The sequence below is a fragment of the Gracilibacillus timonensis genome (genome assembly GCF_900086715.1).
Lineage (GTDB): Bacteria > Bacillota > Bacilli > Bacillales > Amphibacillaceae > Gracilibacillus > Gracilibacillus timonensis.
Genome location: NZ_FLKH01000012.1, coordinates 1903159 through 1960829 on the forward strand (window position 1 = coordinate 1903159; position 57671 = coordinate 1960829).

Consider the following 57671-nt stretch of genomic DNA (forward strand, 5'->3'; position numbering starts at 1 on the left):
TTGAAGGTTGAAAAAATGACATGGAATGTAGCATTAAGAAAAGTAAAGATTCATTTAATGAGTGAGAAGGACCAAGAATTTAAATTCTATCTACCTTTGTACCCTGAAGCAGATCAAAATCAACGAACGATTTTTCTTGCAAAAGGTCACATGAAATCAGTAGAAATAAACTTGTAACAAGGTTTGCTATATATTGAATGAAAGGCGGTTGGAATACCGATAGAAAAAATTCTTCCATTTGGAATGAGATTACAATATTTCATGTGAAACATTAAAGTGACAAATGGTGCTCCACTTTATCATACTAAGGTAAGATTCCTTCGTTAAAATAGGAATAATGAATACTAGCTGTGACAGGAGGCGAGAAAGTGTTCTTTAAGAGAAAAATAGTTCATTTCATGGAACATTTAAAAGTGAAGCATAAATTACTAGGTATTTATCTCCTTGTCACAGCTATTCCGATTATTCTAGTAGGGCTATATTTAAATTATGGAACAAGGGATATTGTGTTAAATAATTCATTAAATGAAGCAGAAGCGAATGTTGACAAGATAGAATTACGTTTGGAAACGATTTTTAATCGTGTGATAAGTATTGCGGACATGGTTTATCTTAATCAAAATTTGCGAACGCTGCTCTATAATGAGTACGAAACACCTTTAGACACCTATAATGCCTATAATCAATATCCGGTATTTGATGATTTTTTAAAGTATTATGATGAAATCGAAAATATTCATTTTTTTATGAAAAAAGAGATGATTACGGATTCTCATTTTATTCATGCAGATGCATGGATACGGGGAAGTGAATGGTATCAAGAAGCCCTTTCGAAAAGCGGCCAGCTATCCTGGGTATATAAAGAAGATTATTGGACGAAAGAGGAATTATTAACGTTAACAAGAGCTGTATATGGTAATAACCATGAGTTTTTAGGGGTCTTAGCCATCTCGGTCTCACCAGATATGCTGAAATCTGTATTTGAAGGAGAACCTTATCAAGCGATTATTTCATTAGATGAAGAGACGATTGTCTATAATACCAGCGGAAATAATATTGGGGAACATCCTATTTTCTTAATGGGTGAGCTGGAAGGCGTTGAGAACAAGGTGATTGATACAGAGTTTAGAGAGGAACAAGTGAAAATTAATGTGCACCAATTCCGACCAAACAAATCCATAAACAATACATTTGAAATCTCTTCCATTATTCCCGTTGAAGAAATAATGGAAGAGCCGAATCGAATATTTGCCCAAAGCTTTCTTGTCATTATCAGTGTTTTATCGGTATCACTTATATTAATAGGTATATTCATCCGTAGTTTTCATAATCGAATCGAAAAATTAAGAGAAACCATGTATCAAGTGGCCAAGGGTAATTTCCAAGTGAACCAGAGCATAAAAGGTCATGATGAAATAAGTGAAGTATATCAAGATTTAGCAACTACTTCAAAGAGTGTCCAAAATATTATAGATGAAGTTTATATCCATAAAATCAAAGAAGAAACATGGAAGCGAAAACAAAAGGAAATGGATTTTAAAATGCTTGCCAGCCAAATCAATCCCCATTTTCTTTACAATACATTAGAAATGATACGCATGAAGGCTGTCATTAACAAAGATCCCGAAGTAGCAAAGTTAGTAAAGATGCTAAGCAAAATGATGCGCTCTGCTTTAGAACGCACTGATCGTCCTGTTCCAATGACAGAAGAGATTGATTTAATTAAGAATTATTTAGAAATACAAAAGCTTCGGTTTGGAGATAAATTTTCTTATAATATGAAAATCGAAGAATCGGTGACCTCTTTTTATATATTTCCATTACTTATTCAGCCATTAGTAGAGAATGCCATGATTCATGGCTTAGAACAAAAAGAAACAGCAGGATTTGTCAACATTATTATGGAAGAGGATGATAATGTTATACGAATTGAAGTACAAGATAATGGTGTAGGGATTGACAAAGTGAAACTCCAGGAACTGCAAGCGATCATAGATGATGAAGATTACCACTCAGATGGGAATCAAATTGGCTTGCATAATGTACATCAAAGAATAAGGTTACATTATGGCGATAACTATGGTTTAGAGATGCAAAGTATTAAAGGTATAGGGACAACCATGATTTTACATATCCCAAAAATAAAAGAAGATCATCTTTAAGAAGAGGAGGCATGGATATGTTGAAGGTTCTTTTTATAGACGATGAACCATTCATTCGAGAAGGAATGGCCTCTGTCATCGATTGGGAGAAATACGGATATCAAGTAATCGGTTCTGCAGAAAATGGCAAAATAGGCTTGCAGAAAATCAGGGCTTATCGCCCCGACCTTGTATTTGTAGATATTCAAATGCCTGGCCTCAGTGGAATTGAGGTCGTTTCACAAGCAAATAAAGAAGGAATATCCAGTAAGTTTGTTGTATTATCTGGCCATTCTGACTTTTCTTATGCGCAACAATCTATCCGTCTGGGCATGGAATCTTATTTACTAAAACCCGTAGATGAAGAAGAATTAATTCCTCTCATCCAACAGATTAGAATGAAGTGGTTAAAAGAAAATCAATTAAATGAACAGTTACAGGAGTTTAAGGAATTAAATGAAGCGTCACAATGGGAAAACTTTTTGTTCGGGAAAAAAGTTGATTCCGATTGGAGCAGTTATTTTCAAGCAGATAGCTTTCATTTGGCGAGTCTGATGACTAATGAAGAGGCTATGTTGGAAAAACACATGCCTTTTATAGCAAAAAAAGTATACAGATACATTTGGAATGAACACAAATTATATTTATTATTTCGAAATCAAACATTAGAAGAAGTGAAGCAGTCTATAATAGCTATCAGTCACGATTTAGCATATATTGCTCATCAATTTCAATTGTTAGAAGGGGCCTGTGGAATCGATAAACTGAAGGACAACATAGAACAACTATCTCGTCTTGAAGCGTTACGATATAGTCATAGCAAAGCAATTATTCTAACAGATCAAGATGTAGAAAAGATCTCAAAAACAGGATTTAATAGGGATGAATGGCTGAATACGATGACTCGTACGATTGAATTTCAAGATGAAAAGGCAATAGAAAGGCATATACAGTTATTAGAGAAACATTTTCAAGCTACACGCTTTTCCAAAGATCGTATGATAACAGAAGTGCTAGATATGGTTAAAAGTCTTTATCAGAAATTACAGTATGAAAACAAGGATATACAGATTCCTAGTAATGAACATGTTATTTCCATCATCTCTTCAGCAGATAACTTGCAAGCATTACTCTCCAATATAAAAGAACTTTTATGGACTACTTCCACTGAAATGAACGCTTTTATAAGTAATACAGAAAATATAATTGAAAAGGTTCAGGACTATGTAGAACAGTACTATTATAAAGACTTAAATATGAAAAAAATGGCTCATTTATTTAAATATAACCCCAGTTATTTAGGGAAAAAATTCAAAAAGGAAACCGGTGAATACTTTTATCACTATTTAGATAGGATTAGAACAGAAAAAGCCAAAAAGTTTTTAATGGAAGGGAACTGGAAGGTGTACCAAGTGTCAGAGAAGGTGGGATACACCAATCATGATTATTTTTATAAAAAATTTAAAAAGAATGTCGGTGTGAGTCCAAAAGAGTTTCAAAAGACGTATAGGAAAGCATTCAAGTGACGAGGGGGGATAGGCATGTTACAACTAGCCACAGATCGACCATTATATAAAGGGATTCTATATATTTATTATTTTATGATGATCAATTTACACTTTATGATCGCCAATAGTTTATTTTTGATTGTCTTCCTTCTTTTTGAGGTAACGGTTGCTAATATATTATTATTTTATATCGCATTACTACCTGCTGGCCCAGCTTTTGCAGCGTTATATGCCAGTATGGGAAAACTAATTCGAGAAAAGGACTTAATGCCGACGAAAGATTTTTGGGCATATTATAAGAAAAATTTCAAAATAGGCACGAAATATTGGCTTGTCCAATGGACGGTCATGACTATTTTAATCATCGATATTTATTATGCCAATCAATATTTTGCTATGTTATCACCAGTATTTTTGATCATGTTGTTATTTTCATTGTTTATTATGTTGTATGCTTTTCCGATATTAACTAGATTTGAAGTGAAATTAAAAAACTTGTACCTTGTTTCTATTTACGCTATTTTCCGATATTTTAAAACAACTTTATTTCATATGTCTACCCTCGTTTCCTTAGTCATTATTTATTACTTTGCACCAGGTATTACGATTTGGTTTTGTATGAGTATAGTTGCCTACTTTTTAATGTTTAACATGAGAAAAGCATTACAATTAATGGAACGGGATCTAGGACAAAAATGAGAGGGATTTTATTTATGAAGAAAACAACAATTATGCTAACCATTCTCATAGTGATTATCGTGGCAAGTGCATCTATCTATTTTTTGACAAATAATGAAGAAACAACAAGAGGGGAGGAAGCAGAGGAAGGTCAACTCATCAATGATTTTGATAAAATCAATCGTGTGAAGGTATATGCTAATGAAGATGTATCGTTAGAAAAAGAAGATAATGCGTGGCGTATAGAGGGGACAGACAGACCAGCAGATCAAGAAAAGATCAATCATTTTGTAGAATCGATGAGAGAAATGACGGGTGAAGAATCTCAAGTGGAAGCAAAGGAAGTAAATCTTGATTTTCCTAATGTAATGGTAGCATTCGTAAATGAAGAAGGGGAAAATCAACAAATATCCGTCGGTCAATTAAATGCTCAGCAGGACCGCTATTATATAAAACAACAAGAGCAAGATAAAATTTATCTCGTTGATCGCGCAGTTATTGAAACAATACCTTTGCAAAAAAAGGAACTCGTCGACAATAAAATCTTATCTTTGTCTTCGGAAACAGTAGAAGAAATAAGAATTAATAATGGGTCGGAAGAACTTTTGATGAGAAATGCAGCACCTTTTTCTGAAGAAGAAGCCCGTGCACATATTAGTGGCTGGTATATGCATGAACCCTATCATGGGATATACAGTATAGCTTATTCGAAAATGGAGGCTATGTTACTGGGAATAGATCAATTAGTACCCTCAGAAACCGTGATGGACGAAGGGGATTATGGTTTTGCCGATTCTAATTTTTCTGTTACTTTTTCAAATGATGAAGCTGCTGAAACGTTGATAATCGGAAACCCAGCGGCCGATAACCATTATTATGTCAGGCTAGAGGAGTCGGAAGAAGTGTATACTGTTTCTACTGATTTATTAGATCCGTATAGCTATCAGGCGTTTGATATGATCGATCATTTTGTAGAAATCGTAGCGCTGGAGGTGGTCGATGAATTAATCATCGAAACGCCGGAAGAGGACACTTCTATTATGATGGAGCATGAACAAATAGCAGATGATGAGGTAGCAACAACGGTTTATAAAGAGGATGACGCATTGGATATGGATGCATTTCGAGATGTTTATAAAGAATTGGCTGCACTAAGCGTGGACGAAGAAATAGAAGAGGATATCCATACAACGGAGGCAGAGGTCACCATACAGTATATATTGGGAGACATCACGAAAGAGATTCAGTTTATCCGAATGTCAGATAGTCAATATGCGGTTAGTAAAGGAGATAACCAACCAGATTTCCTCATAGAAACAGAAAAAGTGAATCAGCTTATACAAAAAATGCAAGATTTATAGGGAAGAAAACCTCGCTTCTTTTTATAGGCAGCGGGGTTTTCTTGACCCTATGCATGGGTGACTTTACCGATAAGACAGATGATGTAATACTACAATCGAATGAATTGCTAGCATACAGAGCTCAAGGCATTATTATCTTGCCAACAAGTAATCCACGTTTTTGATTATATAAATTGAATGAAATCATCGGATAGGTGCTCTTGATCCATTTATGCGAATGGATCAAACGAAGTATGAGCAGGAAACCATGCGAGAAAAAACTTACTTGTTCCGCGTTTTTGAAGTGAAGAAGTACGCTCCAATGACATATGTGTATATCCCTACCTCTCTTTTTTACCTATTTTTATATCCCGTTTGGTATGTTTTTTGGGAAAGCGGTTTCTAATATAATAAATACAGAGAGAAAAACGCTTACAATCAAAGTTTGACAGGTGAGGAGAGAAAAAGATGAGTCGAAATGAACATACGACAAAGGGACAACAGAACCCATCTGGATCGGACCCTGTGCTAAGCACCCAGGTGAAGCCAGGCTTTCCTTCTGTAAAAGGTGATAAGATATCCAATCAACTTGGTAATGGAGGGTTCTGGAAAAGAGTAAGTAAACAAAAGGCTTTATTGCTGATGGCATTACCTTTTGTTATTTGGTTAATTATTTTTAAGTATATCCCAATTGCTGGCTGGACGATGGCATTTCAAGACTACAAACCTCAACTTGGTATTTTTGAACAAGAGTGGGTAGGGTTGAAGCATTTTAAAGAGCTATTTAATGAACCAATGTTTTACCGTGCACTTGAAAACACATTGGGAATGGGAGTGCTCGGATTAGTATTCGGGACATTAACCGCTATATTATTTGCTTTATTTTTAAATGAATTACGATTTATGGCGTTAAAGAAGTGGACCCAAACGATCTCTTATTTACCACACTTTGTGTCATGGGTGATTGTAGCAAATATTGTTATTACCATGTTATCGACGGATGGATTTATTAATAATTTTCTAGTTTCGATTGGGATTCTTGATCAACCTATTAATTTTATGGCTAAACCTGAAATGTTCTGGGGAATTGTTACCGCTGCTGATGTCTGGAAAGAAACAGGATGGAATGCCATTATTTATTTAGCTGCTATGGCTGGTGTTGACCCGCAATTATATGAGGCTGCTAAAGTAGACGGGGCTAGTAGATTTCGTCAAATGTGGCATATCACATTGCCGAGCATTAGATCAGTTATTATTGTCCTTCTTATTCTGAATATTGGTAACTTAATTAATATTGGATTTGAGAAACAGATGTTACTAGGTAACAATATTGTATATGAAAAATCGATTGTTATTGATTTATACGCACTTGATTATGGTATTGGTATGTTCCGATATTCATTTGGTACCGCGATTGGCATATTTAAGTCTGTGGTGAGTGTCATTCTCATTTTAATTTGTAACAGCTTTGCCAAAAGGTTAGGTGAAGGTCGTGTATTCTAGTAGAGAGGAGTGCATTCAAGATGAGCAAAAGAAAGTGGACGACATTTGATATCGTACTAACGTTATTTATGATATTTATTCTAGTTATTACGTTGTATCCTTTTTTAAACATTTTAGCGATTTCACTAAACAATGCGGTGGATACGGCCAGAGGTGGAATCCATATTTGGCCGCGAGATTTTACCTTTGCTAACTATCAAGAGATTTTTGGCAGTAATGATCGATTGTTTCAAGCGTTTTTAATGTCGATTTTGCGAACCGTAGTAGGTACTATTACCGGTATTATTGCGAGTACGATGCTTGCTTACGTATTAAGTAGACGAGATTTCATATTCAACAGTGCTGTCGGCTTTTTATTAGTATTAACGATGTTTATCAGTGGAGGGTTAATCCCAGATTATATGTTAATTCGCGAGCTTGGGTTAATCAATGATTTTTGGGTGTACATTTGGCCTATGCTGCTATCCGCATTTAACGTTATTATTATCCGTTCCTTTATGGATAATTTACCAAAAGCACTGGAAGAATCGGCGAAGATGGATGGAGCCAATGATTTCGTTATCTTCACACGTATTATTATTCCATTATGTCTGCCAGTGATTGCAACGATTGCCTTGTTTTTGGCAGTCGGTCAGTGGAATAATTGGTTTGATACGTATTTATACGCTCGAAGTAATGACGCATTAACAACACTGCAATTTGAGTTAATGAAGATCCTGGATAATGCTAATATTTCAAGTGGTGATATAACGTCTCAAAATGCGGAAGTCGTTGCGGGACAAACAAACCCACAATCGATTAAGATGGCGATCACGATTATTGCAACGGTACCTATTCTAGTCGTTTATCCATTTTTACAGAAGTATTTTGTAACAGGTCTGACTATTGGTGCTGTTAAAAGCTAGGTATAAATGCAAGTCATTATACAATTTATAAAAAAATGGAGGGAAAGTAACATGAAGAGAAAGCTGCCAATTTTGTGTTTATTATTTATTCTAGGCGTATTATTGTTAGCTGCTTGTAGCGATGATTCAAATGCTAATGATGACGGTAGTGGATCTGATGATAATGCTTCATCGGATGAACCAATTACATTAACGTTTTTTAATGCAGATGGGGAAGAAAAGACGTTTGATGATCCAGTTGCACAAAAAATCACCGAAGAAACAGGTATTAAATTAGAAATGGACTATCCGGTAGGGGGTAATGATGAAACCGTTCCACTGATGATTGCAAGTGGTGAGTATCCCGATTTAATCTTTGCCAAAGGTGATATCGGCAAACTGATTGAAGCAGGGGGAGTTATTAAGTTAGATGATATGATTGAAGAGAAAGGTGAAAATCTCAAGGCGATGTATGGAGACCAGCTTGATCGTTTACGTAACTCAGTAGATGATCCAAGTATTTATAATGTTGGTACGTATGGTGTTGAAGAAGCGCGTTGGGAAACGAGTGGTACGTTCCAAATCCAATTAGATGTACTGCGTGAACTTGGTTATCCGGAAATAAACACATTAGAAGATTTTGAAGCGGCCATTACGGATTACTATGAAATGTACCCAGAAATTGATGGCCAAAAAACGATTCCACTATCTTTATTAGGCAGTGACTGGCGTTGGTTAATTACAGTTGGTAACCCATCAGGATTTGCAGCGGGAATCCCTGATGATGGACAATGGGCCATTGATGATGAAACAGGGGAAACGACTTATAAATTCTTAAAACCAGAGCTTAAAGAATACTTTAAATGGTTAAATGGATTGAATGATAAAGGGTTATTGGATCCGGAATCATTTACACACACCTATGACACGTATATCTCTAAACTTTCTTCTGGCCGTGTATTGAGTATTGCTGATCAGAGCTGGAACATTGGAGATGCAGATGCGGCACTTGTAGCGGATGGGAAAGAGTGGAGGACCTATGCACCTTTACCAGTTACCTTAGGTGAAGAATACAAATCTCAAGGTTTGAAAGATTATGGCTTTGCTGGTGGTTGGGGTATTTCCATTTCTTCCACTAGTGAATATCAAGATGAAGCATTTGAATTCCTCGATTGGATGGCTTCGGAAGAGGCACAAATCTTGGTTAATTGGGGGATTGAAGGTGAGAATTATGACGTGGTAGATGGCAAACGTGTGATGCATGAAGATGATCGGGAAAGAAAAAATACGGATGCTGACTATCCAAAAGAAACAGGTGTAGGTTATTATGTCTATCCATTCCCACAATGGGGTAATGGGGCACTAGACTCAGATGGTCAACCCATTACACCTGATTCTGAGCAAGACATTATTGATAACTTTAACGAAGCCGAAAAAGAAGTAACAGCTGAATACGGTATCGACAACTGGATTGAATGGTTCCCAGAGCCAGAAGAATTAGGTGTTTCCAAGCATGGTGCGGCTGCAAACTACACGATTCAATCAGGTAGTGATTTGGAAATCATTCAACAGAAAGCAGATGATTTAACAGAACAAAGAATCACGCAAGCTGTTCTAGGTGCACCAGAAGATTTTGATGCCTCATGGGATGCAATGATTGAAGAATTGGAAGCAATGAATATTGAAAAGGCTAATGAAGAAATGACACAAAAAACGAAAGATACAATGGAGCTTTGGGGTACGAATTAACGATGATGATTGGCCTGATTCCGCACTTGTGGTATCAGGCCTCATGTATATACATAATGGCTTTACAGACAATAGAGATTTAATTGGAGTGGAATTTTTACGTTCAGAAAATGGAGGTGATAGTATGAAAATAGAAAATCCAATTCTAAGAGGTTTTCACCCTGATCCCTCTATCGTTAGGGTAGGAGAGGACTACTATATCGCAACATCGACATTTGAGTGGTGGCCAGGAGTTCGGTTGCACCATTCTAGAGACCTTAAAAATTGGGAGTTACTACCTTACCCATTAACTAGAAAGTCACAATTGGACTTAACGGGAGTAGGGGATTCCCAGGGAATATGGGCGCCATGCTTAACTTATGACAATGGTTTGTTTTATTTAGTATATACAGTAGTATCATCTTTTTATTGTAATATGCAAGATACGAAGAATTTTTTAGTTACTTCAGAAAGTATAGAAGGGCCTTGGTCTGAACCGATCGCATTGAATAGTTTTGGTTTTGATCCATCCATGTTTCATGATCCTAATGGTAAGAAGTATCTTGTCAGTATGGTTACTGATCATCGAGTTCCTCAAAAATATGGCGGCAGACTGCTACTACAGGAGTATGATCCGAATCAACAGAAAATGGTAGGCACCATGGTTGATATTTATCAAGGAGAACACGGATATTTAGAAGGTCCACATATTTATAAGCGTGGGGATTTCTATTATCTCTTTGCAGCGGAGGGAGGAACTGGCGAGGGGCATGGACAATCCATCCTTCGTTCGAAAAGTATTTGGGGGCCCTATGTTGCATATAAGAAAAATCCTATTTTAACTTCAAGGGATGTTCCAGGACATTCTATACAAAAGGCAGGTCATGCTGATTTAGTACAAACGCCAAATAACGAATGGTATATTGTTCACCTGTGTGGAAGACCCTTGCAAGCCACTAATCCAGATGATCATATAAAGCTCCCTGGTAAACGGAGGTATACACTCGGCAGAGAAACTGCACTGCAAAAAGTATATTGGACGGAGGATGGTTGGCTGCAGTTGGAAAATGGTTCGAACCTTCCGGAAAAAGAGATTGTATGGAATGGTGTAGCTGAACATTCCGCTGCAATAAAGAATTCCATCGACCATTTTGATACAACGGAGTTAAATTTGGAATATCAGAGTTTAAGAAAACCATTAACAGATCAAAACTATTCCCTTATGGAACGTCCAGGGTACCTTCGACTGTTTGGAAGAGATGGTTTGTCGTCAAGATTTAACCAAAGTCTTATCGCAAGAAGGTGGACGGAATTTGAAATGGAGGCAGGTACAAAAATCGAATTTCAACCTCGACATTTTAAACAGATGGCAGGTTTAATTTGTTTGTACGATATTGATAATTTTTATTATGTACACATTACGTTTGATGAAGAAATAGGCAGATGCCTGAGCATTATGAAGAGTGAGAATCGCAAAATTGAATATCCAGTAGAGCCTATTCCGATTCGTGAAGCAGAAATCTTTTTAAAAGTAAAGGTTGCATTTGAAAAGCTGCAATTCTTCTATTCCGATAACGGCGAAAGATATGAAAAAATAGGGCCAGAACTGGACGCAAGTATACTGTCAGACGAGGCATGCTATCATGGTTGGTTCACAGGTGCCATGGTGGGACTTTGTTGTCAAGATATGTCTGGGAGTGGAAAAGCAGCAGATTTTGATTGGTTCGAATATCAAGTGAAGAATAGAAACCCAAGTTAAAAATATAAAGAATAAAATTCATAAAGCGAAATAAAAGTACCTTAATTCGAAATGAATAGTATATGAGGAGGAACCGTATTGAAATTTACAGATGGTAATTGGATGGTACGAGAAGGTTATGACATTCATTTTCCAAAAATAATTCATGAAATAGAAGAGAAAGATGGCAACGTAATATTATACGCACCGTGTAAGCATATCAATCACCGAGGAGATACATTAGACGGACCGCTGTTGACGATTCAAATATCCACTCCAATAGATGAAGTGATCCGTGTAGAAACATGGCATTTTAAAGGTGGAAAAGCAACTTATCCGAATTTCGATGTCGCGGATGAAGTAAAATCAATTAAGGTAGAAGATGCGGTGGATCATGTGACGTTTACGAGTGGAAAGCTGACACTTCAAATAACAAAAAAAGATTTTTCCTTATCCTTCAAAAATGGAAATAGTATATTAACAGGCACGGAGAGCAAAGGTCTTGCATGGATTAATGGACCTGCAGATAAAACCTATATGAGAGGACAATTACGTCTAGGAGTAGGAGAGCATTTGTATGGTCTTGGTGAACGATTCACGCCATTTGTGAAAAATGGCCAGTCTGTAGATATTTGGAATAAAGATGGTGGGACTAGTTCCGAACAATCTTACAAAAATATTCCGTTCTATTTGAGTAGTAAAGGATACGGCGTGTTCGTAAACCATCCAGAAGAAGTGAGCTATGAGTTAGGATCCGAAACGGTATCAAGCTCTCAATTTAGTGTCGAAGGCGAATATCTAGATTATTATTTCATTAATGGCCCAACGCCAAAAGAGGTAGTTAGCCGTTATACAGAACTAACAGGGAAACCAGCATTACCGCCAGCATGGTCATTTGGTTTATGGTTATCTACATCGTTTACAACAGATTATAATGAAGAAACCGTTAATCATTTTGTCGATGGAATGGCAGAGCGTGGCATTCCGCTTAGCGTTTTTCACTTCGATTGTTTTTGGATGAAAGAATTCGAATGGAGTAATTTTATCTGGGATCGTCGTAATTTCCCTGACCCAGAAGGTATGTTACAGCGATTGAAAGATAAAGGGTTAAAGATTTGTGTCTGGATTAATCCATACATTGCACAAAAGTCACCCCTTTTTGATGAGGGAATGGAAAAAGGCTATCTGATCAAGAAAGCTAACGGAGATGTTTGGCAGTGGGATCTGTGGCAAGCTGGAATGGGGATTGTTGATTTTACAAATCCGGATGCCTGTCGCTGGTATCAAGAGAAATTGAAATCTTTATTAGATATGGGAGTAGATTCATTCAAGACGGACTTTGGTGAGCGTATTCCTACCGATGTGGTCTATTTTGATGGATCAGATCCAGAGAAAATGCATAACTATTATTCCTACAAGTTTAACGACGTTGTGTTTGATTTATTGAAAGAAGAAAAAGGGGCCGACGAGGCCATTGTGTTCGCCCGTTCTGCAACAACAGGTGGTCAGAAATTTCCTGTGCATTGGGGTGGTGATTGTGATTCTACATATGACGCCATGGCAGAAAGTTTACGAGGTGGTCTATCCCTAACTACGTCAGGATTTGGTTATTGGAGTCATGACATTGGTGGTTTTGAAAGTACAGCAACCCCAGATGTATTCAAGCGTTGGACAGCATTTGGATTACTATCTAGCCATAGCCGTTTCCATGGAAGTCATTCTTACCGCGTTCCTTGGTTGTTTGATGAAGAAGCAGTAGACGTGACCCGTCATTTTACCAAATTAAAAAATAAACTAATGCCTTATTTATATGGTCAAGCAGTAGAAAATAATAAAACGGGTGTACCTGTCATGCGTTCTATGATCATGGAATTTCCAGATGATCCGCTGTGTGAAACGTTAGATCGTCAATATATGTTAGGAGACTCGATTCTCGTTGCCCCCATTTTTAATGAAGAGAGCATGGGATCCTTTTACTTGCCAAAAGGTAAATGGACGCATCTTTTAACGGGTGAAACGGTTGAAGGCGGGACATGGATAAAAGAAACATATGATTATTTTAGCTTACCGCTTTTTGTTCGGCCCAACACGGTATTGCCAGTTGGCGGCAATGAAGAGTCACCCGTATATGACTACACGGATAGAGTTACGTTTAAAATGTATCAAATAGAAAAAGGTCACCGTGTAACTAGAAACTTGGTAAATGCAAAAGGTGATAGTATCGGATCCATAGCAGTCGAACGAACAGGCGATGAATTGAACATACAGGTGAATGGGATAGATAAGGCTTGTCAAATAGAGGTAGTCGGTGATCAAACGATTACATTACAACCTGGTGATAAGGAAGTTTCGATTTTATTGCAAAATAAATAAAACTAGCCTCGAAAACACTCTCGCTTGGAAAAGGGGAGTGTTTTTGGTATTTCATAGAAAATAAATGAGTTTGGCCTTTACCAGATGTTAAGACGATAGATTCTCTAATGAAGTATATGCGGGATAAACACAACACACACATAGAAGGTAGTAATCACAAACAAAAATTAAGAAATATAGGATGACTTGGGATGGCCTCAACATATAGGTCCGCAAAATTGGCCGAAATCCATTTTAGAATGCTACAAGGATAATTCACTCAAAAGTACGAAATAATGCCCGTTTCTCGTTTTTAAGCTAACCCTTATGACATTGCATAACGTCATAAGTATTTTTTCATACTTTAATCTCTCTCCTAGAGCAACCTCTATTGCACAACGCTAACACACTAAAACGAAAATCTCAATCCACTTTGAAATATTATTTCATTCATTTAACCTGTTATAAAACATAACAAACCTAATGACAGGTTTTTTTCTCTATTATAAAATATAAATTCAATAAAAATAAAATATTTTTGAATTATTATTTTATTTTTTAATATAATATGGTAATATGTGATTACAAGAATGCGTTTTCATTTTGGGGGAGGTGTTTACATGTCTAACAGGCAAAAAGAAATCGGCAGGCTAATGATTGTCGGATTTCATGGAACCGAGGTTTCGGAGGATATCAAATATTTGATTCATCATTATCGTGTAGCCGGTATTATATTGTTCAGTCGCAATATTCAGCATACACAGCAACTCAGAGATCTCACCAGCACGTTACAGGAAGAGGCTCGAATTGCAGGATATCAGAGACCGCTGTTAATTTGCTTAGACCAAGAGAATGGCATTGTTCGGAGATTAGGAGAGGGGGCGACCATTTTTCCTGGGGCAATGGCGATTGCGGCAACAGAACAACCAGAGGCTGCCTGTCGGGTTTATTATGCTACGGGTGAGGAGCTACGGGCGCTGAGGATTAATTGGAATCTTGCTCCTGTATTGGATATTAATAATAACCCGCAAAATCCAGTGATAGGCGTTCGGTCTTTTGGCGAATCAGCGGAACAAGTGGCTCTTTTTGGGGAGCAAGCCATGAAAGGTTTGCAGCAAGCGGGTGTGATTACCACACTGAAACATTTTCCGGGGCAAAGATTTTAGTTGAAAGTTATATTTAGTAAAAACAGACAGCATGAACTATTCGTGAAGAATTATGTAAGTAATATCGTTTGCAAACTATTACCTCCCCCTATAATTTACAGCTGCTTGTAATTGTACTACAGGATTACTATATTCCTTTCATAAAAGCAAAGTTTCTACTGTATAGAAACACAGGAAATTTCATAGTTTTAGTCTTTATCTTTAATAGACGGAATAATTGAAATTTAATTTTAAAAAAATAAAAAAATATTAATTTAATGTTTCATTAATTAAAAAAATGTGTTAGGATATAGCTAAGTTTATGAGTAAGCGCTAACAATGATCAAGGAGTAAACATAGTCTCGAACGTTAGTTTAGATAACCATAAACTAAATTTTAAAAGACAGCATTGTGATCAATTGATTATGAATAGAAAAATAATCATGTAATAGCGAGCTGTTCTTTTATACAAATTACAAAGGAGATGGTGAGAAGTGGACAATAAAAAACACTTGGTAGTTGTAGGAGCTCATTGTGGTGATGGGGAAATTCAGGCAGGTGCGATTGCAAATAAATATGCAAAGGCAGGATGGGAAGTAACTTTTTTACATTTAACAGCAGGTGAAAAGGGTAATCCTCCACATATTTCTGTAGAAGATTATCGTGAACAAAAAATCAGGGAAGCAGAAAAAGTAGCTGAAATTTTAGGTGGTAAAAGTATTACTTTAGATTATAAAGACGCAGAATTATCATTCAGTGAGGAACTAATAAGTCATATTGCAACCTTAATGCGTGAATTAAGACCTACAATTGTCATTACACATTGGGAAAATAGTATACATTCAGATCATGCACTATGTCCGAGGTTAATACAAGCGGCCCAATTAAAAGCTGGGTTAGCAGGGTTTGATCTATCTGGATTAAAACCACATTACTATCCATATTTACATAGCGAAAATTGGGAAGACATGGAAGGTTATGTACCAGATATTTTTGTAGATGTGTCAGATGAATTTGAAACATATTTAAAAGCTTTGTCCCAATATTGGTTTATCATGAACTCCAGTTCTTTTAGATATTATGATTATTATAGTGCGCTGGGTACCGTTAGGGGTTGCGTGGCTCGAGTTAAATATGCTCAGACTTTAAAAACACCCACAGGAACGAATGTACATAAAGGTAATGGAATACCTGGGTATGACTTATAATTACCTTTTTGTAAATACTTGTCGTATTACAAAAAAGTATGGGATTTCCAATATAATTTATGTAATGTGCTTATATATATGGTTTCTTGTTTAATCATTGTATTTTTATTAAATGATATTACTTTATTGGTAACTTTCTTTAAATCACATTTTTGTATTTTGATAAAGTTCATTAAAGTTACTCACATTCTGAAAATTAATGTAGAGTTCACATGTGTAAGGAAAGGGGTTGAACTGATTGGTGGAACAGAGTGTAAGCAGTAAAGCTCGAGAGAAAAAAAGATTTAATTGGCGTAAAATGAAAATAAATTGGCAACTTTATTTACTGCTCACTCCCGGGCTAATTTATTTTTTAATATTTAAGTACTATCCCATGTATGGTTTACAAATAGCTTTTAAAAACTTTAGAGCTATTGATGGAATCTTGGGAAGTGAATGGATAGGGTTTGAACACTTTGTGCGGTTCTTTAACTCGTTCCAATTTTGGGATTTAATCAAAAATACACTAGGAATAAACTTATATGCACTAGCTTTATTTCCAATTTCAATAATTGTTGCTTTATCTTTGAATGAGTTACGAGATGGAAAATTCAAGAAGACGGCTCAAACTATTACATATGCCCCTCACTTCATATCAGTAGTAGTTTTCGCAGGTATGATTATAGCTTTTTTAGATCCTTCTACAGGCGTGATAAATAATTTTATTCAATTACTAGGTTTTGAACCTATAAGTTTCATGACAGAACCTAGTTGGTTTAAATCCATTTTTGTTTGGTCTAATGAATGGCAAAACCTTGGTTGGGGGGCAATTATATATTTGGCGGCTTTAGCAGGGGTAGACCCTCAATTACATGAAGCTGCTAAAGTAGATGGAGCTTCAAGATTGCAACGTATTTGGCATATTAACATACCTAGCATAATGCCCACTATTATCATACTTTTAATACTAAATATGGGGAATATGATGTCTATTGGTTTTGAAAAAGTGTTGCTTTTGCAAAATGCGTTGAATTTAGAATCTTCCCAGATAATTCAAACTTATGTTTATGAAACCGGATTGTTACATGCGCAATATAGTTATTCTACTGCAGTGGGATTATTTAATGCCATTATTAATTTTATGATTCTTATTTTCTTTAATAAGATGGCTAGAAGAACAGGAACAAGCTTATGGTAAGCAGGGGGAATTCACAATGGCAATAAAACAATCAAAAACAGACAAAGTATTTGATGTCTGTAATAAATTTTTAGTTTGGTTTTTTATACTATTAATTTCTTATCCGTTGATTTATATTATCAGCGCTTCCATTAGTGACCCCCAGTTTGTAAATTCGGGACAAATGTGGCTTTTCCCTAGGGGTATTACATTCGAAGGGTTTGGAAGGGTGTTTCAAAATAGTGAAATATGGTTAGGTTATCGTAATACAATATTTTATACGCTTTTTGGTACTTTTATTAATTTAGCGATAACACTGCCAATGGCATATGCGCTTTCTAGACAAGAATTAATTGGAAAGAAGATAATCATGGCTTTATTAGTATTCACAATGTTTTTTGAAGGGGGGTTAATTCCAACTTATTTATTGGTACGTGATTTAGGGTTTGTTGATACTATTTGGGCAATGGTACTTCCTAATGCTGCAGTTATGTGGAATATAATTGTTACCATGACTTTCTTTAAAGCGACCATACCTAGAGGTTTAGAGGAAGCTGCTGAGATGGATGGTGCCTCTCAAATAAGAACATTTTTCCAAATAGTAATACCTTTATCAGCTCCTATTATAGCGGTTATGGCATTGTTTTATGGTGTGAGTCATTGGAATCAATATTTCAATGCAATGATCTATTTACAGGATAAAAGTTTGTTTCCATTACAACTCTTTTTAAGAGAAATATTAGTACAACAGCAGTTAACTACGGAATTAATGCAACAATCAGGTTCTGCTGAAGCTTTGAGTGAGCATTCAAGAATAGCTGATATTGTTAAATATGCAGTAATGATTGTCTCAGCAGCTCCGTTACTAATTGTTTATCCATTTTTACAAAGATTCTTTTTGAAAGGAGTAATGATTGGATCCTTGAAGGAATAGAAAGATAGGTGCTCAACTGTTTATAATTAAAACTTTAAAAAGGGGATTATAATAAAATGAAAAATAAATTATTAATCTTTTCGTTATTTATATTATTCATTTTAATGGTTGGTTGTTCAAATGATGAAGAGGCAGGAGATGAGTCAAATGAGCCAGCTGATAATTTTAATACCGAAGGGTTCCCTGTTGTAGATGAACCAATTACTTTAGAAATTATGGGTAAACGTTCTGCAATACAGCCGGAATGGAGTGAGATGGGATTCTTTCATGAAATAGAGGATTTAATGAATATAAGTTTTGAGTATAAAACATCCACGGGAGATGACTTTGAACAAAATAAACAACTTTCTTTCGCTAGTTTGGATTTACCAGATGTATATTATGGAGCGGAATTGACAGCTGGTGAAGAAGTAGATTATGGCTCACAAGGATTATTGATTCCTTTAGAGGGATTGATTGAAGATTATGCACCAAATTTAAAGAAATTATTAGATGAAAACCCTGATTTACGTGCTTCTATCACGACACCGGATGGCCATATATATGCTTTACCTGGAATTGACCAATCCCCGACCTCAAAAACACCAATTTTATGGATGAATGGACCTTGGTTAGAAACGCTAGAAATGGATAAACCAGCTACTATGGAAGATTTTTATGAAATGTTAAAAGCTTTTAAAGAAGAAGATCCGGGTAACGTAGGTGAGGTAATACCAATAACTGCAACTGATTTAGAAGAGTTAAGACAAGGTCTTTTTGCTAATTTTGGAATTGTCCAAGAAGAGGGAATTTTCGAAGAGAATGAAACAGTAGATTATGCTTGGGTACAAGATGAATACAAAGAATATTTGCAATTTGTTAACAAACTATATGAAGAGCAATTACTAGATAATGAAATAGTATCTCATACATGGGAACAATTTGTTGCTAAAGGGGAGCGTACCGGTATTTTTACAACTTGGCCAATTGTTATGGTAGGCTTTGAAGATCCGCAAGAAGCATTAAACTATCCGATCTTACCACCAATGACTAGTTCTACCAATGATGAAAAATTAACTATTAGTAATAGTGAAATATATCGAGGAAGAGTCGCCATAACCTCGGAAAATGAATATCCTGAAGCAACCATGCGTTGGATAGATTACCTGTATTCTGAAGATGGAACATATTTATCTAGACTAGGAATAGAAGGAGAGACTTATGAATGGAACGATGATGACCAATGGGTATTATTATCTGAAAGCGGTTTAAGTACAACGGAAACCAACGCTAAACATGCTCCAGGAGTAGGAACGTTAGTACCGATGAACTTAACTGAAGAATTTTATGAAAAAGAAGGAGGTAACCCAGCCATTTTAGAAATTTATGATTGGGCAAACGAAGAATTAGTCCCTTATGCAGAAACTCCTTATCCACAAGTATATTTAACTATTGATGAACAGCAGAGAGTTAATGCATTAAAAACAGAAATTGATAGTTACGTAGAGCAAATGGAGGCAAAATTCATTACAGGTTCAGAGTCAATTGAGGGAGCATGGGATCAGTACGTGGAGACGCTTAATAGTCTTGGTATAGAGGAACTGGTTGAAATACATCAAGCTGCCTATGATCGTTGGGCTGAAGTGCAATGATTGGTAGGTAAACTAAAAGAATATCAAAAAACTACTTATCAGTGATCAGAATTATCACAAAAGATTGATCCTAAAATAAAAACATTGCGGGCTACCTTGATTTATCAGAAAAGACTGTAATAACAAGCTTGCTCAGCAAGGTAGCCAAAGTGTATTAGAGTCTTTTTTCTTTTGTTGAAGTTGGAAATGAGGTTAGCTTTCTCGTTATCTAGCCTAACTATCCTAAGTCAATATTTACAATTATGTTGTGTCAAGGTGCTGCTAGGTGAGATTTTATAGAATTTCAAGAAAGTTTTATACAATTTGCTAAGCAGAGAAATACCTTGGTTATCAATGAAAGTATTTATTAAAAATCGAGTAAAAGCGAGTGATGTGGTTTGAAAATAGGTTTAGATTTTTTTATTGAGGAACAATTTAAAGAATTTAAGGGGCAACGTATAGGATTATTAACTAATATTACAGGTGTTAATCAACAGTTGATTCCAGCCATTGATTTATTGTATAAACATCCTTCAATAAACCTAACAACATTATACTCACCGGAACATGGTATACGTGGGGAGGCAAAGGAAGGTGAACAAGTAAGTTCAAGTACTGATCCTTATACAGGCCTACCGGTATATAGTTTGTATGGCGAAAAAAAAGAACCGACAAAAGAAATGATGGATCCTGTTGATGTGGTAGTATTCGATTTGCAGGATATTGGTTCTCGTTATTATACATTTATTTATACCATGGCATATATGATGAAAGCCTGTGAAAAATTCAATAAACATTTTGTAGTGTTAGATCGGCCTAATCCGATTTCAGGTAAGATAGAAGGTAATATCGTGGAAACAGATGTAAGATCTTTTGTAGGGTTACTCCCTATTCCAAATCGACACGGTATGACAGTAGGTGAACTTGCCCAATTGTTTAAATGTGAATTCGGATATAATTGTTTACTTACAGTAGTACCTATGCAAGGATGGGATAGAGAAAAATATTTTGATGAATTGAACTTGATTTGGGTCTCACCATCTCCTAATACTACTAATATTGATATGTGTACTCTTTATGCGGGAACTTGTTTAATCGAAGGTACTAATTTATCAGAAGGAAGAGGAACAACTCGACCATTTGAAATAGTAGGTGCACCTTTTATAAATGGTCAGTTATTAGCGAAAAAGTTTAATGAAAAGAAGAATCCGGGTATATTAGCACGACCTACTACATTTGCACCTTTTTATCAAAAATATGAAAATGAAAAATGTGAAGGTATACATTTACATATTAAGGATCGAAAGGTTCTTAACTCTGTACAAGTGGGACTAAGTCTAATTGAGACTGTGGCGGAGATATATCCAAACCACTTTTATTTTAAGAGAAATGACCAAGGTAAATATTTTTTTGATCTGTTAGCTGGTACTAAACAATTAAGAGCGTTAATTCTGAAAGGTGAAACAGAGGTTTTTTTAAGATCTTGCAATGGAATACTGCAAAAATTTCAAAAACTAAAAGAGCCGTACTTATTATATAAATAAATTAATTTATGATTTAAAAAAGTAAACGGGAAACATAAGATCGAGATAAATATTTCTAAGAGTGTAGCAAAAAGGATAAATGTAGTAAAATAAAATTTTAATCCGTAGATAGTTTGAAGCAATACGCATTGCTGTCATTTAAGGGAGGAATTATAATGATCAAATATAGATATTACAAACCTGGAGATGAGAAAGAGATTGTAAAGCTATGGAATAAAACTCTTTGGAGAGATCCAATCACTTCAGAAAGATTTCGGAATCTCGTTTTACTTGATGTTAATTTTGATCCTAAAGGTCTGCGCTTAGCTTTTGATGATACCAATTTAAAAGGGGTAGTATATGCCGTTAGAAGACTCACCCCCATGGCAGGTACAGAATTGGAACCTGATAATGGCTGGATACCTTTCTTTTTTGTTGAAAAAGTATACAGGAATCAAGACATAGGTACCACACTGCTTAATGAAGCTATAGATTTTCTGCGGAAAAATGGCAGAAAGAACGTGTTTTTTGCTTCATATGCTCCTAATTATATTATGCCAGGTATAGACGAGGGAGCTTATCCTGCAGCATATAAATTTTTGGAATCTAAAGGCTTTAAAAAAATGTATTCACCTATTGCAATGGATAAACAATTAATTGATTTTAAATTATCAAATGAGATACAGGAGTTACTAAGTAAAAGAGAAGAGGAAGGTTATAGCTTTAAATTTGCAGAAGATAAAGATTTATATGAAGTGATACAATTTGCTAATAATAAATTTAATCCTGACTGGGGGAGAGCTATACGTGAGGGAATTCTCCGTGGTCTTCCGTTAAATCGAATTTTGATAGTTAAAAATAAGGATAAAGTAGTCGGTTTTTGCTTATATGGAGGCTACGAAGGTATACCTGAACGCTTTGGCCCATTCGGCATTGACCCAGATGAACAAGGTAAAAAATTAGGAAAGATTTTGCTGAATCTTTGTTTATATCAGATGAAAGCTGAGGGCCTCCATGGTGCATGGTTTTTATGGACTGGCGAAAAAACTACAGCTGGATATTTATATAAAAAAACAGGTTTTGAAATAAGTCGTACCTTTAGTGTGATGAAAAAAGATATTTAATTAATAGAAATGAGTTGATATTTATGTCTGTCAACGGAGGACTTGTGATTTTAAAAGAAATGTTAGCTGCACTCCCGCCTTCTGAGAAAAGAATAGCTACTTATATTATTAATCATCCAGATGAGGCTATTCAGCTAACAGCGATGGAACTCGGTAAGAGAAGTTCTACTAGCGGAGCTGCAGTAATTCGTCTATGTAAGTCCTTGAACTTAAACGGATTTCAAGATTTAAAAATACGTATAGCAGGTGATCTACAAAAAGGGAATGTAGATGGGTATAGTGATATAGAACCTAAAGAAGAAACGAAGTCTATTATAAATAAAATGACGAGTAATAGTATTGAAACGATGAAAGAAACTGCAGAGTTACTAAGCGAGATAGACATTGATAAAACTGTTTCAGCAATGCAAAAAGCTGAAAAGATCCATTTCTTTGGTGTTGGTGCTTCAAGCATTATAGCTCAAGATGCTCATCAAAAATTTCTTAGAATAAACAAAATAAGTACTGCATATACAGATTTGCATATGGCTGCTACTCAAGTAGCAAATGCGGGAAAAGAAGATGTTGTTGTGGGCATTTCCTTTTCAGGAAACACAATGGAGGTAGCTAAACTCCTTCAATTAGCGAAAAAAAACAATTCAACTACTATTAGCCTTACGAAATATGGTAATAACCAAGTCACGGCAATAGCTGATATTAATCTGTATACCTCAGCTACAACGGAGCCAACTTTTCGCAGTGCAGCAACATCTTCACGTTTAGCACAATTACAAGTGATAGATATTTTATTTATGTGTGTTGCGTCCTTACAATATGATGATACGGTAAAACATCTAGAGGCAACAAGAAAAGCGATAAGTTTGTTAACAGAAAAAGGGAAAAGTTCACGAAAGAATTTGTAATTATATCTTATTTAAATTAAATGAATGAGAACTGATAAATAGCTGTTGTAAAGTAATACTATAATCTATAAATAGAATGTGAATAGCGGAACCGCATAATAACCGAAAGGATGTGGCAGATGAGGGAAAAGGTAGTGAACCTGATAAAAAGAGAAGTAAATTTGAGGCATATCCCTGGTGCAGTGATTAGTGTTTCGTTTCAAGGTAAAATGCTGATGGAAGAAGCGGTAGGATATAGGATGGTTTATCCAAAGCAGAGGCCAATGCAATTAGATACGATTTTTGATATAGCGTCGTTAACGAAAGTGACAGCAACTCTGCCTGCTATTTTAAAGTTGATAGAGATAGGAGAGATATATTTAAATCAAAAAGTTGCTAGTATTTTACCAATGTTTGCGCAACAGGGTAAGCAAGATATAACGATAATGGATTTACTAACACATACATCAGGTTTACCGTCTCATAAAAAATATTATCTAAATCATTTATTAACTAAAGACAAGATTATCAAAAATATTTATAACCAAGAATTAGAGTATAAAACTGGTACAAAGGTGATATACAGTGATTTAGGAATGATTACTTTATATCAAGTGATAGAAACAGTAACAAATCAAAGTTTTGAAGAGTTTGTAAGAACTAATTTTTTTGAACCCTTAAAAATGTACGAAACAAGCTTTAAGCCCACACAGGATTCCAATAGGTTAGCGGCAACTGAATATGATGAGAAAGCTGGTTCCTATAAGCTAGGAATTGTTCATGATGAAAACACTGAATCAATGGGTGGAATTAGTGGGCATGCTGGACTATTTTCGACCGTTCGTGATTTGCAAAATTACGCAGCAATGGTTGAACAGGAAGGAACGTTTAAAGGAATTCAAATCTTATCTCCTGCTATTTTAAAGCTCTCGAAAACAAATTTCACCTCTTTTAGTGATGAATTCCGAGGCTTAGGATGGTTGCTTAATAATAATTCCGTGTCTTCTTGTGGAGATTTATTTTCTGAATCATCCTATGGTCATACTGGTTTTACTGGAACTAGCATATGGTTTGACCCGAGCATTTCCTTACATGTTATTTTATTAACTAACAGAGTACATTTTGGTAGAATACCGGAGCATATATTAAATTTGAGAGCTGCAGTGCATAATATCATTCGCTCCTGTATAGATGAATGAGAAATAGTATGTTTTTTGAATTTTCAAGGAGTATATTACCGGACTGTTCTATTTTTTTGCGGGGAGTATGTTATATAGATTTTGATCAATGAGGTCTTATAAGGGCTTGAAAACTAAATGAAATAATAGTTGATGTAATAGCCTGTTATGAGTAGCTCACCTCATAACAGGCTATTTTTCTATTTTTTAAAATAATAATTCGTTAAAATATAAAATATATTGAATTATTATTTTAATTTCGTGTGTAATATGATAACATGATATTAGAATAAAATGTGATGAATCACGGAAAAGGTGATTATATGTCTAGTATGGAGAAAAAAATTGGCAGGCTTATCATTGCTGGATTTCATGGTAAGGAGGTTTCTGCAGATATCAAAAACCTTATTTATTATTATCATGTAGCAGGTGTTATATTGTTTAGCCGTAATATAGATAATACCCAACAGCTAAAAAAATTAACAAGCGCATTGCAAGAAGAAGCTCGAGTAGCGGGATATCAAAAACCATTATTAATTTGTTTAGACCAAGAGAATGGCATTGTTCGAAGATTGGGGGAGGAAGCTACCATTTTTCCTGGATCGATGGCAATTTCAGCCACACGGCAACCAGATTACGCCTTTCGCATTAGCTATGCTACAGGAGAGGAGTTACGAGCGTTAGGAATCAATTGGAATCTTGCCCCGGTATTGGATATTAACAGTAATCCATATAACCCAGTAATAGGTGTTCGATCTTTTGGTGAATCAGTTGATCAAGTTTCTAGTTTTGGTAAGCAAGCTATGAAGGGGTTGCAAGAAGCGGGGATCATTACAACCCTTAAACATTTTCCGGGTCATGGAGATACAGAGGTTGATTCTCATCTTGAAATGCCTGTTGTAACTCATGATATAGAAAGACTAAGGATGGAGGAGTTACAACCATTTCAAGATTGTATCAATGCGGGCGCAGATGTGGTGATGTCAGCTCATATCCACTTTCCAGCTCTGGAATCACAACACGATCTGCCGGCTACCTTATCTAAACACATATTAACAAATGTATTACGGCATCAACTCAACTTTCGTGGTGTGGTAACAACAGATTGCTTAGAGATGGAAGCGATATCACATACAATAGGTACGGCTAGAGGAGCTGTTCAAGCTATTCAAGCAGGAGCAGATCTAGTCATTATTTCGCACACCTACTCTAAACAAGTAGAAGCAATCCAAGCGATTCAACAAGCAGTTGAGACGGGTGATATAAAGAAAGGTAGGATCAATCAATCCATTATGCGTATTAATGAATTGATTGATAACTATAAACTAGATAAAGAGCAGGAATATGATCCTCAACTAATTGGAGGCTTCGACCATGAACAATTAGCCAGTCAAGTTTACCAGCGCAGTGTCACCGTTGAAAAAAATGAGCAGGTATTACCTTTAGACGTTGAAAATAAACAAGTGCTTGTTGTAGAAGTAGCTAGCTTAACAAAATCTAAGGCAGAAGATCAATTGGTTGATACTATACTATCACCCATTATAAAAGAATATCTACCAAACGCAGAAACAATGGTATTGTCAGCACAGCCATCTTCAGACCAAATGCAAGCAGTGATTAAGAAATCTGTGAATGTTGATTATATTATTTTTGGAACGGTGGGGCTTACACTGGATATTAAGTGGCAAGAGCTTATTCAGGCATGTCAAACTAATTTTGTGAAAATCGTAGGTTTGGCAATGAAGTCTCCATATGATCTTAAATATTTTTCCAAGGCGGACGCTGTTATTTGCACATACGAATCAACCTATCCAGCAGTAACAATGGCGCTAAGAGCGATTATTGGAGAGATAGAAACAGCAGGGGAACTTCCAGTAGATGTGTTTTAAGTAAGAAAGAAGTCAATAAACTAGTTGGAAAATGACTTACTTAAAGATTCAATGGATAATATGTAAGAATACACTTAATTTATTTTCGTAGTAGATTAATAATGTTTGTATAATAAATTAACATATTATTATATAAAACAATTAGAATAAAAATATTGTTTTTGAGATCAGTAGATTTTTAATATAAAAGTATTTCTTGAAATCCTCTATAAGATGAAATGATGGTAGTTAATAAAGTGATTAATTGTAGGAGAAATTTAAATAATAGGATTATCTTTGTATTTTGAAGGATTAACCTATTTTGACATGCGCGAGAAAAAACTATCTTCTATATAAGTAGGTGATGATACCATGGAAATATTGACAACGTTAACGACAGAACAGCGTAATGAGAGCACAATGGAAATCGATCATATGAGCACATATGACATATTGAAAATATTTAATCAGGAGGACCAAAGTGTTGCTAAAAGTGTGGAAAGGGTACTGCCTGAGATTGCAGAAGCGGTGGAAATAGTTAGTGCAGCATTTACCAAGGGAGGAAGACTGCTCTATGTAGGGGCAGGTACAAGCGGACGTATCGGTATCCTGGATGCGGTAGAATGTCCGCCTACGTTTGGTACACCACCCGATCTAGTACAAGGGATGATTGCTGGAGGAGATCAGGCCATCATGAAAGCAGTTGAGGGGGCAGAGGATAATCCTGCCTTAGGAGCGGCTGATTTGGAGGAGCGAGGGTTAACAGAACTGGATGTAGTAGTAGGTATTGCCGCTAGCGGAAGAACGCCGTATGTGGCAGGGGCGCTAAAGCATGCGCAGGAACTCGGTGCAAAAACGATCAGTTTGAGCAGTAATAAAAACGCCAAGATAAGTCAATACGCTGATATCAAAATAGATGTGGTGACAGGACCTGAAGTGTTAACAGGCTCTACAAGATTAAAGGCAGCAACCGCACACAAGATGGTGTTAAACATGCTGACCACCACCACGATGATCCAAGCCGGTAAGATTTATCAAAATTTGATGGTCGATGTCAAGGTGAGTAACTATAAGCTAAAGGAACGCGCAAAGCATATTATTGCTGCCGTAACAGAAGTGTCGCTGGAAGAAGCTGCAGCAACATTGGAAAAAGCACAATTAGAGGTGAAGCCTGCTATTGTCATGATAAAAGCAAATGTTAATTATGAAGAGGCGAAAGAATTACTTCATCAAGCAGATGGATTTGTGCGATATGCCATTACTCGCGCGACCTCTGATAACGATACCTAAAAATTAAAAACGGGTGGTAGTAATTGATATTATCTTTATGTGTGTAGCTTCCTCACAATATGAGCCTACCGTTCAATATTTAGATGCCACAAGAGATGCCGTTGGTGAACTGAAACAGCAGCAAGAAAAGACGCAAGCCTATCAAAAACGAAAGAATAAGTGAGGGAAGGCTATGAAATATGTGATAGGAATCGATGGTGGCGGTACAAAAACAATAGCTGTGCTGGCCGATAAGGAAGGAACAGAGGTAGCTAGAGCTGTTGCGGGTGCTTCTAATCCCAATATTGTCACACCTGCTCAGTTAAAGCAGACGCTGCAGATCGTACTAAGTGACCTAAAACAATCGCACCTAGATGCTTATCAGCAGGTGACTGCTCTATATGCAGGAGTATCTGGTGCTGGTCATCCAGATGCGCAACAACAGATAAGAACCGTATTGATATCACTTGTGCCGGCTTCTATGCAGGTGACAGTAGATCATGATGCGTTGATCGCTTTATATGCAGGTACAGAGGGCAATCCCGGAATCGTACAAATATCAGGCACTGGCTCGATTACCTATGCAATTAATGAAACAGGAAAACGCCAGAGAGTAGGTGGTTGGGGGCATTTTATCGGGGAAAGGGGCAGTGGTTATCGTTTGGGACATGAGGCATTGAAGGCTGTTTTTGCTGTGCATGATCAAGTTGGTCCACCAACCTTGCTTTACGATATAGTCCGTCAACAATTTCAAATAAGTCATATACCAGATATGATTCCACTTATTTATCAGGCAACCAATCCGAAAGAAGAAATTGCAACGCTTGCCAAAACCGTTTTTCGCGCTGCAGAAGAGGCAGATCCCATTGCACAAGCAATCATCGACCGAAATGGAGCTTACATAGGCCAGAGCGTACTTCAACTAGCACAACAATTATTTGCCAATCATCCAAAAAATCAAGCGATCCCAGTTGTGCTGGCCGGCAGTATATTTAAGCGCTTCGATTTGTTGGAAGATGCCATAAGACAGGTAATAGATGGACATAAGCCAATGCTGGAACTGACAATACTAGAAGCAGCGCCTGTCTACGGGGCCGTTATGGCAGCATTAAATAATCGAGAGGGGGATACATCGTGCGATTGATAGCGATAGATCAAGAGCGGATGACCGATATGCTCACACTATGGAATGATAACCTACCTGCTTTTCCAATGAGACAATCCTTATTTCAACAAAATAGTTTGGATGATCAGAATATTAGTTTTCAAGCTTCCAGGTTGGCAGTCAATGAAGAAAATTGTGTGATCGGAATGGTGATCGCAAAGTATTGGCAGGAAAAGCTGGATGTCGCGATGCCAAAAGATACCGGCTGGATTCAAGTATTATTGGTGGATCAGGAGTACCGTCAACAAGGTATAGGTGGCAAATTGTTAGCGCATGCAGAAGAGCGTTTGCAGGCAACCGGTATACAGCAGATATTGTTAGGAAGAGATCCCTATCATTATTTTCCGGGCATTCCTGCTGAAGATCAGCAAACGATCAAGTGGTTCGAGAAAGCAGGTTATATCGGTCAAGGTGAGGAATATGATTTGCTTCAATCCTATTCGGATGACTGGAAAGTGCAGGCTTTTGACAAGTCACGAGAAGAGATGTCGTTTCAATTATTAGAACGATCAGATAAGCAGGCCTTTCTCGACTTTTTACATCGATGCTTCCCAGGACGTTGGGAATATGAGGCGATGCATTATTTTGAAAAGGGTGGTACTGGAAGAGAGTTTGTCATTCTAAAAAAAGCAGATCAGATCATCGGTTTTTGCCGTGTAAATGATGCGCAATCTCCGTATATTGCACAAAATGTCTACTGGGACCCATTGTTTGACCAAGAACTAGGAGGCGTTGGTCCCTTAGGTGTGGACGCAAAGGAAAGAGGTCAAGGCTTCGGACTGGCCATTGTCGAAGCAGGTATTCAAGCTTTACGAAATCGAGGCATTGATCATATTGTTATTGATTGGACAGGGCTGGTTTCTTTTTATCAAAAGTTAGGATATCAGCCATGGAAGAAATATGTTTCTTATAAAAAGGTTAACGAGTAGGGAAACATGATAAAGGGTGGGACATGTATATGGTAGTTTCTCATTATGCTATTGGTTTAATGTCTGGAACATCGTTAGACGGAATAGACGCAGCTTTGGTAAAAATAACAGAGATGGACGGATCCCTGCGAGTGGAACAAGTCGGATATCAGTCGACCAACTATAGGGAGGATGTGAAGGGCGAACTTTTACAGCTTTGTCATCCGGATAGTGCTACAATAGAACGCATCTCCAGCATGAATATGTATCTTGGCGAATTATTTGCTGATGCGGCTATTAGCTTGATCCAATCAGAGGGTTTGAACAAGAAAGAGGTAAGCTTGATAGGTTCACACGGTCAAACGATTTATCATGAACCGAATGTAACAGACAAGGTGCCTTGTCATGTGCCTTCCACTTTACAAATTGGAGATATTGGTGTGGTAGCGGAAAAGACAGGGATTACCACGGTCGGTGATTTTAGAACCAGAGATATCGCAGCTGGCGGGCAAGGGGCGCCATTAGTCCCTTATGTGGATTATATGCTTTATGCTAGTTCGACAGTAACCAGAGTACTCTTAAATATAGGCGGCATTGCCAACATCACCTTCCTGCCAAAAGGTGCGACGCAAGAACAAGTATTGGCCTATGATACCGGTCCTGGAAATATGCTGATAGACGCCTTTACCAAACGAGTCACCAACCATGTACAAACCTATGATAAAGGCGGCAGGCTTGCGGCTACTGGTAAGGTCGAGCCATCTTGGTTAGCAACATTATTGGAACATGATTATTATCAGCAATCAATACCAAAGACAACAGGGCGTGAAGACTTTGGCGAAGCGTACGCAGATAAACTATGGGAAAAAGGACAACAACGAGGGATTCGTGAAATCGATCGTTTAGCTACGATTACTGAACTAACCGCTGTCACAATCATGGAGGCAGTCAAGAAACATGACGAAGTAGATGAGGTTATTGTAAGTGGAGGAGGCGTCCATAATCAAACGTTAATGAAACAACTAGCCAACCTTGCCGACCCGATACAGGTGCACGCTGTTAAGGATGAACAAGTCAGTGCCGACTCTAAGGAAGCCGTCGCTTTTGCTATCTTAGGTTATCAATGTTTACATAAAAGATGTAATACGATCCCAACAGCTACTGGTGCAGCACATGGGGTGGTGATGGGGAAGGTGGCTTGGTAGATAGCCTCAGAAAAGTAAATAAGAATTAAAAGAACCTACATCGATTTTACTTATACGTCGGTGTAGGTTTAGTTTTGATTTATTCCAGACCCAAATGACAAATTGAAAAATTCGACTAACTTAACTCTTTATTTAATTTTGTCGCTAGATCGATGAGCTCTGTCGGCTTGCTAATTGTATAATCTGGTACCTCGTCCTTCTCCTGCGGCTGTTTATCATAACGTGTCGTCCAGGTTAAATGTACAGATGTTATTCCTAGTCTATTAGCTCCTGCTATATCTCTCTTTAAATTATTCCCTACCATAATAATTCTCGGGATATCTTTTTCCATTAAATCTAACGCTCCTATCGCGGCTTTAAACATTCTAGCGCTCGGCTTTAATGCTTTTACGTTCTCGGAATAAATCATAGACGTAAAATAATCGTATAACTTATGGTCTAACATCATGTTTTTAAAAGATTGGGCATTACCATCAGCTACCATACATAATGTAAAGCCTTCCTCAGCTAACTTCTTTACCGTGTCGCCAGCACCAGGTATTAATTCAGCTTTTATGACAATACCATCATTATTACGAATTTCTGTACCTTCGTCAATAAGAGTATCTCCACAATCTAAAAAAATAATTAGTTTCTTTTTTTGGTTATTCATTTGTGGCATCTTCTATTCTCGCCCCTTTGAGTTTTAATTCATTTGCATAATGACAAGCTGAAAAATGTTCTTGATCTTCACCTATTTGCGCTAAATTTGGAATATCTATAGTGCATTTATCTGTCTTATATGGACACCTTGGATGAAATTCACAGCCTGATGGAGGATTTGCAGGATTTGGTACTTCTCCTTCAAGAATTATTCTTTCCTTCTCAACGTTAGGATCTGGGATTGGTACTGCCGACAACAATGCCTCTGTATAAGGATGTTTTGGATGATTAAAAATTTCCTCTACGGACGCCATTTCTACTATTTTTCCTAAATGCATTACCACAACTTTATCCGAAATCGTTTGAACTACTGATAGGTCATGAGAGATAAAAATATAGGTGATTCCAAATTCTTTTTGCAAATCAATTAACAAATTAATAATTTGAGCTTGAATCGATACATCTAATGCTGAGACTGCTTCATCACAAACAATGACTTTAGGTTGTGTGATCAGTGCCCTTGCAATTGCAATCCGTTGTCTTTGTCCACCAGAAAAAGCATGAGGATAACGTTTTAAATAATTAACATTCAATCCAACTTTCTCTGCGATGTTTGCCACTTTTTCATTTGCTTCATTCTTAGTTAAATTAAAATTTGTAATGAGCGGTTCAGCAATAATATCGTATACACTCATTCTAGGGCTGAGTGACGAGTAAGGGTCTTGAAAAATCATTTGAATATCTTTTCTATATTTTTTATACTCTTCCCGATTCATATTCAAATAATCCACTTTTTCATTCTTTTCTGCATGGTAGTTTACCACTCCTGAAGTTGCATCTATACCTTTGACTATACATCTACCTAAGGTAGTTTTACCACAACCCGATTCTCCAACAATACTTAATGTTTCTCCCTCGTATAAATCAAAGGATATATCTTTTAAGACTTTTATTGGCTTAGGTCTGCTGAATAATTTTGTGGATTTTGCTTTAAATTCTTTATCTATATTTTTCACATTAAGGATCTCTTTAGCCATCGTGATCCTCCTTTGTTTCAGGTTTATAAAGAAAACATCTTGTTTCGTGGTCGGAACTAACTTGATAATTAGGAACGCTTTGCGCATCACACAGCCCTTCAATACGATGAATACATCGGTCATAGAAGCCACACTTATTTCTCATGTTAATGGCTAGTGGGACAGTTCCTTCAATAGATGTTAACCTTTGATTTTTATTTCCTCCCAGTCGAGGCATTGATTTAATTAATCCAATGGTGTAGGGATGTTTGGGATTGTTGAATATTTCTTTTACTGGTGCCTTTTCCACGATTTTACCTAAATACATTACCGCAACTTCATCACACATTTCTGCGATGACGCCCAAATCATGCGTTACGAGGAGAATCGCCATCTCAAATTCTTTTTGTAACTCTTTCATTAATTCCATTACTTGGGCTTGAATGGTCACATCTAGAGCAGTAGTGGGTTCATCGGCTATTAATAATTCCGGATTACAAGCTAACGCCATAGCAATCATTACTCGTTGTCTCATACCTCCAGAAAATTCATGTGGATATTGATTGAATCTTTTTTCTTCATTGGATATACCCACTTTTCGTAGCATATCCAACGCTATTTCTTTAGCCTTCTTTTTATTCTTTGTTCGATGTATTAAAATATTTTCCATTATTTGATTACCAATAGTATATAATGGTGATAAAGCTGTCATAGGTTCTTGAAAAATCATCGAAACTCGCTTTCCTCTTATATTTCGTATTTTTTTTCCGGTTGATTTTAAACTTAAGATGTCAATATTATTTAAAGATTTATCTTTTTTTGATTTATATAAAATTTTCCCAGTAGTTTCACATACTTTCGGGTTTAATTGCATAATAGATCGGCTTGTTAAACTTTTTCCACAACCTGATTCTCCAACTAGTCCTAAAGTTTTCCCTTTTTTCAATTGAAAATCTACCCCATCTACTGCGTTTAATTCATAATCATCTTGTTGAATGGTTATTTTCAGATCCTCTACAGACAGCAGTGGAGAATGGTTGTCTTCTTTGACCACTTTTTCTTTTACATCCATACTATCCCTCGCTTAATCATTATTTGTTTCAACTTAACATTACTTTTTATAAGGGTCTGCTGCATCTCGTAATCCGTCACCAAAAAAATTAAAGCATAGAACGGATAAGATAACAAAAAACAATGGGATTAGTTTCCATGGGTACAATGCTACGTTATTAATTTCTTGCGCTTCTTGTAGTAAAACTCCCCAACTGGTTGCTGGTGAGCGAATGCCTAATCCTAAAAAGCTCATAGCTGTTTCTGCTAAAATCATGGCGGGAATGGCTAAGGTAATAGCTACTATTAGGTAACTAAATATTCCAGGAAGTAAGTGTTTTATAATTATTTTTGAATTTTTCACACCTGCAATTTTTGCTGCCAACACATATTCTTCATTTTTTAACGACATGAATTGACCTCGAACAACTCTGGCTAAACCTGTCCATTCAATAAAAGCTATGATAATAACAATATATAGATACATTTGAACCACTGGAATATCAGGTGGAATAGCTGCTGACAGTGCCATCCATAATGGTAATGTGGGGAATGATCGAAAGATTTCTATAACTCTTTGAATAATCACATCCACCCATTTTCCAAAGTAACCTGAAATACCACCTATGATGAAGCCTAGAATGAGACTTATAGCCACCCCTACTAAAGGAATACTTAAGGATACTTGGCTGCCTAATATTAAACGAGAAAACAGATCCCTTCCCATACCGTCTGTCCCTAGTATGAAGATTTGCCCAGGTTCTTCTACACCAAATAAATGAATATCACTTTTAATCAGACCAAATAGTTTATACTCAGGGCCTTCAACAAAAAAATGAATGGGATATTTAGTGCTTTTATCTTGGATAAAGTTCTTTCTTAATGTTTCTGGATCGCGTTCTGAGGTTAAACCATATACAAATGGCCTTAAATGAAAATTACCTTCCTCATCAAAGAAATGAATAGACATTGGTGGAGCGTTTGAATAATCACTATCATATTGCTGTGTACCTTGAGGTGCAAGAAAACCCGCGAATATAGCCCCTACATAAAATAAAGCTAATAAAAGGAGACTAATTCTAGCGAGTTTATGTTTTCTTAATTTTTTCCAAATTAGATTCCATTGAGAGCTATAATATTCTTTATTCTTCTTCTTTTCTACAACAAATTCATGGGCCTCATTGTTTTTGTGTTGGTTTATCCTTTTTCTTAATTTATTAAAAAAATTGGATTTTCTCATAGATCACAGTCCTTTAATTTCAGTTCGAATCTTAGGATCTAACCAAGCTAATAGGATGTCCGATATTAACGTGCCAAGTACTGTCAGTACTGCCATGAATAATAACCACGTACCAGCTAAGTACATATCCTGACCGAGTAAAGCATTGTACATTACTGGTCCTTGAATAGGTAAATTTAATACAATAGCTGTAATCGTGGATCCAGTAAATATATTTGATAAAGTCCATCCAAACGTACTTACTACAGGATTTAAGGCAGCTCTTGTGGGATATTTCAATAATATTTTTCTTTCTGAAACTCCTTTTGATCTTGCTGTTACCACATTAGGTTTGTTTAACTCATCTAACATTTGCCCTCTCATTACTCTGGTCAATTCCGCAGTGCTGGCAGTACCGATAACGATTATTGGTATGATCATATGTTTCATTAAATCTTGGATTTTTTCCCAAGTCCAAGGGGCATTCTCATATTCGCTGGAAAAAAGACCTAGTAGAGGGTCGCCGAAATTGACATATGAATAATACATCAATATTATTGCAAATAAAAAGTTAGGCGTAGCCATACCAATAAAACTAATCGCAGAGAATAAATAATCAGACAAAGAATATTGTTTTACCGCTGTATAAATACCAATAGGAATGGCTACTAGGTAAGTAAAAGCCATCGTTGTAAGCGATACGATTAATGTGAGAGCCATGTATCTATCAATTACACTAGTAACTGGTTCGTTATAATTAAATGAATGTCCAAAATCAAAATGAAGAAGAATATCTTTCATCCACAAAAAGTATTGAACTACCCAATGTTTATCTAGACCTAAGTCTGCTCTCATTGTTTCTATTTCAGCCTGTGTCATATTTTCTCCCTGAGCAGACATTTGCGCTGCATAATGTGTTACATAATCACCAGGTGGTAATTGAATAACAAAGAAAACGATCATGGATACACAAATCAACACTGGTATTACTAAAAGTACTCTTCTAATAATATATTGAAACATAATGCAACCTATCCTTTTATAAGTGATTTTAGATAAGTGAAGAGTGACTTCCTCACTTATCTATTTGGAAGTATCATTCTGAGAAATAAAATTGTGCTGGATGACCGTGCCCCAGATCTCTAAATTCATCAGCAAACATTCTTTGTTCAGGTACATTGTGTAACTTATTTGTTGCCACTATTAAATGCGGTGTAGGACCCGAATAGCCAAGAATCCACTGGTTTTTCATATGCAACTTGTATATTTCATCTGCCCATTCACTTGCTTCTTCCTCGCTAGTAGAGGCTATTATGTTATCCCAATATTCTAGTAATTTAGCAACATCACCTTCTGGTTTTGTCCCTTTTTCTCCGTCACTCTCTCGATATAAACCATAATCGCCTTGCCAGGGAACAAGCACACGTAGGGGAATTAGCACTTCTGGACGTAAGGCTACATTAACTACCATTGGATTTTCAGTAGTCGCATCTACTTGGTTGCTATATTTTCTATCTTGGAAAGTGCCTTCATCTACATAATTCAGGTTCACTTTAATTCCAATATTTTCATAGGCATCTTTAATTAATTCAAGAAATTCAGAATTATCTTGATTTGGTTCCATGATGGTTATCGTGACCACAGATCCATCGTCATAAAGTCTGAATCCGTTGTTATTTCGTTCTGTAATTCCAATCTCGTCTAAAAGTTGTTCTGCTTTTTCCGTGTCGTATTCAGCCCATTGTTGTTCCCAACCTTCTTGGTAACCTACCACACCCTCTGGTACTGCTGCTTGATTAGGTTCTGCAATTCCATTTGTTGCAATTTCTGAGATTTGTCCTCTATCCACTGCGAAGGATAAAGCTTCTCTAAATTTTATGTCTTGCACTAATTCTCTGAGGTTGTCATCTTGTGTTGTTTGATTTAGTTGAATAGTAGTGCTAGATAAACCAACAGTAGGCCATGTCAAAACACGGTAGTCTCCCTGTTGCTCATTTTCTTTTAATACGGTGAAATTTCCTATTTCAAAGGTGCCAATGTTGATGTCTCCACCTAATACTCCAAGCACAGCTTGACTAGGATCTTGTATCTTTGATGCAATGAAGTTATCAACATATGGTAATTGTTTTCCTTCCGGATCTATTTTCCAATAATAAGGATTTCGCTTCATGATAAACTCTTCACTATGAGGATCGTTACTTGCCACCCAAGGGCGCAGGGTAGGTATTTCCTCATTCATCCAATAATAATACCCTGTTTCTGATAATAATGATTTCACATCAGAGTATCCCCAGTTTTTTGCAATCGTTTCTGCTTCCTCTTCCCCAACAAATTCCGGTAGAATAGTCTTGTGGAAATGTTCTGGCGCAAAAAACCACTTGTTATCGATTGCCAGACGTTTTAGAAAATTTGGACTTGGAAACGAGTGTGTAACCTTAAATGTATAATCATCCTCTTTAGTCACCTCAGCTATGTGTCTTTCACCTGATTCAGGATCAACTGTGTAGTAGGCATCGTACACTGATTTACCGAAAGTTTCTTTTTTTAGCATGTGCTCCCAATAAAATATGACATCATCTGTAGTGAAAGGTTCTCCATCTGACCACTTCATTCCTTCACGTAAATAAATGGTGTACTCGGTGGCATCGTCATTAACGTCGTAACCTTTTGCTACATTTGGTTCAATGTCATCACCTTCTTCATTAAAGCGAAAAAGCGCTTCCTCAGTAGGTTTACCAACTGTCCATTTAGAATCGGCTCCCTCCCACGATGTGATAAGGTCTCCTCCATATTGTCCAATACTTTCTTCAATAGGCTCTATCATGATATCCCCTTTTTTTGGCAGCCTCTCTTCAACCTTAGGTAATTCACCTGATTCCACAAGTTCAGACAACTCCGGAGCTTCTGCAAAATCTTGTATTTCCTCAACTGTTATCGAGTTAAGTTCAAGAATATTACTGTCTATATTTTCTTCTGCAGAATTACCAACGTTGTTTTCGCTGGTTACTTCTCCTGTAGAGTTATTAAAACATGCTGTCAAAAATAAAGATAACAATAAAAACATACCAACTAAGCCAGTTTTCCTCACTTATTTTCCCTCCCCTTTGAACTTAATAAATGCAAGTTGAAATATATAATGACCACCTTCACCTCCCTTTAAGAATGCGCTTATTGAAAAACTCCAGAAAAAATATAATTAAAGAATTAAACAAGAAAATGTATTATTATTTTAAGTTATGAATACATGTTGAGGATTAGAAGGGGAAATATTGATTAACTCTATTAATTGTTTAAAAATACTTACTTCACAATTTTATCAATTGAAAGGCATGCATATAGGTTATAAATACGGTAAAGATCGACAAGACGATATAACACAGTTAGACCATAAAAGATAAATTGCATAGGGTAAAAATAAAATCTGATATACAGTAACACTGCATGTTCACATGAACAAAAAATGAGAAAGTGATTGAGTTCACTGTCACTGAACAGCATTAATCGCAGAAAGCACGCTACACCCAAAAACAAATAAATATAATTGTAAAAAAAACTCTTGCTATTACAAAAATTATATAGTATGATATCTGTAATCGTTTACTGATTCTTTATTTGATTCCTGCCATGAAGATATTGTCTATTTATTATCTGTTGAATAGGTATTACCTATAATAAATAGAGTTTTTTTAATAAAAATGTGAGAACGATTACACATTTAAGTTAGTTTTTTATTCCAATGTAAAGGAAGTAGATATCATTGAGTATTTTAGTGATCGGAAGTTTTATGATGGATCTAGTGGTCAGGGCGCCGAGAGCACCAGAAAACGGGGAAACGGTCATCGGTGATAGCTTTGCAAGATATCCGGGTGGAAAAGGGGCAAATCAGGCTGTAACTGTTTCGCGTCTAGGCGAAAAAGTCACGATGATTGGCAAACTAGGTGTAGATGAATTTGGCCATGAGGCAATTAGAACGCTACAAGAAGAAGGTGTCAATACGGATTATATGCTAAGAGACCCTATCCATCCTACAGGGGTTGGTTCTGTCACAGTAGATCAACATGGTGATAATCGTATCATTGTTGTCCCTGGCGCTAATACGACATACCGTCCTGATGAATTGGACGAAGTTACTGATTTAATCCAGGAGGCGGATATGATCATTTTGCAATTAGAAATGAACATGGACCTCATCGAAAAAGCTGTTAATTGGGCATATTTATATCAAACGCCTGTTATTTTAAATCCTGCTCCAGCTGCAAAGCTGAGTGATGCCTTGTTAAGGAAAATCACATATCTTACCCCTAATGAATCAGAGGCGGAGATCCTAACTGGCATATCTGTAAAAAATTTAAAGGATGCCGAACAAGCAGGGCGTTTTCTATTGAATAAAGGAGTAGCCAATGTGATTATCACACTAGCAGATAAGGGTGCTGTAGTCGTCAATAAAAATGGAGTCGCTCATATTCCTGCTTTTTATGTAGAATCTTTAGACTCTGTGGCTGCTGGTGACGCTTTTAACGGGGCATTAGCAGTAGGCTTGGCTAGAAAAAAACCATTAGAGGAGGTCGTTAGATATGCGAATGCGGTAGGGGCATTGACTGTTACAAAATCAGGAGCTATACCTTCGTTGCCATATAACCATATGGTAGAAGCATTTATAACTCAAAAGGAAAGCGTTTGATGAAAGGAGGTGCTATCAAAAAAACAATGATTTTTAAAAGTTAATAAATGGTTAGAGATTAAAACTAGGAAATAATCGATCAACGAACATTGAACATTGAAAAAAACCGCATTTTATATTATTATAGCTGTAATCGATTACAGAAAAAGGCGGTTTATCATGAAAAAAAATATAACAATCAAAGACATTGCAAAGGAAGCAGGAGTATCCACTGCAACGGTGTCCAGAGTATTAAGCAACAGGGGTTATGCAAGTGATGATAACCGAAAAAAGGTTCTAAAAGTAGCCAAGCAACTGAACTATCGTCAAAACAGTATAGCCAAAAGCCTCAAGATGCATAAAACAAATCTTATTGGTGTGATTATACCAGATATCTCCAACCCTTATTTTATGAAAATATCGAAAGGGATGGAGGATGTCGTACAAGAAAAAGGCTATAATCTTTTATTTATGAGTGGTGATGAAAATCCCCATAAAGAAGAAAAACAGTTAAAGCTGTTATTAGAACATCGTGTAGACACGATTGTTATAGCTACCTCTGGCAGGAATGAGCAGTTAATCAGCAGTATCCATGAAAACAATGTACCCGTTATTTTGATAGATAGAAGACTAGAAACCGGTAATGAAAAGATGGATTTTGTTGTAGAGAATAACTTCGAAGGAGCTTATCAATTAACCAGCTATCTGATACAGCAAAAGCATAAACGGATTGGGGTGGTAAATGGTTCGTTGAATGTAAGTACTGGTGCGGAACGTTTTTCAGGGTATAAGAAAGCAATGGAAGACTATGCGATGACACAACATGATGAATTAATTTTTAATGGAGACTTTAGTGTGGAAGACGGTAGAAGTGCGGTAGATTACTTTATGAACTTGCAGCAAAGGCCAACCGCTATCTTGTCTTTTAATAACACCATGTCTACCGGCGTGATTCTTCAATTGGATAAGTTACATTTAAAAATACCTGAAGATATGTTTTTAGCTTCATATGGCGAAACAGAAGTAGCACAGTTGATCAATCCAGAAGGGAAAATTAGTGTGAAACAGTCCCCCTACGAGATGGGCATAGAAGTTGGAAACATTATATTGGACCGGTTAGTGCTGCATGTCAACGGTCCTACGCAGGAAGTATTTAATCCGAAGCTGGAAAAATAACGTCAATTGGAAAGGAGGATTGTATGTCTAATTTAGATTTTATCCGAAAGGCAATTGCTATAGAAGCTCGTGCCATCGAAATCTTGTTGGAACAGGTGGGGCAGGATTATGAACCTGTTATCGATGTATTAAAGAACTGTAAAGGAAAGGTGGTAATCACAGGGGTAGGTAAGTCAGGACATATTGGTAAAAAGATGGCTGCTTCCTTTGCAAGTACAGGAACTCCGGCATTTTTTGTGCACAGTACAGAAGGGGTGCATGGCGATTTGGGAATGATTGAAGAGGATGATGTGGTGCTCTTGATTTCCAATAGTGGAGAGACTTCGGAAGTGTTAAGCCTATTACCATCTTTAGAGAAAATAGGAGCAGAAAAAATAGCCATTACTTCTAACGCATCATCGACATTAGCAATGGCCTGCGAATATGCACTTACTTATCAATATGAGCAAGAAGCGGATCATATTGGGGTAGCACCTACCACCAGCTCTACTATTGTATTAGTAATCGGTGACGCCCTTGCGGTAGCACTCTGTGAGATGAGAAGGTTTACCAAAGAGGATTTTCATTTATATCATCCGGGTGGTAGTCTAGGCAAACAATTATCACAATCATGAAGGAGGTTAACGAATGACATTCTTGGGAACGTCGATGAGGGATTTATATCGCGAACGTGATGCGAAACGAAAGAGGGCATCAAGCTATGATACAACCGGTGGCAATCGTGATTACTTTGCGATTCACCCTGGTGAAAAAGTAGATATCTGTGAATTAACAGGTGCTGGATGTATCACGCACATCTGGATGACGATGGCGCCTTTACATGATGACATCGAAGCATTTTTACATCGAAAAGTGGTAATTAGAATGTATTGGGATGGGGAAACAAGTCCGAGTGTGCAGGCGCCAATTGGTGATTTCTTTGGCATGGGGCATGGTATTACAAAAAACTTTTGGTCGGCCCCTTTACAAATGAGTCCGGAAGATGGACGTTCGTTAAATTGCTTTTTTTCCATGCCATTTGCTAATAATGCGAGAATAGAAATCGAAAGCAATGCAGATGCACCGATCAAGTTTTATTTCTATGTAGATTATGAACAGTACCAGGAAATAGATAGTGACTTAAGATTCCATGCCCTTTGGCGTCGGGAACGAACGCAGGGAGTTGATGAAAACATATCGAATGCCTTGTACAGTTTTGGTGGTAAAAACACCACTGGAGAACAGAATTATGTATTATTAGATACTATAGGAAAAGGGCACTATGTTGGCTGTAACTTAAATATTCATAACCTGCGTTTTACACAAGAATGGAACTGGTATGGGGAAGGAGATGATATGATTTTTATAGATGGAGAGCCATGGCCGCCATCTTTGCACGGAACAGGCATGGAAGACTATTTTAATACGGCATGGTGTCCTCAGCAGGAACAAAACACGCCTTATCACGGTATTATTTTAGGTGGAGGGCCTAACTGGTCTGGCAAGATTTCGGCTTATCGATATCATATACAAGATCCGATTATGTTTGATCAATCGATTAAAGTAACGATTGAACATGGACACAATAACAACAGAAGTGATGATTATGCCAGTACGGCCTATTGGTATCAAACCAAACCAGGTTGTGATTTTGCCCCTATTTTACCAGTAAAGAATCGTTTGCCGCTGCCTGATACCTTACCATTTAATCCAGAAGATATGAAGAAATGTTTTGATTATTAATAATGGTAATAAATGATCATTAAGAGAAATGTAAGGGTTTACTTTTAGGCTTCGATGCAATAAATAATAGAAAGGAATGGTAATATGAGTGAATTTAACGGATTAGGAATGGGTTTAGGCAATCTGTCTCGATTATCAAATGCTAAAACGAGATCCATCAGTGCCGAAAATATGGATGGCGCCAAAGGAAAAGGCGGAATGGCTACAGAAGGAACCGGTGCGAACTGTGCTCGTGATTTAGGGCAGGGTTGGAAAGTGTCACCATCGATTGATATCGACGCAAACAAAACGTATGTAATTGCCGAAATAGAAGGTCCAGGTGTTATTCAGCATATTTGGATGACATGCTTCCCTGCGCACTGGAGGTCTTTGATTATAAGGATGTATTGGGATGGGGCAGAGCATCCATCCGTAGAAGTACCATTCGGAGATTTCTTTTGCAATGGGTGGAATGAACGATGTAATGTAAATTCCATCCCTGTTGCCGTGAATCCAGCAGGTGGCATGAATGCATACTGGGAGATGCCTTTTAGGAAGTCAGCTAAGATTACTGTGGAGAACATAAGTGAGGATACATTCCCGCTCTATTATCAGATTGATTACAGTTTAACGACCATTCCAAACGATGTTGCCTATTTTCATGCACAGTGGCGCAGAAGCAACCCATTGCCTTATAAGGACGTGCATACGATTGTAGATGGTATCAAAGGAAAAGGGCACTATGTGGGTACGTATATGGCATGGCAAGTAAATAATAACGGCTGGTGGGGTGAAGGTGAAATAAAATTCTACATGGATGGAGACATGGATTACCCTACGATTTGTGGGACGGGCACAGAAGATTATTTTGGTGGTGCTTGGAATTTTGAGCAGCCGAAAGGAGAATATGGCACTTTTTCAACCGCGTATTTAGGTATGCCGCAAGTCATTAAACCAGATGGTCTCTACCAAGCGAATCAACGGTTTGGCATGTACAGATGGCATATCATGGATCCGATTCGTTTTGAAGAGGAGTTAAAAGTAACCATCCAAGCCCTCGGTTGGCGTTCAGGAGGCAGGTATTTACCATTGCAAGATGATATTGCCTCGGTGGCTTATTGGTATCAAAGTGATCCACATCAGCCATTTCCTGCACTGCCTGATAAGGATGGATTGGAGATTATTTAGGCACTGGCACCTATCGATAACTATCACTATGAGTGTGGTAGTTATCGTGAGGTGTGTAAACGATTACCTATGTTAGAGCAAAACGTTGAAAAAGGTAAAAATAATGTAAAAAATAGTAAATAGTAGATCAATTAAAAAATGAAAAGAGGAGATTCAAAATGGATAGAGGGTTAAAGAGTTATACAAAAATGATTTTCCTGTCTGTTATTTTGTGTTTAATGACTTTTCTTTATGCTTGCAGTTCAGAAGAAAGCGGTGGAAGTGGAGACAAGGTACAGATAAGTCTGTCTGTATGGGGAATGCCTTTTGAGAATGCGTTATATACAGATATTTATATACCAGAATTTGAGGAGCAAAATCCAGATATAGAAGTAGAATTTTTACACTATGACGAGTTAAGAGACCGATACCTTACATTAGGGGCTGCCAATGATCTGCCTGATGTCATGAGGTCGCCGGGGGTCAATGTGCCAGAATTTATTAACAGAGGTATGTTTATCCCGTTAGATGACTACATCGAGAGCGAGAATTTGGATATGGACAATTACCCTGAAGCTTCGTGGGTGTCCATGCAGAAAGATGACCAAACATTTGCGATCCCTCAAGATGCCAATTCAACCGTATTGTACTATGATCCGGAAGCCTTTGCCGAAGCGGGATTAGAGGAGCCGAATCATGATTACACGATGGAGCAAATGCTAGAAGATGCGGAAAAACTAACGATTAAAGGAAATAACGGTAATATAGAACGTTACGGCTTTGTTATGGGGTGGAATGCAGATAATTTTGCGAACTTTGTATTAGCAAATGGCGGAAATATATGGAATGAAGACGGAACTGTGTCGACAGTGGATAGTTCAGAATCCATTGAAGCTTTGGAATATTGGCGTGACCTAGTGGTTGATTTTCAACTTACGACATCTACTAGTGATCAAGCGCAGATGGGCCCAGATGCCTATTTTCAAGCTAGACAGGCGGCTATGTATATTGATGGAACATGGATGGCGCCATCCATAAAGAATGCTGCACCAGATTTTAATTACAAGGCTACTAGCTTTCCGGAGGGAAAAGAGAAAGTATCTAGGTCGATGTCTTCCTCTTTCGGAATTTCAAAAGACTCCGACCATCCAGATGAAGCATGGAAACTGATTCAATTTTTGACAGAAAAAGAACAATTGGATGTGTACTGGCAGTCTCTTTGGGTAGCAGCTCCAGCCGCATTAAGCTCATTAGAAGATGAAGAATCATTTAGAAATGTAACGGGAGTGCCTGAGGCGGATGTGCCTGGCATCGATTCGGAAGAGGAATTTGATGAAAAATTAGGGTATCTAAAGGATCTATTCGATAATCAGTGGTTAGATCAAACATGGATTAGTCCTTATCAAAATTATTATGCAGATCATATCGACAATGCCATTCAATCTGTCTTAACAGAAGGTGCTGATCCCGAAGAGGCTTTAGTAGAAGCGGCAGAAAACATCAATGCTTCCATTAATCAGAACTAGAAAAATGTAAATCCGGGGTTTCTTCTATCGTGTACCCCGGATTTTAAATAAAGGAGTTGGCGATATGCAACATGCAAAAGTAATGTCTGTACCTAAAAGAAAAAAGTGGTCCAAAGCAACATTGACCCCATGGATGTTTCTTTCCCCTGCTTTAGTGATTATTTTGATTTTTGTAATTTTGCCAACGATAGCGGGGGTAGTCATTAGTTTTCTAAGGTATGATGCGATCAGTCCAGTTGAATTTATCGGATTGCAAAACTATAAATTAGTGCTTCAAGATGAGTTATTTTATAAATCGCTATGGATCACTTTTCTGTTTGCGTTCGGTTCATTAATCCCTACTGTGTTTATTTCCCTAGTGTTAGCAGTGTTACTAAATCAAAAATGGTTTCCGTTTGTTAATCTGTTTAGAGCTATTTACTTTTTACCAACAGTAGTATCTATGGTTGCTGTTTCTTTTGTTTGGCTGTGGTTATTTAATCCACAACTCGGTCCGATTAATCCTTTGCTATCAGGGTTAGGAATTCCAGCACAACAATTCTTAGGAGATTCCAGTCAAGCATTGGCCATACTAATCTTAATTAATATATGGAAGAGTATTGGTTTTAACCTGGTTATTTATTTGGCTGGATTGCAGGGAATTGATAATAGCTTATATGAAGCTGCCCGTATTGATGGTGCTTCTCCTCTACAATCTTTTCGATTTATTACTTGGCCAATGCTCACCCCTGTTACTTTTTTTGTTGTAGCTATGTTAATCATTAACGGCTTTCAAGTATTTGATCAAATTAATATTATGACAGGCGGCGGACCTGCTCGTTCTACTTATGCCATTGTTTTCTATATTTATCAGAAAGGCTTTAGTGAAACTAACTTCGGTTATGCCTCTGTACTTGCAGTTATGCTGTTTATTGTGATATTGGTACTGACGCTTGCTTATCATCGTATAAACGCAAGACTTGAACGCTAATTTTAGAAAGGATGTGTACTACAATGGTGAAGAATGCAGAATGGATTGGTCGGATATGTTTAATCGTTATCGTGCTGATCGGTGCCTTGACGATGCTAGTGCCTTTTATTTGGATGATTTCTACTTCATTAAAAGCAGATAGTGAAGTATTTACCTTCCCGCCAACCTGGATACCAGATATATTGCAATGGGCAAATTATGATAAGGCCTTTAATGTAGCCAATTTTGGCCGTATTTTCTTCAATAGCTTTTACGTGGCAATTGTAACAACCATATTGGGACTACTATTAAACAGTATGGCAGGCTATGCTTTTGCTAAATTTGATTTTTGGGGCAGAGATGTTATTTTCATTTTATTGCTGGCGACGATGATGATCCCATTTCAAATTACGATGATTCCTATATATATGTTATTCAGAGAGTTTGAACTTTTGAATTCTTATACAGGGCTGATTGCACCTAATATAGCAACGGCTTTTGGTATTTTCTTAATGAGGCAGTTTATGAAGGGTATCCCTAGCGAATTAATGGCGGCAGCTCGAATTGACGGAGCTAGTGAGATTAGAATATTTTTACAAATTGTCTTGCCTATTATGAAGGCGCCATTAGCAGCTTTAGGTATTTTTACATTTATGTTTTCATGGAATAACTATTTCCTTCCTTTAGTAATCATTACAGATGAAAGCTATAAGACATTACCATTATTAATTTCATCTTTATCTTCGGGATTATATGTTCAGAGCTGGCCATTGGTCATGGCCGCAGCAACTATAGCTACTTTACCGATTATTCTTATATTCTTTATAGCACAACGTTACTTTATTGAAGGGATGGCATTGACTGGTATTAAATAATGAGAGAAGTACCAATGTTCACTAATCGTCTATTAATATTTTGAGGGGATTTCTGTTGCTCATTGATTCGTCTAGGATACAAGCAAGCTGTTACGCACATGAATATGTTTTTAGGAAAGGGGGATACGTGAAGGAATGGATTTATTAAAATATAAAGATATCAAAATAAAATGGTGTGAAGATAAAGAGTGGAAGCTATACGAACTAATGACATTGGGTCACACCAACGAATTATATGCTGATACAACAGACCATGCCAAGGTCAAGGTTGAAATAACCCAAGTACATGCTCAAGATGTGGATGTATTAGAGAAAATAAAAGTGAAAGTAGAGACACGCCATCATAGTATGAGCGGTATACAATTGGTCATGCCAATAGAAGATGCTTATGAGTGCACATGGAAAACACACTTATCCCCAGAACCTAATATGGTGATTGGAGATAGAGTGTTTCGTTCCCCAAGCATGGTAGTGGAAGATAAAGCAAGAATGTGTGCCCTGATTCCAGATATTCATGATATCAAAGAAAATAGGGTGATTCCACATGTAATGGATTATGTACAGCATGGGCACTATTTTATGTACGGCCTTAGCCATTATAAAGCAACTGGTCATGTGTATTACCAGTTACACCCGAAAGAAAATGATATCGAAAATGAAGTAACGTTTCAGTTTTATCTTGCACAGTGGAAGAAAGTAAAATCGAACAGGAAACGAGACTATCGCCCTTTAGAAAAATATTTATGGGAAACATTTGCTTGTACAGAGAGGGAGGTAAAGGATGTTAAAAAGAATCCCCTAGATAGCTTACATGCCTTAAAACCTTATGTGAAACATACTTATAACTGGTCTTTTTGTAATTGGGATTCAGTTTGTTGGCAAGAATTTGATCAAGATGGCAGCAAGATAGGTTCCCACGTATTTATTGTTACGGCAAATCAGAAGCCAGAAGAAGGTGCAGAAGAAATATGGCGTGAAAGGAAAAGCATCTGCAATCAAGCATGGTTTTCTAGCATAAGAAGTACGTATGGTTATGCACTATGGGGAAGATATTGGCAGAATGAGAATTTAAAAGACAAGGCCAATAAAAGTTTACGTTTCACCCTAAGTGCACCACAATTTAATGGTTTGTTTCCAGGTTGCTATGAGGCGGGGACAGATAATCAATGGGAAAGTGGTAGGTGGCGGATGTCTTCTGATAGACAGCCTAACTCAGGTCTTAAGGATTATGTCCATTTATTAGATGCTTCATGGACGTGCTATTGGCTGTTAAAATGGTATCGGGATATTGAGGGAGAAGAAATTATCCTAACCTATGTAAAGATATATGTAGAACGTTTGTTATCGTTACAGTACCCTGAAGGCAATTTTCCAGCCTGGGTTAGACCCACAGACCTTGATAAATCTGAATATCTACTAGAAAGTCCAGAGACTTCGGTACATGTGATGTTATTGTGTTTGCTTTATGAGATAGATCCTAACCCCATTTATATAGATGCAGCAGAAAGGGCAGGTATATATGTGAGCGAGAACGTTGTTTCTGAAGGAAAATGGGAAGACTTTGAAACCTATTGGTCTTGCTCAGGGGAGTGGAGCGGCAAACAGTATAAAGAAATAGATGCGAGGAGCGGTTTATACAATCAATGTAATTTGGGCATGTATTGGACAGCTGAGGCCTTAAAAGACTTATATAAAGCTACAAACAAAGATGCTTACTTAGACTGTGGAGAACAAGTTTTGGCAGAGATGTCTTTATTTCAGCAAATTTGGCAGCCTCCATTTTTTAAAATCCCGACTATTGGAGGATTCGGTGTCATGACAAGTGATGATGAATGGAATGACGCCAGACAAAGCTTATTTGCATTAACTTACTTGGATTATTATCAAATAACAGGTGAAAATAGATATAAATATCGTGGCTTATTAGCTATGAAAGCTTCTTTTTATATGATGTATTGTCCAGAAAATGAAGAAGTCATGAAGTTATATAAAGCAACCCACCCACACTTTAATCAAATGGACTATGGCTTTCATATGGAGAATTTTAATCACGCCAACAGCGGTTCAAAAAATAAAGTTGGCGAGTTTACTATTTTTGATTGGGGAAATGGCGCAGCCTCTGCTTCATTAGGTGAGGTATGGATGAAGAAGAGTGATTTATAAAAAGTGAATTTGTTTGAAAGTTGTATTTAAAGAATAATAAGAGCTTCAAGCCACAGAACAAACCACCAGTTGTTCATACTGATGGTTTTGATTGTGTTCATAAAAAGCCTATTGTGCTTGTAAAATCAAATATCGACAATTCACCAAAAATAATCTACGCTTAACAAACAACTTCACTATTTTTTCCTTATGGTTAAAATGTAACAAAAGTTAACTGTGTCTATGAAAGGAAAACAAATGAAGTGAAACTTTATTGATTCATTACTTTGTCTGACAGTTGAGATGTGTTTCATTCTACTATTGGTTGTAATGATTTGACTATAATAGATTCAATCGTTTGTTTACTCTTATTAAATCGGATCATCATTTCATTATGTGTGTCATTAATACTACAGTCGCACAAAATGTCATACATATGATTCTGCAATAAGATTTGCCAAGCATAATTTGATTCATAATCTGAAGGTAATACTGTTAGGGGTTCAGCCATCTGTCTCAGTTTCAATGGCTGCTCCTCTATTTATCTTTAAATTGTATTCGCTTCGAACATTAGACGAAAACGGAATTTTGCGTTATCTTCATACCACATCGGAAAATTAGTTCCCCAAATATTATTATGCAAATTAACATGCATGCCACCATTTAAATTAGCAATCTCGTTATCGAACTGAAGAAGTTTCTTTTCTCCCGGGCTAACAAGTGCCGCATCAAGTGTTTCTATTTTAATTCTCCCGTCAGCTCCTTCATATAACATACCTTGGTCAACTGCATGTAGATTCCGGTTTCCGCCTTTAACAACTTGTAATGGTGAAATATTAGAACCAAGCTTATTTAACATCCATAAATTGGGATTATCAACAATCGGTATAAATGAAAACCAGCTAGCTTCAGGGAGTCGGACTGCCTCCTTTTGGGACCAGAATAAGGAAATATCAATGCTACTCTGTTCTTTATGGAATTGATACTTTAATATCAATTCTTTGGGGGCACCAGAAAATTCAACTGCTGTGTCTGGTAAATTCAAAGTAACGCAAACAGAATCAACGTCGTTCTTTTTTTCAACTTGAATAGACATCACGGAAGGATTAAATAGCTTATGTTTGGGCTTTGGTTCAGCATATTCAAATCCTGGCTTTCCATAATCTGCATCAGCCCATACATGGGTACTTTTTAGGTTCCTCATATAATGCTTAAACCAGTAATTATAATCTTCCGGACCAAACGTTTCATAATTAAACAATCCTAATTGATGATGTTCATCTGCCCAAATTTTTCTTTTATCATCTTGTAGGTAAGATATTGCACCGTTAATATCAAATGCAACTTGAAACTTTCCAAGCTTATACATCTTTTGCAGGTGTAACCCTTTCCCATTCTTGAACAGCTTTGGTTGACTTGTTAATTCCGTTAACATTTTCTCTACTTCTTCTTTTTTACTATAGTCTAATGATTGCAAAGCTTTATCTAAATAAGCTCTTTGCTCTTTCCATGAGCTTTCAAACAATTCATAGCTGTAAGTGGGATTTTCTTTATTAAAAAGTACCTTTGAATTTTCATCCATTTCGTCAAGGGCGAAAGAGCCAATATACTGATACTTGGAAGTCATCATTTGTTCGTCAAAATAATTCTCTTTCCTAGCTTTTCGGAAGTCATTTTTTGAATAATTGGTGAAATCAGGTAAATATTTTTTCAGATCCATCCCCCAAGTATGCTCAGCTACAAGAGCAAGATTCTCGCTTATCATTTCATATTCATCAGAGTTTTTAGTTAGTGTTCCGTTCTTTAACCATTTCGATCTTAAACGATTAAATCCGCGATAATAGGCTAGCTTATATGGGTCAGTACCTGTACCATGAATCCATGTATCTCCAATTTCTTCTGTAACGACTGGTAATTTATCTTTTATTTCTAGAACCTTATGCGCAAACTCATCCATTGTTGAGGCTTGAATCTCTGCATTTGGGAATTGTTTTTCCAATTCGTGAAAACAATCCTGAATTTCTGCTGGTGATGAAGGTCCACAATTATCACCAGTATGTGCAAATACCATGACATCTTCCAAACCATCTATTTCAACAAATTCACCATAACTGCTGGCATAGTTTACAATTATTTCTGACCCACATCCTGCTCTCCATCTAAAAAGCTTTGGTATTTCTGGGACATGTGAGGCTGGATTAACACCGATGTGTAGATACTTAATACCATGTTGAGCGAGATAAGGAACCATTGAAATCGTATGTCCCGGTACATCGGTCATCTTAGCCGAGATTGTAGTTTTATTGAATTGGTCATCTAGTTTATCGCTTATAGATAACCCATATTCTAATAAGTCAGCATTTAGAAGTTCCGTATGTGTGGTGAATGGTAATCCATGCCATGTGATATAGCCATTTCTGATCGCTTGTTTCATTCTATCTTGATCAGAAACGGTGGCATTTTTTAAGTAATAATGAATAAGCCAAGATCCTGTGGTCCATAGAAAGTTTTCTTTTCTTCCTTTGGAGTGCAATTCTTCTGCAAGGGTAATAGCTTTGGGTATGTACTGATTCATATATTGATCTATTACATTCTTGGCAAGGTCTGTAAAGCCTATGTCTAAGTGTGTTTTAAATACCACATGTACTTTCCGTATCATGTTCTCTCTCCTCTCTTGCTTTCATGTTATAATTAGGCTCATTTAAACTAGAGACGTTTATTAAATAAGACTTATTATTCTTTTGCTGTATGAATGGATCCTCTAATGTTAAATTTACCTTCTACAATTTTAGTTTGAATTTTTTTATAATTACCTATGCCTAATTGAGCGAATAATAATCTAACTGCCTCGCTTCCTAGTTCACTTCCTTTTAGATCCACGGTAGATAAGGGAGGGGCTAGTTCATGAGATAATACCAAATCATCACTTAATGCCAAAAGCGAAACATCTTCTGGTACCGCCAAATCTAACTCTTTTAATGCTCTAGAAGCGCCTAAACCAACTTTATCGGTGTCGGCAATGATTGCTGTATAACCATCTCTATTTTTACTAAAAAACTCCTTTACTTTGTTGTAGCCATATAAACTAGGATCTATGTCCAGTGAATCTTTGAAAACCACCTTCGAATTGTTTGGATTAACCTGTGCATCGTTAAAAGCTTTAAAAAAACCATTTTGACGTATTGTTGACACGGTCATACTTAATGGAGCATTTAAATAAAGTATATTTCTATGTCCTTTATTAATTAAAAAGGAAGTAATATTTTTTGCTAATTCTTTATTGTTATTATCGACATAAATGGATTGGGCAATATATTCCTCAGAAGGCTGTCCAATAATGACAAAAGGAATATTAAAATCAAGCAAATATTTCATTCGAGAATCATTTTCACGTGGGTCTAATAAAATTACACCATCAACGGCTTCTCTTGACATGTATTGAAGTTCTAGGTTTTCTCTTGATAAAGTATCAATAAGAATTCGATAATTATGTGATGAGGCTTCCATGATAACTCCGTTTATTAGGTTGATATGAAAATTACTTAAAGGTAAATTTTTTGAATATGGAATATTCAAGGATATGGTCATGGTTTTTTTAGTGACTAAACTCCTTGCAATATGACTAGGTGTATAATTTAATTCTTTAGCTGCTTCCAATACTTGATTTTTTACTTTTTCGCTTATAGGCCTTTTTCCACTAAATACGTTTGAGACGGTTCCTTTAGAAACGTTGGCTTTTTTAGCAACATCATCTATTTTAGACATATCGTTAACCACCTTTATAGACTAAATATTAATTTCTTTATAATCAAAAATAAATTACGACGTAGAATTTGGTTCAGAATCTAGTATACTAAACTGAGAATGTTAGGAATTTACTATAGCAATAACACACAAATCTTTCGTATAAGATTTTATCTCATATTTATAAATCAACATTAAACTTTAACGGAGCTTAATAAAAATAATTCTTTTGTTGTTAAACCGGTTTAACGAAATGGTTAGATAATATAATACATTACCCCAAACTAATTGTCAAAAGCGTTTATTATTAATTTATTTTTGAAGAGTAAAATGATAATAGAAAGTTTATTCATTCCTATTTATCAGGAAGAGAACTTTGGAATTTACTGTTAAATACATCCCCAAAAGTAATGGTTATTCATCAGAGTAACGTTTTGAGAGCTTCTCCCTACCTATGAGAATGAAATACTTCTAAAGAGATTTTATATGTATTAACTATCACAATTACGTTACCTAATACATCTCCTACACAATAATCTAATTCAGTCAGCCTTCTAAATGTTCAGGGATGATAGAAGCTCGATGAGAAGAAAGCTGATAATGAATTCGAAACCCAGGGTGTTTTCCATATTCTAAGGGGAAAAATCGGCAAATCTAAAAAAATATTTTATTGACAAGAAATTTTATATCATGTACTATGTAAAATAATCGCTTTCATTAAACCGGTTTAATGAAAGGTTAAACCGCTTTAATTGATGTTGTTGCAACTCACTATTGAGTTTAAATAGTATAACTACAATAGTGATAGATTTATATTGTGAATTTATATTTTATATTGCACTGTATGATGGACAAACTGTATCTAAGAAGAGTGAGCTATGTGAATCATCGGATCTGTAAATTTTGATTGTAGCGATAATAGAAACAAATCGTTATCCTGTGTTTGGTCAAAGGGGGAATGAAAATTAAGCGATTTCTTACACCTAGCGATAGTTAGTTCGAATAAAACCGGTTTATTTCAGGAGGTTACTATAATGAATGCTGTTACTAAAAGATTTAATTCATTTAAACATAAGAAATTGTATACAAGTAATAATTTTAAATCATTATTATTTTTGTCACCTTCCATCATTATTATTTTGATTTTTTTTGTTGGTCCTATTTTTGTGTCTATTTTTTATGCCTTTACAGATTTTAAATTGACGGGTCCTACTTCCTTAAACTATAACTTTGTAGGTTTTGAAAATTTCATAAGAATGTTCACCGATCCAAGGTTTTATACCGCGGCCATCAATACCTTGCTCTTTTTATTTGGGTCACTGATAGCCGCTCAAGGGTTAGGATTTTTTATAGCCTATTTAATTCGAGGTAAGAATATTCATATTAGGCGTTTTGTAGGGACAAGTGTTTTACTCGGTTGGGTAGCGCCTGAAATTGTTGCCGCTTATGCGATGATGGCATTTTTAGATGAGCAAGGCATGTTCAATACCATTCTATCATCAGTAGGTTTACCTGAAGTAACTTGGCTGTTTAGTTATCCAATGCTTAGTATTATTATTGCAAATGTATGGAGAGGTACAGCTTTCTCCATGATGAATTTCCAGGCAGGTTTTGACGGTATACCTCATGACATAGAGGAAGCTGCTTCGATTGATGGAGCTAATAAAGCTAAAGTGCTAGTATCAATCATCATTCCTATGCTTAAGAATCAAATTGTCACATTAACCATATTAAATACACTAACGACTATGGGAGTATTTGGGCTTATATATGCTCTAACCGGGGGAGGTCCAGGTTTAGAAACGACTACTTTATCAATTTTTATGTATGAACAAGCATTTACTGGAAGTGATCTAGCATATGGTTCTGCGATAGCCTTAGTTATACTGCTGATAGGTATTTTTATGAGCCTAGGATACTTGAAAGTAACGAAGTCCCAATTATAGGAGGAACAAAAAGATGAATAAAGTATTAAACTCAAAATATATTTCGTACATTTTTTTAATAGGTATCGCCATATTATTTTTGCTTCCTGCACTTTGGGTGATCGTTGCCTCTTTCGATTCGGGGGCAACACTAGAATTTAAATTTCCTAAATTAACATTAGGGAACTACATTCAAACAATAGCCGATGCTGCCAATCAATTAGCCTATTTCAATGGATTGTATATTAGTGTTACAGTATCTGTTTTCACGGTTATTATATCGGTTTTGGCTGCATATCCGCTGTCAAGATACCAATTAAAGTTTAAAAATACATTTCTTTTAACTATTTTGTTTTTAACAGGATTACCTATTGTAGCCATTATGGTGCCAGTTTATATTTTGTTTATAAATATGGGACTAGTTAACACTTTAACAGGAGTTATTATGTTTATGATAGCAGGATCCTTACCTTATTCCATATGGTTAATGAAAAATTTTATCGATTCTGTTCCGATTGAATTAGAGGAATCAGCGTGGATAGATGGGGCTACAGCTTTACAAGCAATTCGTAAAATTGTGGTTCCGGTGATTGTTCCTGGTTTTTTTGTAGTTTTTATTTTTAATTTTGTGAATCAATGGGGGAATTTCTTTATACCTTTCATTCTTTTGACATCGGAAGAAAAATTACCGATTGCTGTACATATTTTTCAATTCTTTGGATTGTACGGAAGAGTGGACTATGGTGCATTAGCAGCTTATAGCGTGCTTTATTCCTTACCTCCCGTAATTTTGTACTTTGTGGGTCAAAAATATTTATCAGGAGGTTTCACGATGGGAGGGGCAACAAAAGGTTAATAATTAAAATGATAAAGAGATATATGTTTAAAAGTAGTTTCTAAATGAAGTGTTATATTTACAACATTACAGTAAAGGGGTTTATGGAATGCAAAAAATAAAAATGTTATCTATAACAATAACAGTAGGTTTATTTCTTATATTAATGGGTTGTAGTAATTCGAGTGACAATAGCGATTCTAGTCAAAGTGAGAACCAATTAAAAGTAGTTTATGTGTCTAACAATACTTGGGATTCGGTATTTGAATATTTAAAGGAATCATTCGAATCGGAAAATGAAGAAGTGGAAGTTGAATTGGTCCCTATTTCTGGGAATAACGAAGAGGATCAACGTACAAAAATAGCTTTAATGAGACAATCTCAAGAAAAATTCGATGTTGTTTTTCAAGTTTTTAGTTCTTTGAAAAATGATATAGACGCTGGTTATCTTCAAAGTATAGATAGCGTAAGGGAAGATTGGTCAGGGTATGATCAAATCGTTGATTCATTAACAGAACCATACATTGCAGATGATCAGTTATATGGACTTCCTATATCGGCCACTGTGAGGGGAATGTTTTATAACAGTAATATGTTTGATGAAGCTGGAATAACTGAAAATAGTGAAACATGGGATCCTGAATCATGGGATGACATAAAGGATGCTATGCAACAAATAGATGAAAACTTTGAGGAAAAGTACCCAATCTATTATGCGTCTGCAAAAGCAAGCGGAGAGGGAGCTGTGCTACAATCTTTCTTAATGTTTTTAAGTGGAACAGATGATTGGATTTTTGAAGATAGTAAATGGATTGTTGAAAGCCAAGGGTTATATGATTCTTTTAAGTGGATTGAGGATACAAGAGAATATAATGGTACTCCAAAAGTTTTAACAAATCCAAATGGATGGCAAACGGTTCAATATGAATGGATGCCAAATGAAGAAGTCGGAATGGTTTTAGAAGGCGCTTGGATTACCAATTCATGGGTGGAAGGATCACCAGGAGAATGTGAAGAGTGTCAAGATATTTATAAATTAGCTCCTATGCCTAAGCAGAATGGTAATGGTAATGCAGGTATAACAAATACATCATCACTTGCAGTCTCATCTACTGCTGAGTCGCCTGAATTGGCCAAAGAATTTATTAAACATGCATTAACAAAAGAAAATTCTATTGAAATCGCTGGTATTTTAGATCAAGTTCCAGTCAGAGAGGATGCTCTGGAATCCAGTGAATTTAAAGAAAACACTCCAAATGCTGATATCGCTTTGAATCTATTGGAGTCTGCAATATACCCACCTTCTGATCCGAATTATCCAACGGTGGCAATGGAAATCCAAGAGGCAATGGAAAAAATTACAGTACAAGGTCAAAGTGCTGAAGAAGTTATGAAGGAATTTGCCATAAATGTTGAAAGAACAGTAGGAGAAGATAATGTTATAAGAAAATCTTATAATAAATAAAAAAGCAAATGAATAATTATTATATTTGTGCTTGATCATGCATAGTTTATACACCCATAAGTAGTACATCGGCAGGAATAACCTTGCTAAATGTTGATTCTACAATGAAGCTAGGTGATTTCTGCCCTTTAGTATAGAAATCTATATGAATATCACGAAGAAAAATTATGGAAAGGGGATAAAGATGGGAAAGCCCAATTTTATTATAATATATGCAGATGATTTAGGTTATGGAGATCTTAGCTGTTATGGATCTAATGATGTAAAAACCCCGAATTTAGATCGACTTTCAGAGCAAGGTGTTAGGTTTACCAATTGGTATTCAAATTCTTCAGTTTGCTCACCTTCACGTGCTTCGTTAATGACCGGACGATATCCAGGACGTACAGGAGTGAGTGAAATTCTTCGAGGGAAAAGAGGTACATCAGGGCTTCCTAGTGATGAAATCACACTAGCTAGTTACTTTAAAAATAGGGGATACAAAACAGGGATATTTGGGAAATGGCATTTAGGAGTCGCTGAAGACAATGCCC

At 36.5% G+C, this 57671-nt stretch carries 46 protein-coding genes (2 of these 46 only partly in view); 38 read left to right on the forward strand and 8 right to left on the reverse strand.

Translation table 11 applies throughout. The features are described 5' to 3' along the window. The 25 genes from BN6556_RS20175 to BN6556_RS20290 all read left to right on the forward strand — a co-directional run. A protein-coding gene (locus tag BN6556_RS20175; RefSeq protein ID WP_066195594.1) for a glycosyl hydrolase family 95 catalytic domain-containing protein crosses the window boundary here: on the forward strand, window positions 1-177 show its 3' end. The gene continues 2085 nt to the left of window position 1, outside the view; the window shows 177 of its 2262 coding nt (coding positions 2086-2262); its start codon lies beyond the left edge, outside the window; it ends in the stop codon at window positions 175-177. Window positions 178-368: 191 nt separating this feature from the next. Next, entirely contained in the window at window positions 369-2162 is a 1794-nt protein-coding gene (locus BN6556_RS20180) for a cache domain-containing sensor histidine kinase (protein ID WP_078060184.1), read from the forward strand. Window positions 2163-2179: 17 nt separating this feature from the next. After that, complete coding sequence (locus BN6556_RS20185) at window positions 2180-3667, forward strand: response regulator transcription factor (RefSeq protein ID WP_066195601.1); 1488 nt, start codon at window positions 2180-2182, stop codon at window positions 3665-3667. 15 nt (window positions 3668-3682) lie between these two features. Next, window positions 3683-4348, forward strand: a complete 666-nt coding sequence (locus BN6556_RS20190) for a YesL family protein (RefSeq protein ID WP_066195605.1) — start codon at window positions 3683-3685, stop codon at window positions 4346-4348. Between the two features lie 14 nt (window positions 4349-4362). Beyond that, on the forward strand, window positions 4363-5688 hold the full coding sequence (locus BN6556_RS20195) for a DUF4340 domain-containing protein (protein WP_066195607.1): 1326 nt from the start codon (window positions 4363-4365) through the stop codon (window positions 5686-5688). Window positions 5689-6309: 621 nt separating this feature from the next. After that, a complete protein-coding gene (locus BN6556_RS20200; RefSeq protein WP_235817587.1) occupies window positions 6310-7170 on the forward strand; it encodes an ABC transporter permease in 861 nt (286 codons plus the stop codon). A gap of 20 nt (window positions 7171-7190) precedes the next feature. Next, complete coding sequence (locus BN6556_RS20205) at window positions 7191-8075, forward strand: carbohydrate ABC transporter permease (protein WP_066195610.1); 885 nt, start codon at window positions 7191-7193, stop codon at window positions 8073-8075. Window positions 8076-8126: 51 nt separating this feature from the next. Then, window positions 8127-9803: an ABC transporter substrate-binding protein gene (locus tag BN6556_RS20210; protein ID WP_066195613.1), complete on the forward strand. Its 1677-nt coding sequence runs from the start codon at window positions 8127-8129 to the stop codon at window positions 9801-9803. 124 nt (window positions 9804-9927) lie between these two features. Continuing rightward, the gene (locus BN6556_RS20215) at window positions 9928-11541 is read left to right on the forward strand and encodes a glycoside hydrolase family 43 protein (RefSeq protein WP_066195616.1); all 1614 of its coding nucleotides are present in this window, start codon (window positions 9928-9930) and stop codon (window positions 11539-11541) included. A gap of 78 nt (window positions 11542-11619) precedes the next feature. Then, the gene (gene yicI, locus BN6556_RS20220; RefSeq protein ID WP_066195620.1) at window positions 11620-13893 is read left to right on the forward strand and encodes an alpha-xylosidase; all 2274 of its coding nucleotides are present in this window, start codon (window positions 11620-11622) and stop codon (window positions 13891-13893) included. Window positions 13894-14492: 599 nt separating this feature from the next. Beyond that, window positions 14493-15038, forward strand: coding sequence for a glycoside hydrolase family 3 N-terminal domain-containing protein (locus tag BN6556_RS20225; protein ID WP_066195628.1), 546 nt, complete (start codon window positions 14493-14495; stop codon window positions 15036-15038). Between the two features lie 473 nt (window positions 15039-15511). After that, complete coding sequence (locus BN6556_RS20230) at window positions 15512-16225, forward strand: PIG-L deacetylase family protein (RefSeq protein WP_066195634.1); 714 nt, start codon at window positions 15512-15514, stop codon at window positions 16223-16225. Window positions 16226-16523: 298 nt separating this feature from the next. Next, entirely contained in the window at window positions 16524-17402 is an 879-nt protein-coding gene (locus BN6556_RS20235; RefSeq protein ID WP_078060243.1) for an ABC transporter permease, read from the forward strand. A gap of 16 nt (window positions 17403-17418) precedes the next feature. Then, window positions 17419-18315: a carbohydrate ABC transporter permease gene (locus BN6556_RS20240; RefSeq protein ID WP_066195638.1), complete on the forward strand. Its 897-nt coding sequence runs from the start codon at window positions 17419-17421 to the stop codon at window positions 18313-18315. A gap of 56 nt (window positions 18316-18371) precedes the next feature. Continuing rightward, a complete protein-coding gene (locus BN6556_RS20245; protein ID WP_066195641.1) occupies window positions 18372-19946 on the forward strand; it encodes an extracellular solute-binding protein in 1575 nt (524 codons plus the stop codon). Window positions 19947-20323: 377 nt separating this feature from the next. After that, a complete protein-coding gene (locus BN6556_RS20250; protein WP_066195646.1) occupies window positions 20324-21469 on the forward strand; it encodes an exo-beta-N-acetylmuramidase NamZ family protein in 1146 nt (381 codons plus the stop codon). A gap of 155 nt (window positions 21470-21624) precedes the next feature. After that, window positions 21625-22572 carry a GNAT family N-acetyltransferase gene (locus BN6556_RS20255; protein WP_066195649.1) on the forward strand — a complete coding sequence of 316 codons (948 nt, stop codon included), beginning with the start codon at window positions 21625-21627 and terminating at the stop codon, window positions 22570-22572. A 23-nt stretch (window positions 22573-22595) separates the two neighbouring features. After that, on the forward strand, window positions 22596-23474 hold the full coding sequence (locus tag BN6556_RS20260; RefSeq protein WP_066195651.1) for a MurR/RpiR family transcriptional regulator: 879 nt from the start codon (window positions 22596-22598) through the stop codon (window positions 23472-23474). Between the two features lie 119 nt (window positions 23475-23593). Then, complete coding sequence (locus tag BN6556_RS20265) at window positions 23594-24652, forward strand: serine hydrolase domain-containing protein (protein ID WP_066195654.1); 1059 nt, start codon at window positions 23594-23596, stop codon at window positions 24650-24652. Between the two features lie 278 nt (window positions 24653-24930). After that, entirely contained in the window at window positions 24931-26520 is a 1590-nt protein-coding gene (nagZ, locus tag BN6556_RS20270; RefSeq protein WP_078060189.1) for a beta-N-acetylhexosaminidase, read from the forward strand. Between the two features lie 351 nt (window positions 26521-26871). Then, window positions 26872-27789 carry an N-acetylmuramic acid 6-phosphate etherase gene (murQ, locus tag BN6556_RS20275; RefSeq protein ID WP_066195660.1) on the forward strand — a complete coding sequence of 306 codons (918 nt, stop codon included), beginning with the start codon at window positions 26872-26874 and terminating at the stop codon, window positions 27787-27789. A gap of 13 nt (window positions 27790-27802) precedes the next feature. Beyond that, window positions 27803-27952, forward strand: coding sequence for a hypothetical protein (locus BN6556_RS22215; RefSeq protein ID WP_161485731.1), 150 nt, complete (start codon window positions 27803-27805; stop codon window positions 27950-27952). A 9-nt stretch (window positions 27953-27961) separates the two neighbouring features. Beyond that, the gene (locus tag BN6556_RS20280) at window positions 27962-28912 is read left to right on the forward strand and encodes an N-acetylglucosamine kinase (protein WP_066195663.1); all 951 of its coding nucleotides are present in this window, start codon (window positions 27962-27964) and stop codon (window positions 28910-28912) included. Continuing rightward, window positions 28903-29862, forward strand: a complete 960-nt coding sequence (locus tag BN6556_RS20285; protein WP_235817559.1) for a GNAT family N-acetyltransferase — start codon at window positions 28903-28905, stop codon at window positions 29860-29862. Before BN6556_RS20280 ends, BN6556_RS20285 begins: the two co-directional genes overlap by 10 nt. Window positions 29863-29891: 29 nt before the next feature. Further along, window positions 29892-31046: an anhydro-N-acetylmuramic acid kinase gene (locus tag BN6556_RS20290; protein ID WP_066195666.1), complete on the forward strand. Its 1155-nt coding sequence runs from the start codon at window positions 29892-29894 to the stop codon at window positions 31044-31046. 115 nt (window positions 31047-31161) lie between these two features. On the opposite strand, the gene BN6556_RS20295 is transcribed toward BN6556_RS20290, so the two are convergent. From BN6556_RS20295 to BN6556_RS20320, 6 genes are all read right to left on the reverse strand, one after another. Next, window positions 31162-31698 (reverse strand): HAD family hydrolase, encoded by a 537-nt coding sequence (locus BN6556_RS20295; RefSeq protein WP_066195668.1) that lies wholly within the window; start codon window positions 31696-31698, stop codon window positions 31162-31164. After that, window positions 31691-32725: an ABC transporter ATP-binding protein gene (locus tag BN6556_RS20300; protein ID WP_066195670.1), complete on the reverse strand. Its 1035-nt coding sequence runs from the start codon at window positions 32723-32725 to the stop codon at window positions 31691-31693. Before BN6556_RS20300 ends, BN6556_RS20295 begins: the two co-directional genes overlap by 8 nt. After that, window positions 32718-33776: an ABC transporter ATP-binding protein gene (locus BN6556_RS20305; protein ID WP_066195672.1), complete on the reverse strand. Its 1059-nt coding sequence runs from the start codon at window positions 33774-33776 to the stop codon at window positions 32718-32720. The genes BN6556_RS20300 and BN6556_RS20305 overlap by 8 nt, the downstream gene beginning before the upstream one ends. 39 nt (window positions 33777-33815) lie before the next feature. Continuing rightward, on the reverse strand, window positions 33816-34994 hold the full coding sequence (locus BN6556_RS20310; protein ID WP_078060191.1) for an ABC transporter permease: 1179 nt from the start codon (window positions 34992-34994) through the stop codon (window positions 33816-33818). Window positions 34995-34997: 3 nt separating this feature from the next. Then, window positions 34998-35996, reverse strand: coding sequence for an ABC transporter permease (locus BN6556_RS20315; RefSeq protein WP_066195675.1), 999 nt, complete (start codon window positions 35994-35996; stop codon window positions 34998-35000). Window positions 35997-36069: 73 nt separating this feature from the next. Further along, entirely contained in the window at window positions 36070-38061 is a 1992-nt protein-coding gene (locus BN6556_RS20320; protein ID WP_066195677.1) for an ABC transporter substrate-binding protein, read from the reverse strand. 669 nt (window positions 38062-38730) lie between these two features. Between BN6556_RS20320 and rbsK the strand changes: the two genes are divergently transcribed. From rbsK to BN6556_RS20365, 9 genes are all read left to right on the forward strand, one after another. After that, on the forward strand, window positions 38731-39654 hold the full coding sequence (gene rbsK, locus BN6556_RS20325; protein WP_078060192.1) for a ribokinase: 924 nt from the start codon (window positions 38731-38733) through the stop codon (window positions 39652-39654). Window positions 39655-39813: 159 nt separating this feature from the next. Further along, complete coding sequence (locus BN6556_RS20330) at window positions 39814-40809, forward strand: LacI family DNA-binding transcriptional regulator (RefSeq protein WP_066195680.1); 996 nt, start codon at window positions 39814-39816, stop codon at window positions 40807-40809. A 23-nt stretch (window positions 40810-40832) separates the two neighbouring features. Continuing rightward, window positions 40833-41423, forward strand: coding sequence for a KpsF/GutQ family sugar-phosphate isomerase (locus BN6556_RS20335; RefSeq protein ID WP_066195683.1), 591 nt, complete (start codon window positions 40833-40835; stop codon window positions 41421-41423). Window positions 41424-41436: 13 nt separating this feature from the next. Continuing rightward, complete coding sequence (locus BN6556_RS20340; protein WP_066195688.1) at window positions 41437-42531, forward strand: glycoside hydrolase family 172 protein; 1095 nt, start codon at window positions 41437-41439, stop codon at window positions 42529-42531. Between the two features lie 84 nt (window positions 42532-42615). Further along, window positions 42616-43698: a glycoside hydrolase family 172 protein gene (locus BN6556_RS20345; RefSeq protein ID WP_066195691.1), complete on the forward strand. Its 1083-nt coding sequence runs from the start codon at window positions 42616-42618 to the stop codon at window positions 43696-43698. Window positions 43699-43856: 158 nt separating this feature from the next. After that, the gene (locus tag BN6556_RS20350; RefSeq protein ID WP_066195693.1) at window positions 43857-45203 is read left to right on the forward strand and encodes an ABC transporter substrate-binding protein; all 1347 of its coding nucleotides are present in this window, start codon (window positions 43857-43859) and stop codon (window positions 45201-45203) included. Between the two features lie 64 nt (window positions 45204-45267). Continuing rightward, complete coding sequence (locus BN6556_RS20355) at window positions 45268-46173, forward strand: carbohydrate ABC transporter permease (RefSeq protein ID WP_078060193.1); 906 nt, start codon at window positions 45268-45270, stop codon at window positions 46171-46173. A 23-nt stretch (window positions 46174-46196) separates the two neighbouring features. After that, complete coding sequence (locus BN6556_RS20360; protein ID WP_066195696.1) at window positions 46197-47027, forward strand: carbohydrate ABC transporter permease; 831 nt, start codon at window positions 46197-46199, stop codon at window positions 47025-47027. A gap of 135 nt (window positions 47028-47162) precedes the next feature. Beyond that, window positions 47163-49190 (forward strand): hypothetical protein, encoded by a 2028-nt coding sequence (locus BN6556_RS20365; protein WP_066195699.1) that lies wholly within the window; start codon window positions 47163-47165, stop codon window positions 49188-49190. A 526-nt stretch (window positions 49191-49716) separates the two neighbouring features. Here BN6556_RS20365 and BN6556_RS20375 read toward each other — a convergent pair. Next, on the reverse strand, window positions 49717-51828 hold the full coding sequence (locus BN6556_RS20375) for a DUF5054 domain-containing protein (protein WP_066195705.1): 2112 nt from the start codon (window positions 51826-51828) through the stop codon (window positions 49717-49719). Between the two features lie 74 nt (window positions 51829-51902). Continuing rightward, window positions 51903-52934 (reverse strand): LacI family DNA-binding transcriptional regulator, encoded by a 1032-nt coding sequence (locus tag BN6556_RS20380; RefSeq protein ID WP_066195707.1) that lies wholly within the window; start codon window positions 52932-52934, stop codon window positions 51903-51905. Window positions 52935-53947: 1013 nt separating this feature from the next. Between BN6556_RS20380 and BN6556_RS20385 the strand changes: the two genes are divergently transcribed. The 4 genes from BN6556_RS20385 to BN6556_RS20400 form a co-directional block, all read left to right on the forward strand. Beyond that, on the forward strand, window positions 53948-54859 hold the full coding sequence (locus BN6556_RS20385) for a carbohydrate ABC transporter permease (protein WP_066195710.1): 912 nt from the start codon (window positions 53948-53950) through the stop codon (window positions 54857-54859). Between the two features lie 13 nt (window positions 54860-54872). Next, a complete protein-coding gene (locus BN6556_RS20390; protein WP_066195713.1) occupies window positions 54873-55694 on the forward strand; it encodes a carbohydrate ABC transporter permease in 822 nt (273 codons plus the stop codon). A gap of 88 nt (window positions 55695-55782) precedes the next feature. Next, window positions 55783-57138 carry an extracellular solute-binding protein gene (locus tag BN6556_RS20395; RefSeq protein WP_066195717.1) on the forward strand — a complete coding sequence of 452 codons (1356 nt, stop codon included), beginning with the start codon at window positions 55783-55785 and terminating at the stop codon, window positions 57136-57138. A 184-nt stretch (window positions 57139-57322) separates the two neighbouring features. After that, window positions 57323-57671, forward strand: partial view of a sulfatase-like hydrolase/transferase gene (locus tag BN6556_RS20400; RefSeq protein ID WP_066195720.1) — the beginning only. The gene runs 950 nt beyond the window's last position; the window shows 349 of its 1299 coding nt (coding positions 1-349); the start codon lies at window positions 57323-57325; its stop codon lies off the right edge, out of view.

What these genes read in the sequence shown, in the direction of transcription:
- BN6556_RS20185 (WP_066195601.1), top strand. Translation starts at nt 2,180, where the DNA reads ATGTTGAAGGTTCTTTTTATAGACGATGAACCATTCATTCGAGAAGGA.
- BN6556_RS20190 (WP_066195605.1), top strand. Translation starts at nt 3,683, where the DNA reads ATGTTACAACTAGCCACAGATCGACCATTATATAAAGGGATTCTATAT.
- BN6556_RS20195 (WP_066195607.1), top strand. Translation starts at nt 4,363, where the DNA reads ATGAAGAAAACAACAATTATGCTAACCATTCTCATAGTGATTATCGTG.
- BN6556_RS20200 (WP_235817587.1), top strand. Translation starts at nt 6,310, where the DNA reads ATGGCATTACCTTTTGTTATTTGGTTAATTATTTTTAAGTATATCCCA.
- BN6556_RS20205 (WP_066195610.1), top strand. Translation starts at nt 7,191, where the DNA reads ATGAGCAAAAGAAAGTGGACGACATTTGATATCGTACTAACGTTATTT.
- BN6556_RS20210 (WP_066195613.1), top strand. Translation starts at nt 8,127, where the DNA reads ATGAAGAGAAAGCTGCCAATTTTGTGTTTATTATTTATTCTAGGCGTA.
- BN6556_RS20215 (WP_066195616.1), top strand. Translation starts at nt 9,928, where the DNA reads ATGAAAATAGAAAATCCAATTCTAAGAGGTTTTCACCCTGATCCCTCT.
- BN6556_RS20225 (WP_066195628.1), top strand. Translation starts at nt 14,493, where the DNA reads ATGTCTAACAGGCAAAAAGAAATCGGCAGGCTAATGATTGTCGGATTT.
- BN6556_RS20235 (WP_078060243.1), top strand. Translation starts at nt 16,524, where the DNA reads ATGAAAATAAATTGGCAACTTTATTTACTGCTCACTCCCGGGCTAATT.
- BN6556_RS20240 (WP_066195638.1), top strand. Translation starts at nt 17,419, where the DNA reads ATGGCAATAAAACAATCAAAAACAGACAAAGTATTTGATGTCTGTAAT.
- BN6556_RS20245 (WP_066195641.1), top strand. Translation starts at nt 18,372, where the DNA reads ATGAAAAATAAATTATTAATCTTTTCGTTATTTATATTATTCATTTTA.
- BN6556_RS20255 (WP_066195649.1), top strand. Translation starts at nt 21,625, where the DNA reads ATGATCAAATATAGATATTACAAACCTGGAGATGAGAAAGAGATTGTA.
- BN6556_RS20260 (WP_066195651.1), top strand. Translation starts at nt 22,596, where the DNA reads ATGTCTGTCAACGGAGGACTTGTGATTTTAAAAGAAATGTTAGCTGCA.
- BN6556_RS20265 (WP_066195654.1), top strand. Translation starts at nt 23,594, where the DNA reads ATGAGGGAAAAGGTAGTGAACCTGATAAAAAGAGAAGTAAATTTGAGG.
- nagZ (WP_078060189.1), top strand. Translation starts at nt 24,931, where the DNA reads ATGAATCACGGAAAAGGTGATTATATGTCTAGTATGGAGAAAAAAATT.
- murQ (WP_066195660.1), top strand. Translation starts at nt 26,872, where the DNA reads ATGGAAATATTGACAACGTTAACGACAGAACAGCGTAATGAGAGCACA.
- BN6556_RS20280 (WP_066195663.1), top strand. Translation starts at nt 27,962, where the DNA reads ATGAAATATGTGATAGGAATCGATGGTGGCGGTACAAAAACAATAGCT.
- BN6556_RS20290 (WP_066195666.1), top strand. Translation starts at nt 29,892, where the DNA reads ATGGTAGTTTCTCATTATGCTATTGGTTTAATGTCTGGAACATCGTTA.
- BN6556_RS20295 (WP_066195668.1), bottom strand. Translation starts at nt 31,698, where the DNA reads ATGAATAACCAAAAAAAGAAACTAATTATTTTTTTAGATTGTGGAGAT.
- BN6556_RS20300 (WP_066195670.1), bottom strand. Translation starts at nt 32,725, where the DNA reads ATGGCTAAAGAGATCCTTAATGTGAAAAATATAGATAAAGAATTTAAA.
- BN6556_RS20305 (WP_066195672.1), bottom strand. Translation starts at nt 33,776, where the DNA reads ATGGATGTAAAAGAAAAAGTGGTCAAAGAAGACAACCATTCTCCACTG.
- BN6556_RS20310 (WP_078060191.1), bottom strand. Translation starts at nt 34,994, where the DNA reads ATGAGAAAATCCAATTTTTTTAATAAATTAAGAAAAAGGATAAACCAA.
- BN6556_RS20315 (WP_066195675.1), bottom strand. Translation starts at nt 35,996, where the DNA reads ATGTTTCAATATATTATTAGAAGAGTACTTTTAGTAATACCAGTGTTG.
- BN6556_RS20330 (WP_066195680.1), top strand. Translation starts at nt 39,814, where the DNA reads ATGAAAAAAAATATAACAATCAAAGACATTGCAAAGGAAGCAGGAGTA.
- BN6556_RS20335 (WP_066195683.1), top strand. Translation starts at nt 40,833, where the DNA reads ATGTCTAATTTAGATTTTATCCGAAAGGCAATTGCTATAGAAGCTCGT.
- BN6556_RS20340 (WP_066195688.1), top strand. Translation starts at nt 41,437, where the DNA reads ATGACATTCTTGGGAACGTCGATGAGGGATTTATATCGCGAACGTGAT.
- BN6556_RS20345 (WP_066195691.1), top strand. Translation starts at nt 42,616, where the DNA reads ATGAGTGAATTTAACGGATTAGGAATGGGTTTAGGCAATCTGTCTCGA.
- BN6556_RS20350 (WP_066195693.1), top strand. Translation starts at nt 43,857, where the DNA reads ATGGATAGAGGGTTAAAGAGTTATACAAAAATGATTTTCCTGTCTGTT.
- BN6556_RS20355 (WP_078060193.1), top strand. Translation starts at nt 45,268, where the DNA reads ATGCAACATGCAAAAGTAATGTCTGTACCTAAAAGAAAAAAGTGGTCC.
- BN6556_RS20360 (WP_066195696.1), top strand. Translation starts at nt 46,197, where the DNA reads ATGGTGAAGAATGCAGAATGGATTGGTCGGATATGTTTAATCGTTATC.
- BN6556_RS20365 (WP_066195699.1), top strand. Translation starts at nt 47,163, where the DNA reads ATGGATTTATTAAAATATAAAGATATCAAAATAAAATGGTGTGAAGAT.
- BN6556_RS20375 (WP_066195705.1), bottom strand. Translation starts at nt 51,828, where the DNA reads ATGATACGGAAAGTACATGTGGTATTTAAAACACACTTAGACATAGGC.
- BN6556_RS20380 (WP_066195707.1), bottom strand. Translation starts at nt 52,934, where the DNA reads ATGTCTAAAATAGATGATGTTGCTAAAAAAGCCAACGTTTCTAAAGGA.
- BN6556_RS20385 (WP_066195710.1), top strand. Translation starts at nt 53,948, where the DNA reads ATGAATGCTGTTACTAAAAGATTTAATTCATTTAAACATAAGAAATTG.
- BN6556_RS20390 (WP_066195713.1), top strand. Translation starts at nt 54,873, where the DNA reads ATGAATAAAGTATTAAACTCAAAATATATTTCGTACATTTTTTTAATA.
- BN6556_RS20395 (WP_066195717.1), top strand. Translation starts at nt 55,783, where the DNA reads ATGCAAAAAATAAAAATGTTATCTATAACAATAACAGTAGGTTTATTT.